This window comes from Candidatus Zixiibacteriota bacterium, assembly GCA_020853795.1.
In the GTDB taxonomy this organism is placed as follows: domain Bacteria; phylum Zixibacteria; class MSB-5A5; order CAIYYT01; family CAIYYT01; genus JADJGC01.
The window spans coordinates 1-57,671 of the sequence record JADYYF010000044.1 but is presented as its reverse complement, the minus strand read 5'-3'; the positions used below and the strand labels follow the sequence as shown (position 1 = coordinate 57,671).

General features: G+C 58.3%; 44 protein-coding genes and 1 tRNA gene (1 of these 45 running past the window's edge). 32 read left to right on the top strand and 13 right to left on the bottom strand.

Translation table 11 applies throughout. The annotated features are described in order from the left end of the window. Positions 1-66: the final stretch of a glycosyltransferase family 2 protein gene (locus IT585_03070; GenBank protein MCC6962209.1), read on the top strand. Its footprint begins 954 nt before the window's first position; only the last 66 of its 1,020 coding nucleotides appear in the window; its start codon lies beyond the left edge, outside the window; the stop codon is at positions 64-66. Positions 67-144: 78 nt separating this feature from the next. Next, positions 145-1,530, top strand: a complete 1,386-nt coding sequence (locus tag IT585_03065; GenBank protein ID MCC6962208.1) for a translocase — start codon at positions 145-147, stop codon at positions 1,528-1,530. Here IT585_03065 and IT585_03060 read toward each other — a convergent pair. Further along, complete coding sequence (locus IT585_03060) at positions 1,514-2,905, bottom strand: acetyl-CoA hydrolase/transferase family protein (protein ID MCC6962207.1); 1,392 nt, start codon at positions 2,903-2,905, stop codon at positions 1,514-1,516. The two genes, IT585_03065 and IT585_03060, sit on opposite strands and share 17 nt — an antisense overlap. Positions 2,906-3,110: 205 nt before the next feature. On the opposite strand from IT585_03060, the gene IT585_03055 reads away from it, so the two are divergent. Beyond that, positions 3,111-7,733: a tandem-95 repeat protein gene (locus IT585_03055; protein MCC6962206.1), complete on the top strand. Its 4,623-nt coding sequence runs from the start codon at positions 3,111-3,113 to the stop codon at positions 7,731-7,733. Positions 7,734-7,778: 45 nt separating this feature from the next. On the opposite strand, the gene IT585_03050 is transcribed toward IT585_03055, so the two are convergent. The 5 genes from IT585_03050 to IT585_03030 all read right to left on the bottom strand — a co-directional run bounded on the left by IT585_03050 (position 7,779) and on the right by IT585_03030 (position 14,126). Beyond that, on the bottom strand, positions 7,779-8,756 hold the full coding sequence (locus tag IT585_03050) for a cysteine synthase family protein (GenBank protein MCC6962205.1): 978 nt from the start codon (positions 8,754-8,756) through the stop codon (positions 7,779-7,781). Between the two features lie 169 nt (positions 8,757-8,925). After that, positions 8,926-10,686, bottom strand: coding sequence for an ABC transporter ATP-binding protein (locus tag IT585_03045; GenBank protein MCC6962204.1), 1,761 nt, complete (start codon positions 10,684-10,686; stop codon positions 8,926-8,928). 44 nt (positions 10,687-10,730) lie between these two features. After that, positions 10,731-11,843 carry a radical SAM protein gene (locus IT585_03040; protein ID MCC6962203.1) on the bottom strand — a complete coding sequence of 371 codons (1,113 nt, stop codon included), beginning with the start codon at positions 11,841-11,843 and terminating at the stop codon, positions 10,731-10,733. Then, the gene (locus IT585_03035; protein MCC6962202.1) at positions 11,840-13,189 is read right to left on the bottom strand and encodes an SPASM domain-containing protein; all 1,350 of its coding nucleotides are present in this window, start codon (positions 13,187-13,189) and stop codon (positions 11,840-11,842) included. Before IT585_03035 ends, IT585_03040 begins: the two co-directional genes overlap by 4 nt. Positions 13,190-14,052: 863 nt before the next feature. Then, positions 14,053-14,126, bottom strand: a tRNA-Met gene (locus IT585_03030). Positions 14,127-14,338: 212 nt separating this feature from the next. On the opposite strand from IT585_03030, the gene amrB reads away from it, so the two are divergent. Next, a complete protein-coding gene (gene amrB / locus IT585_03025; GenBank protein ID MCC6962201.1) occupies positions 14,339-15,175 on the top strand; it encodes an AmmeMemoRadiSam system protein B in 837 nt (278 codons plus the stop codon). 4 nt (positions 15,176-15,179) lie between these two features. On the opposite strand, the gene IT585_03020 is transcribed toward amrB, so the two are convergent. Further along, a complete protein-coding gene (locus tag IT585_03020) occupies positions 15,180-16,169 on the bottom strand; it encodes an adenosine kinase (protein ID MCC6962200.1) in 990 nt (329 codons plus the stop codon). A 117-nt stretch (positions 16,170-16,286) separates the two neighbouring features. Here IT585_03020 and IT585_03015 point away from each other — a divergent pair, with 117 nt between their 5' ends. The 12 genes from IT585_03015 (at position 16,287) to IT585_02960 (ending at position 29,752) form a co-directional block, all read left to right on the top strand. Continuing rightward, on the top strand, positions 16,287-17,171 hold the full coding sequence (locus tag IT585_03015) for a DNA-protecting protein DprA (GenBank protein ID MCC6962199.1): 885 nt from the start codon (positions 16,287-16,289) through the stop codon (positions 17,169-17,171). A gap of 25 nt (positions 17,172-17,196) precedes the next feature. Continuing rightward, positions 17,197-17,826: a YigZ family protein gene (locus IT585_03010; protein ID MCC6962198.1), complete on the top strand. Its 630-nt coding sequence runs from the start codon at positions 17,197-17,199 to the stop codon at positions 17,824-17,826. Continuing rightward, positions 17,826-18,389 carry a phosphatase PAP2 family protein gene (locus IT585_03005; protein ID MCC6962197.1) on the top strand — a complete coding sequence of 188 codons (564 nt, stop codon included), beginning with the start codon at positions 17,826-17,828 and terminating at the stop codon, positions 18,387-18,389. The genes IT585_03010 and IT585_03005 overlap by 1 nt, the downstream gene beginning before the upstream one ends. Before the next feature lie 173 nt (positions 18,390-18,562). Beyond that, positions 18,563-19,633: a hypothetical protein gene (locus IT585_03000; GenBank protein MCC6962196.1), complete on the top strand. Its 1,071-nt coding sequence runs from the start codon at positions 18,563-18,565 to the stop codon at positions 19,631-19,633. Continuing rightward, positions 19,621-20,370 (top strand): NTP transferase domain-containing protein, encoded by a 750-nt coding sequence (locus tag IT585_02995; GenBank protein ID MCC6962195.1) that lies wholly within the window; start codon positions 19,621-19,623, stop codon positions 20,368-20,370. Before IT585_03000 ends, IT585_02995 begins: the two co-directional genes overlap by 13 nt. Before the next feature lie 23 nt (positions 20,371-20,393). Then, positions 20,394-22,412 (top strand): alginate lyase family protein, encoded by a 2,019-nt coding sequence (locus IT585_02990; GenBank protein ID MCC6962194.1) that lies wholly within the window; start codon positions 20,394-20,396, stop codon positions 22,410-22,412. Then, a complete protein-coding gene (locus IT585_02985; GenBank protein ID MCC6962193.1) occupies positions 22,406-23,920 on the top strand; it encodes an O-antigen ligase family protein in 1,515 nt (504 codons plus the stop codon). The genes IT585_02990 and IT585_02985 overlap by 7 nt, the downstream gene beginning before the upstream one ends. A 154-nt stretch (positions 23,921-24,074) precedes the next feature. Next, positions 24,075-24,728 (top strand): protein-L-isoaspartate(D-aspartate) O-methyltransferase, encoded by a 654-nt coding sequence (locus IT585_02980; GenBank protein MCC6962192.1) that lies wholly within the window; start codon positions 24,075-24,077, stop codon positions 24,726-24,728. Between the two features lie 73 nt (positions 24,729-24,801). Continuing rightward, positions 24,802-25,371, top strand: a complete 570-nt coding sequence (locus IT585_02975) for an NfeD family protein (protein MCC6962191.1) — start codon at positions 24,802-24,804, stop codon at positions 25,369-25,371. A 20-nt stretch (positions 25,372-25,391) separates the two neighbouring features. Beyond that, a complete protein-coding gene (locus IT585_02970; GenBank protein ID MCC6962190.1) occupies positions 25,392-26,876 on the top strand; it encodes a flotillin family protein in 1,485 nt (494 codons plus the stop codon). An 87-nt stretch (positions 26,877-26,963) separates the two neighbouring features. Next, on the top strand, positions 26,964-28,172 hold the full coding sequence (locus tag IT585_02965; protein ID MCC6962189.1) for a cation:proton antiporter: 1,209 nt from the start codon (positions 26,964-26,966) through the stop codon (positions 28,170-28,172). Between the two features lie 95 nt (positions 28,173-28,267). Then, positions 28,268-29,752: a M48 family metalloprotease gene (locus IT585_02960; protein ID MCC6962188.1), complete on the top strand. Its 1,485-nt coding sequence runs from the start codon at positions 28,268-28,270 to the stop codon at positions 29,750-29,752. A gap of 8 nt (positions 29,753-29,760) precedes the next feature. Here the strand turns inward: IT585_02960 and glgP are convergent, their stop codons facing one another. Continuing rightward, positions 29,761-32,331: an alpha-glucan family phosphorylase gene (gene glgP / locus IT585_02955; protein ID MCC6962187.1), complete on the bottom strand. Its 2,571-nt coding sequence runs from the start codon at positions 32,329-32,331 to the stop codon at positions 29,761-29,763. A 245-nt stretch (positions 32,332-32,576) separates the two neighbouring features. Between glgP and IT585_02950 the strand changes: the two genes are divergently transcribed. Then, positions 32,577-34,037, top strand: a complete 1,461-nt coding sequence (locus IT585_02950) for a magnesium chelatase (GenBank protein MCC6962186.1) — start codon at positions 32,577-32,579, stop codon at positions 34,035-34,037. A gap of 2 nt (positions 34,038-34,039) precedes the next feature. After that, positions 34,040-35,131 (top strand): hypothetical protein, encoded by a 1,092-nt coding sequence (locus IT585_02945; protein ID MCC6962185.1) that lies wholly within the window; start codon positions 34,040-34,042, stop codon positions 35,129-35,131. Between the two features lie 6 nt (positions 35,132-35,137). Here IT585_02945 and selD read toward each other — a convergent pair whose 3' ends face one another. From selD to IT585_02930, 3 genes are all read right to left on the bottom strand, one after another. Beyond that, positions 35,138-37,348, bottom strand: coding sequence for a selenide, water dikinase SelD (selD, locus tag IT585_02940; GenBank protein MCC6962184.1), 2,211 nt, complete (start codon positions 37,346-37,348; stop codon positions 35,138-35,140). Between the two features lie 103 nt (positions 37,349-37,451). Next, positions 37,452-38,852: a phenylacetate--CoA ligase family protein gene (locus IT585_02935; protein ID MCC6962183.1), complete on the bottom strand. Its 1,401-nt coding sequence runs from the start codon at positions 38,850-38,852 to the stop codon at positions 37,452-37,454. Then, positions 38,843-40,459: a DUF362 domain-containing protein gene (locus tag IT585_02930; GenBank protein MCC6962182.1), complete on the bottom strand. Its 1,617-nt coding sequence runs from the start codon at positions 40,457-40,459 to the stop codon at positions 38,843-38,845. The genes IT585_02935 and IT585_02930 overlap by 10 nt, the downstream gene beginning before the upstream one ends. A 30-nt stretch (positions 40,460-40,489) precedes the next feature. Between IT585_02930 and IT585_02925 the strand changes: the two genes are divergently transcribed. The 7 genes from IT585_02925 (at position 40,490) to IT585_02895 (ending at position 47,048) form a co-directional block, all read left to right on the top strand. Further along, positions 40,490-41,143, top strand: coding sequence for a hypothetical protein (locus IT585_02925; protein MCC6962181.1), 654 nt, complete (start codon positions 40,490-40,492; stop codon positions 41,141-41,143). A 3-nt stretch (positions 41,144-41,146) separates the two neighbouring features. Beyond that, positions 41,147-42,931: a HAMP domain-containing protein gene (locus IT585_02920; GenBank protein MCC6962180.1), complete on the top strand. Its 1,785-nt coding sequence runs from the start codon at positions 41,147-41,149 to the stop codon at positions 42,929-42,931. Continuing rightward, complete coding sequence (locus IT585_02915; protein ID MCC6962179.1) at positions 42,928-44,088, top strand: hypothetical protein; 1,161 nt, start codon at positions 42,928-42,930, stop codon at positions 44,086-44,088. Before IT585_02920 ends, IT585_02915 begins: the two co-directional genes overlap by 4 nt. A 127-nt stretch (positions 44,089-44,215) precedes the next feature. Next, complete coding sequence (gene pdxS, locus IT585_02910) at positions 44,216-45,091, top strand: pyridoxal 5'-phosphate synthase lyase subunit PdxS (protein ID MCC6962178.1); 876 nt, start codon at positions 44,216-44,218, stop codon at positions 45,089-45,091. A 5-nt stretch (positions 45,092-45,096) separates the two neighbouring features. Continuing rightward, positions 45,097-45,669: a pyridoxal 5'-phosphate synthase glutaminase subunit PdxT gene (gene pdxT, locus IT585_02905; GenBank protein ID MCC6962177.1), complete on the top strand. Its 573-nt coding sequence runs from the start codon at positions 45,097-45,099 to the stop codon at positions 45,667-45,669. Positions 45,670-45,785: 116 nt separating this feature from the next. Next, positions 45,786-46,157, top strand: coding sequence for a hypothetical protein (locus tag IT585_02900; GenBank protein ID MCC6962176.1), 372 nt, complete (start codon positions 45,786-45,788; stop codon positions 46,155-46,157). Between the two features lie 3 nt (positions 46,158-46,160). Next, the gene (locus IT585_02895; protein MCC6962175.1) at positions 46,161-47,048 is read left to right on the top strand and encodes a hypothetical protein; all 888 of its coding nucleotides are present in this window, start codon (positions 46,161-46,163) and stop codon (positions 47,046-47,048) included. A 9-nt stretch (positions 47,049-47,057) separates the two neighbouring features. On the opposite strand, the gene IT585_02890 is transcribed toward IT585_02895, so the two are convergent. Both IT585_02890 and IT585_02885 read right to left on the bottom strand, forming a co-directional pair. Continuing rightward, on the bottom strand, positions 47,058-48,314 hold the full coding sequence (locus IT585_02890) for a histidine--tRNA ligase (GenBank protein ID MCC6962174.1): 1,257 nt from the start codon (positions 48,312-48,314) through the stop codon (positions 47,058-47,060). A 2-nt stretch (positions 48,315-48,316) separates the two neighbouring features. After that, positions 48,317-48,751, bottom strand: a complete 435-nt coding sequence (locus tag IT585_02885; protein MCC6962173.1) for a VanZ family protein — start codon at positions 48,749-48,751, stop codon at positions 48,317-48,319. Positions 48,752-48,900: 149 nt separating this feature from the next. On the opposite strand from IT585_02885, the gene gmd reads away from it, so the two are divergent. The 7 genes from gmd to IT585_02850 form a co-directional block, all read left to right on the top strand. After that, on the top strand, positions 48,901-49,869 hold the full coding sequence (gene gmd, locus IT585_02880; protein MCC6962172.1) for a GDP-mannose 4,6-dehydratase: 969 nt from the start codon (positions 48,901-48,903) through the stop codon (positions 49,867-49,869). Continuing rightward, complete coding sequence (locus IT585_02875; GenBank protein ID MCC6962171.1) at positions 49,866-50,813, top strand: GDP-mannose 4,6-dehydratase; 948 nt, start codon at positions 49,866-49,868, stop codon at positions 50,811-50,813. The genes gmd and IT585_02875 overlap by 4 nt, the downstream gene beginning before the upstream one ends. Further along, complete coding sequence (locus IT585_02870; protein MCC6962170.1) at positions 50,798-52,126, top strand: nucleotide sugar dehydrogenase; 1,329 nt, start codon at positions 50,798-50,800, stop codon at positions 52,124-52,126. Before IT585_02875 ends, IT585_02870 begins: the two co-directional genes overlap by 16 nt. A 129-nt stretch (positions 52,127-52,255) precedes the next feature. After that, a complete protein-coding gene (locus IT585_02865; protein ID MCC6962169.1) occupies positions 52,256-54,505 on the top strand; it encodes a carbohydrate binding family 9 domain-containing protein in 2,250 nt (749 codons plus the stop codon). A 152-nt stretch (positions 54,506-54,657) separates the two neighbouring features. Further along, positions 54,658-55,734 carry a hypothetical protein gene (locus IT585_02860; protein ID MCC6962168.1) on the top strand — a complete coding sequence of 359 codons (1,077 nt, stop codon included), beginning with the start codon at positions 54,658-54,660 and terminating at the stop codon, positions 55,732-55,734. A gap of 22 nt (positions 55,735-55,756) precedes the next feature. Beyond that, the gene (locus tag IT585_02855; GenBank protein ID MCC6962167.1) at positions 55,757-56,605 is read left to right on the top strand and encodes a hypothetical protein; all 849 of its coding nucleotides are present in this window, start codon (positions 55,757-55,759) and stop codon (positions 56,603-56,605) included. Positions 56,606-56,721: 116 nt separating this feature from the next. Then, a partial coding sequence (locus IT585_02850; GenBank protein ID MCC6962166.1) for a hypothetical protein occupies positions 56,722-57,671 on the top strand: 950 nt, incomplete at its 3' end.

The following is a 57,671-nucleotide window of genomic DNA, read 5'->3' as shown; positions in this document are numbered from 1 at the left end:
CTGCTGCACTGGACGTACGGTCTGTCCTCCTGGCGCGGCCTGCTGTCTCCCCGCGCCGATAAATAAGGCTGACACCGTTGAATTCCATTTCATCGCGAGCGAGAAAGGGTATATTCCCGGTCTCATTGAAGGTGAGGAATATCTTTGAGTGACAAGATGCAGACAGTTGACAAGAATAACCGGAGCGCTCTCGAGAGGTTTCTCAACCTCTTCGCCGAAGTGCGCTCGGGCGAAGCGGGGAATACGCTGCTGCTGACTCTGAGCATTTTCCTGATACTAACATCCTACTATATCGCCAAAGTGGCGCGCGAGCAGTTGATACTTGCCGGCGGCGGCGCGGAATTGAAAGCCTATTTGTCAGCGCTTCAAGCTTTTACTCTGATCTTCTGTATCGGTGCGTATGCGAAGCTCGTGGCTCGATTCAAGCGTCGCCAACTCCTAGACTTCGTGACGCTATTCTTCGTGGTTGGGTTCGCAGTGTTCTATCTGTTGGGAAAGGCCGACATGCCCTATGTCAGAGTTGCTTATTTTGTCTTCATCGGAGTGTTCAATCTGACGATCATTGCGCAGTTTTGGTCCTTCGCCAATGACATCCATACTCCAGAGGAGGGCAAGCGCCTCTTTGCGATAATTGCCTTCGGCGGATCATTAGGAGCCGTTGTTGGTGCCAAAATACCCGACTACCTGGCTGGGATTCTGGGCAAGTACGAGAGTCTGCTTCTAGCCGCAGCTCTGCTGACACTCAGTCTGTTGCTATTGAAGGCAGTCGACTCACGCAGGAGGGCAGTTGTCTCCCGTTCACTTGGACATGAATCTCAGACGACGCGCGAATCGGAAATCGGCCAATCGGGAGCATTTCGCGTTGTCTTCGGCAGCCGTTACCTCTTGATGATTGCTCTGTTGATCCTACTGCTGAACTGGGTCAATAGTTCCGGGGAGTACATCTTGGACAGAATTGTAACAGCCCATGCTCAAGAGGTCGCCGCTGCGACTGGAGGGACGGAACCTGCGATGCTCAAAGTCGAAGAGGTGTTCATTGCCAAATTCAAAGCAAATTTCTTCTTTTGGGTGAACACGATCGCGCTGCTGGTCCAGTTGTTCCTCGTTTCACGTGTGATAAAATGGTTCGGTATTCGCACGGCAATAATGATCTTGCCACTAGTCGCATTGGGCGGCTACCTCTCGGTAGCGATTGTGCCTATCCTAGCCTCGATTCGACTCACTAAGATTGGAGAAAACGCCGGCGACTACTCGATTAACAACACGGCCCGTCAGATGCTGTTTCTTCCGACAACCCGCGAGGAGAAATACAAGGCCAAGGTAGCTATCGACTCATTCTTCGTGCGCATCGGCGATATGCTCTCAGCCGGGGTTGTGTACGCCGGGGGCACCTGGCTTGCCCTTAAAACGCAACAATTCGCCATTGTGAACGTGGTGCTGGTAGTGCTGTGGCTGTTCCTGGCGGTGGCAATCGGGAAAGAGAATCGGCGTCTGATGGCGGCGGCCGATAGCGCTAACGCAAAAGCTTGACGGCGTCTTCGTAGGGCGTAAAGCCGGGCGGACGCCGATCTCCCATCGTATTCGGTTTGTGAAACTCGGGGCTGTCTTTGATGATCTTCAGCAGCTTCTCGCGCTCACTCGGCTTTGCGAGATGGGCAATGCCGACGGCTCGCTCGCCAAGACTCAAAGTACGCGGGTCGAGGGCGCCATATTCGGTCACGATGATGACTTTGTCAACCGGCGTCGCCGTGGTGGTGATCCCTGCCGGGCAGCGGTCGACGATCTTGGAGATGCCGTTGCTGGTTTGCGATTTGAGCGCAATAATCGCCACCCCTCCGTCCGAGTATTGCGCGCCGCGGATAAAGTCGCTCTGTCCACCGACGCCGGAGTAAATTCTACGTGCCTCAAGGGAATCAGCCCAGATATTTCCGTGCAGGTCAACACCGATGGCGGAATTGATCGAAACCATATTTGGCTGTTCGGCAATCTTGAAAACAGAGTTGGTGTAGTTGGAGGGACGGCTCTGCACAGCGCTGTTGTAGCTGAGCCAATCGTAGCCGGCCTGCGTCTCGGACAGGAAGATCGCCGCGACCGAGAAATTCAGGTGCTTTTTCCAGCGATTCGTAACGACGCCCTTTTTGATCAGCTTGGCCATCGCATCGGCGAACAATTCGGTATGGATTGATAGATCCTTGACGCCCTTTTTGAGGATCGCCTCGGTGACCGCTTCCGGAACTTCGCCGATGCCGTATTGCAGGGTTGATCCGGGCCCATCGCTGCTGCCGTCAATGATATACAGCCCGGCGATGATTTCGCCGATGCGCGTTGCAACGGCATCCGGCTCCGGGATCGGGGATGACGGCAGCGGGTACTCGACATCGAGCAAGTAGTCGATTGACGATTCCGGGATTGTCGTGCCCAGCACGAACGGCATATGCTCATTGCGTTCGGCGATGACGATGCCACCATTGTGGTTGCAGAAATTGACGGCCTCCAGGACTCCCTCCACAGTCGTGCCGAGACTGTAGTTCCCGCCGCGATCGGGACCAGAGACGCTGATGAAAGCGACACTGGGATGAATGGCGCTCTTGATGTAGCGCGGAATCTCGGACAGGTGGAGCGGGTGATAGAACGCCCAGCCGCGATTCACGGCCTCGCGGGTGATGTAGCTGTTGAAGATGATGCGATACGTAATCCGACCGCAGGCTTCCTCCGTAAACGCCGAGCGAATGCGATCGCCCAAGAGCAGGACGGCATAAAGATCGACATCTTTGATCCCGGTTTCGATACCCAAGTGCTCGATCAGCGACTGAGGGGTAGCAGCGTTTCCAGAGGCGTAGATGACGCTTCCGGGCTGAATGAGCAAGGGGTTGACGACGTCGGCGGCACAGGAAACCTTAATCATGCCAACAAGATATCAGAAAACCTTCCCTAATTCAATCGTTTATTGGTTTATCGACATTAGATGGCCGAACATGAAGGCTCCAACAAACGTTTGGGCGCGACATTAATCTCGCTTGCTATTTTATGGCAATGATTTACCTTAAAATGGATCAGGTCATCCACGGACACGACATCTCTCCACAACAACTATTCTCTTGAGGTTTTTGATGAGTTCGCTTGTCCCTTATTCCGTCCGGGCAGCTCTCCTCGGCCTGATGAGTCTTCTGCTATCTTCGCTCGCTCAGGGTTCGACACCATCTTCATTGGCTGGACGACCGACTGAAACGGAGCCAGAAGGACCAGTATTCGCACGGGAGCAACTGCTTGAGCCACAAGGGTACGATACCCTTGCCTACAACTTCACCAGCAGTCTCGACGGCTGGACTTTTTTCCACACCGCCGATACCGTGCAGGAGTACTACCCCGATGTTCGCTGCGTCGAGCGCACGCGAATGAAAGCAGTCGGATCGCCATTCGCCTTGGCTTGGAGCAGCTTTGGCGGAACCGGATCGGCGCAAATGACCTGTGCCTTTGACGGTTACTATACGGACAGCTGCCACTATAGCTGGCAGATCAAGTCGATCCAGTCCCCGGTCCCAGCCACCTGGGATGGCGCCAGTCGAATTGAAGCGCGCATCTACAAGTCCTTTTCCGCAACGGCATACGCGATGATCGGCTACATGAAGCCGGGCGATACCGTGTTCAGTTATGTCGGCTGGACGAGTGCGTTGCCCACCAACGCCTGGACGACGATTTCGCTTCAGGAACCGACAGCGGGCGCGTTTTCGGATCTTGCCGCCGTCTCCGTACTGATCGGCTCCTACAGCGGCAAGGGCGCGATATACGTCGACTTGGTGCGCCGCATCAAATTCACGGTGGTAACGCCGACGCTGATTTCGCCGGCCAATCTGGCCACGATTGAGAACAACTTACCCACCTTCACCTGGTCGGACGACGGCGCCAACTACACGCTCCAAGTGGACACGAGTGCGAGCTTTCCCACACCCCGTACCTATACCGGAATCACAGAGGGTTCCTACACGCTCACCACGCCGTTGCCAAATTCCGGCGGCTACCTCAATACGCATTATTACTGGCGGGTGCAGGCGAACTACACGGGGATCGGTTCTGCGTTCTCTGCGGCAAACCGCTTCGACATCACCGGGACTCACGATGTGCCCTCGGAGTTTGCGACGATCAGTGCCGCGTATACCGCGTTCGGTTTGCGCTCGCCGGGAACCGTGCGCGTGGCGCCCGGGACCTATACCGGTGCCTCCAACTGCAACATCGGCAGCTTCGGTGAACGCCCGGTGAGTATTGTCTCATCGGCGGGTCCGGCAACAACGATCATCGATTGTCAGGGGCTTTATCCCGGCTTCAATTATGATTACTACGCCCCTGGCGGAGTCGTGCTGCAGGGATTCACGATCCGCAACGCCAGCGGCGGCAATGGTGCCGCTGTCTTCTGCTGGACGGCTTCGCCAACGATCCGCAATTGCATAATCGAGGGCAGCACCGGCCGGGGGATCTATTGCCGCAGCGGCTCGCAGGCCCGGATCGAGAACTGTGTCATTCAGAACAACGACAGTGCCGGCGTGCAGCTGGAGACGAGCGCGAATATCACCATCACCGGCGGCCGCATCACTGGCAATTCCGGGTACGGACTCCGCATGTGGAGCGGCACTACCGCAACAATCAGCGGCTGCCAGTTCGGGTCGTCAGTAACCAATGCTCTCGGAGAAAGCGGTGCCATTCGCGCGCTGCAGTCAGTCTTGACGGTTACCGGCTGTGCCATCAGCAACGGCACCGGGAACGGGATCGAGAGTTATGGCAACAATCTGACCGTGACCAAATGCGATCTCGTCGGTAACCGCGCGCAGACGAACGGCGGGGCGATCGCGATCTATTGGTCGGAGGAGAACACCGTCAGCATCGATTCGTGCTTCTTCTCCGGCAACACGGCATCGACCGGCGGCGGGCTCTATCTGGCGCAGGTCGGAACATTGAGCATCAATCACTCGACATTTGTGAACAACAAGACCGGCATTGACCCGAACGTTGAGGGGAACTATGTCGGTCCGATCATGATGGCGAACTGCATCATCGCCAATTCCACGACCGGCCCGGGCATCGATGATGCCGACGGCATCATCGGCATGACGATCACGTGCACCGACATATACGGCAATGCCGGCGGCAACTGGGTGGGGGTCTTGTCGCGACAACTCGGTTTGCGTGGGAACATTGCCGCCGATCCACTCTTCTGCAATGCTGCCGGCAGTAACTTCACGATTGCGGCGACTTCGCCGTGTGCGGCGGCACATACGACCTGTGGCGGGATGGGTGTCTATCCAGTCGGTTGCACGCTCAACCGGCCGCCGGTGTTCGTCGAGCGGGCAGATACGACGATCCTGGAGAGTCAAACGCTGATTCTCGCGGTGGCGGCTGACGATCCGGATGAGGATATCCCCGATCTGAGTACCGGAGCGCTGCCGGTGAACGGGACATTCGCTGATCACGGCGACGGCAGCGGCAGTCTGACCTTCACCCCCTCTTACGAACAGGCAGGCACCTACACCGTGACCTTCTTTGCCAACGATGGTGAACTTGCCGATACGATGTCGGTGCAGATAACAGTGACCAACGTCAACCGTCCACCGGTCTTTGCGACGATTGCGGATGATACGGTTGCCGAGGGTGAGACGCTCGTGCTGGAGATCAGCGCCAGCGATCCGGACGGCACAGCGCCGAGGCTCACCGCTGTGAACCTGATGCAGAACGCCACGTTTACTGATCTTGGTGGAGGACGAGGTCGCTTTACCTTTGCGCCAGATTTTGGCCAGGCGGGACAATACGCGGTGCGGTTCTTGGCCAGCGACGGCACATTGAGCGACACCGCCGACGTTGCGATTGTTGTGACCGGCACGAATCGTCCGCCGGTGATTGCGCCGATCGCAGACCGCGAAATTGCCGAGCAGCAGCCGATCGAGATTGAAGTCACGGCAACCGACCCGGACGGCACGATTCCAACGTTAAGCGCCTCGGGGCTGCCGCCAGGCGCTACGTTCAGCGACCACGGCGACGGCAGCGGGCAGTTCAATTGGACGCCGTCATATGCGCAAAGCGGTGTGCATGTGGTCACGTTTGCGGCAACCGACGGCGTATTCTCTGTCAGTGCCGGCGTGACAATTACGGTGACCAATGTCAATCGCCGGCCGGCATGGGTCACGGTTCGGGATACGGTGATGCACGTCGGTCAGACACTGATTCACGCGGTGGAGGCGAGTGATCCCGACTCCGACCCCCTGACCCTGAGCGCGCTGGGAGTCCCGCCGCACGCAACCTTTACAGACCGCGGCAGCGGAAGCGGCGAGATTGCCTTCACGCCGGAACTTGACCAAGTCGGCACCTATGCCGTCAGCCTGATTGCCAGTGACGGATTTCTGGCGGATACAAACTCACTCTCGATCGGGGTCCGGCCCGGAGCGATTATCGCCGTCCAGCCCGATACCGTCCGGTTCGTGATCGACGCTGTTGCAGCGGAGCTGTCTATCGAGAATCACGGCGAAGCGCAACTCGAATGGTCCGGAAGCGCCGATGTTCCGTGGCTCGCACTCAGCCCCGGAAATGGGACCATCGCGGTCGGCGGGAGCATCAAGGTTGCAGTTGCGGTCGATAGTTCACAGTTGGCCTCGGGATACCATTGGGCCCACATTGACTTGCTCTCAAATGGCGGCAATGCGCGTGTGACCCTAGTGGCGGGCAAGTCGCTGGCATTGACAGTACCGCCGATCCTGGGGAGCGTTCAGATCAATGAAGTGATCAGCCTGCCATTTAACGGCCTGATCAGCACCGCGACCCTACTTGAGGCGGTTGTGGTCGAGAGTCGCAAAGGCGCCGGCTGTACCACAGACGTCGTGACGGCGAATGATCGAGTTACGCTGATCGTCGCCCCGGCTGCGGGAGACGAATTTCTCGAACTTGACTCGGTGATCATCCACATCAGTCCGGGCCTGACGACTTCCGACGGCATCCCATTGCGCAGTCGCGACTCGGTGCGAACGTTTGTCACTGGAGCGGCAGTTTGGCCGGGTGATACTGACCATAATGGCATCGTTGATGAACGCGATGTCTTGCCGATTGGACGGTACTTCGACATCCAGGGTCCGCCACGAGGCGACGGTGATTGGCTTTGGTCGCGCCACCTGGCGCGCGTTGTGCTGGGCGAAAATGCTTGGTCGCCCTACGCCGCGATCTACGCCGACGCCGACGGTAACGGCGCCGTGGAAGCCGAAGACATCTGCGGAGTCGCAGACAACTGGCTGAAGACGATTGCCGGCATGGGGCGCGCCGGTGAGGACGGCGACGACGGCGCTCTTGCCGGGCACGCGGGTGAATTCGATTGGAGCAAGATCCGCCGGGCGCTGATTGATTGCCCGGAAAGCCGCGGGCGCACTGAACTGATCGGAATTCTCGATGCGATGGCGGGCGCGCCAGCTGCGGTTCTTCCTGATGCAGTCGAACTGTCCCAAAATCGTCCCAACCCATTCAATCCGACCACGGTTATCGAATTCAACTTGCCAAAAGCGGACTGGATTTCGTTGACGGTGTACAATATCCGCGGTCAGCAAGTCCGGCTGTTATCGGAGGGGACGCGTCCGGCAGGTCAGACTCAACTGACGTGGAACGGTCGTGACGATCGGCAGCTGCCGGTAGCATCAGGTGTCTACTACTACGTCTTAAGGACTTCATCGACGCGGGTCGGACGGACGATGGTGCTGCTGCGTTAGCACTTGTGCGGGCGAGCGGGAATATCGACAAAAAACGGAGGACGCCTACATCATCCCCTTGGCTCGCAGCCAGTCGTCATTGTAGATCGTACTCAGATATCGGGAAGCGCCGTCCGGAAAGATAGTCACCATCCGGGCCGATGCGGCGAGCGCTCCGGCAATCTTCAGCACGGCCCAGATCGCGGCACCGCTGGATCCGCCGGCCAGAATGCCCTCCTGTCGGGCCAGTCGACGCGCGGTATGAAACGCGTCAGCATCAGCGACCTGCACCATGTCGTCGATAACCGTGAAATCGGCGCAACCCACGATGAACTCATCGCCGAGTCCTTCCATCAGATAAGGTGACGGCTTGATCAGCTTCCTGGTGCGAAAGTACTCGGTGTAGATTGAGCCAACCACATCGACCGCGACAATCTGAATCTTCGGGTCTTTCTCCTTCAGATAGCGCCCGACGCCGCCGATCGTGCCGCCGGTCCCCATCCCGGCCACCAGATAGTCAATCCGGCCTTCCATCTGTTCCCAAATCTCCGGACCGGTTGTGAGGTAATGTGCCTCATTGTTTTCGCGATTGTTGTGCTGGTCGGGGAAATAGCCGTTGGTGAGCTGGCGCGCGAGTCGCGGCGTGATATTGTTGTAGGAATCGGGCGACTCCGGCGGTAACGAGGTGTCGGCCTTAATCACATCAACACCAAGCGCCAGCAATTGACTGAGTTTCTCCGGGCTGATCGTATCGCGCACCACGACTTTCAGTTTGTAACCGCGCTGGATGGCGATCAAGGCGAGACTCATGGCCATGTTGCCGGAAGAATTTTCGATGATCGTGTCACCGGGCTTAATGCGGCCGTCCCGTTCGGCCTTGAGAATCATGTGCCGGGCGACGCGGTCTTTGATACTGCCGGACGGGTTTAGAAACTCCAACTTGGCATAGACCGCGCACTGCAGGTCTGCCGTGATGCGGGTTAGCTTGACCAGCGGCGTGTTGCCGATTGCATGCAACGTGCTGTCAAAGCGCCTGACGTCCAATGGTTCTCCTTGCTAAAAGACTAAATCACTCAAAACTGCGACGTGCAATTCGCGATCGTTGTCGACACAATTGCGGAATAGAAAATAAGTGGATTCAGCGGGTAATGCGCGATTGAATTTGTTGAAATACGAAGTCAATTCTGCGGGAATCGTGCGGAACTGCGAAGGACTACGCCCGCAATTGCTTGTGCGACAACTCCTGATAGAGTGCCGACGAGCCCAGGAGCTCGGAGTGCGTTCCTTGGGCGACGATGCGGCCGCCGTCGAGGGCGATGATCCAGTCGGCACGCTGCACAGTCGCCAGGCGGTGCGCAATGATGATGGCAGTCTTCCCCACCAGCACCTTGTCGAGCGCATCCTGAATCAGTTGCTCCGAGATTGAATCCAGGGCGCTGGTCGCCTCGTCGAGGATCAGGATCGGCGGATCCTTCAACAAGGCGCGCGCCAGACAAATCCGCTGTTTCTCGCCGCCGGACAAGGTTACCCCGCGCTCGCCGACCATGCTGTCGTAACCGTGCGGCAGACCGGAGATGAAATCGTGAATGTTGGCGATCCGCGCCGCCCGTTGGATTTGCTCGCTGGTCGCGGCAGGATCGGAATAGGCGATATTCTCCCCGATCGTCAGGTTAAACAGGAGCGGATCCTGATCCACGAGCGCAATATTGTCGCGCAGAGTCTGTAGGGAGAGCCGGCGCAGGTCCACGCCATCGACGGCAATGATGCCGGAATCAGGGTCGTAGAAACGCATGATCAAGTTGATAATTGTCGTCTTGCCGGAGCCGGACGGTCCCACCAACGCCAGGGTTTCGCCGGCGGGGATGTGGAGATTCAGGTTGTCGATGCGAAAATTGGAGTCGCCGTAGGAGAAATTCACTTCGGTGAACTTGATATCGCCGCGGATCTTGCCAATCCGGACCGGCGCGGGATCCTCCTCGACTGCGGGGGGCAGGTCGAGATACTCAAAGATGCGCTCGACGGAGGCCATGGCGGCGGCGACCTCGATGCGCGAACCGGCCAGACTCTGGACCGGGCTATACAGCAGCGACAGATACATGTAGAAGGCGAAGAGCTGTCCGAGCTGCATCGTGCCGACGGCGACCAGGTAGGCACCGGCGCAGAGAACGATGATCGGACCGAGCGCATTGACAAACTGAATGCCGTTGCCGGCGACCGAGCGGAGCACGCTGAACTTGACGTAGAATCCGGTCAGGCCGGACATGATCCCATCGACTTTCTTGTTCTCGGCATCCTCCCGGCCAAAGGCTTTGACGATCTTGAGTCCGACCAGGAGTTCCTGGATGGCGGCCGACAGCGTCGCTACAGTCGCCTGAAGTCCGCGCGCCGTCGAGTGAATGTGTTTGCTCAGGACGCCGGTCACGAGAATCGTCACCGGCACGGGAATGATTGCAATCAGAGTCAGTTGCCAGTTGTCATAGAGCAGATAGGCGAGCACGCCGAACAAGAGCAGGAAGTTGTTCAGAATCACAAGCAGCGTGGACGAGAGGAGATCCTGAATGCGCGAGACATCGGCGAGGAATCGCGACATCACCTCACCGACCTTGTGTGTCTGGAAGAATCTCAGTGACAGCCGTTCGAGATGCGCAAACAGGTGGGAGCGCATGTCGGCAATGATGCGGGCCCCGATGAAACCAACGAAGTAGTCGCGCACCCCGGTCAGGACAACCTGAAACAGGTAGATGGCGACCAAGGCGAGTCCGAACCAGACGACCGGCGAGAGGTCGATAGCGCCGGCGGCACCGGATCGAATCAATTCGGGTATGAGGACGTCGACGAGATACCGCACCGTCAACGGCACGGCGAGGATCAGCGCCGTAATCGCCAGCATGACGATCAGGGTGACCAGTTCGTGGCGCCAATACGGCTTGAGAAACGGCCACAGCCGTCGTGCCTTGGTGGTGCTGAATGACATGAGCGATCGCCGGCGCCGGGGGCTCAAGTTCCGGCGCCTCGAAACTACCGGCTTTCCTTCGCCACCGGCGGGAATTTGGCCAGCAATGCGGCCACATACTCGCTGTCCGGCGGCGTTGCGAATCCTTGCTGCTGCTCCATTCGGTAAATGCAGTAGGGATTGTCGGCGCGGCAGCCGGTGGCCGAGACCGAGGTTGTCGCACAACCGCCGCGGCACAGCGGCAGGTACCGGCAGTCATGGCACTCGCCGCTCGCCGTGTCGCGCGTAAACTGGCGGTTGTAAGCAAAGCCGTCCGGGTTATTCCAGATTTCGGCCAGCGACTTCTCGCGGAGGTTGCCCTCGACAAATTCCTCCGGCATCGACAGACATCCCTTGATGGCGCCGTTGGATTCGATACCGAGAATCCGGGTGCCCGCATAGCAGCCCCAGTACGGGTTGCCCTGGCGCAGTTGATTGCCGGCCTGACCGTAGTAGCCAATGTTCTCACCGACATCAATGACGATTTCGTCATCATGTTCCTGCAGTTTAATCAGCTTGTCAATCAGGCGCGGATAATTGTCGAGCGAGAGGATCAAGTCACGGTTGTCCCGCATGCGGCCGGTCGAGGTGCAGAGCTGGACTCGCCATTGAGGACAGCCGACATCGATCAGGATGCGGCGGATGGCATCCATCTCGTCAATATTGATATTCGAGATCTGGCTCACGGCGCAGAACTGGCGGAAACCGTGCTTACGCATCAGGCGCATGGCGTTCAACGCGCCGCTGAAACTGTCGTCGCGCTGGCGGATGTAGTTGTGCGTCGTCTCGGTACCGTCAAAGCTCACTCCGACCTTGTTCAACGGCACACTCATGATATCCTGCACCACCTGATCGGAGAAGGCCAGGCCGTTCGATATCATCAGGGCTTTCATGCCGCGCTCGCGGATTCGCTTGGCCAGGATCAGCCAGTCATCCCGAAGGAGCGGTTCGCCGCCGGAGAGCGTGATGTCTTCGGCTCCCAGCGCTGCCAGCTCGTCGATCATGTTCAGGGCTTCGGCGGTGGTCAGTTCGTCGGGCCGTTTCTTGCCGGCAGCGGTGCCGCAGTGCAGACACCGCATGTTGCAGGCAAAAGTAGTCTCCCAGACTACGGAACGTGGATAGAACTTGAAGTCGGTCATGATTGCTCCTTGGGTGTAGATGCCGCCCGCTGGCTTCGCGAGCGCGCAATAATTTCCAGCATCGGAGAAAGATTGTGTTTCCAGCTCTGGCAGGCCTGCTCGCCGGTCAGGCCGCGGTCGGCGCGATTGGATGGGCAGCCCCCCAGGCAAACCGGCAGAATGTCGCAGTCACGACAGAGCGGATCAACAAACGGATCAATAGCGAAGAGCTTGACGAAATTCGCATTCTGATAGTCAATCTTGTCGCGGATATGCCCCATGGTCTTCGCCGGATCGCCGACGTAGTTCCAGCAGCGATAGAGATTCCCGTCCGGATCGACCAAAAAGGCGTTGACCAATTGCGCCATGCAGAAGACCGCACAGGGGCTGGGCAGCTTCTCAACGCCATAGCCGTTGTCGAGCAATTGCCGATAAAATCCGATTTCCACCTGCGAGAAATCGGCAATTTCATAGCAGGCTTCGGCGACGGCGGCGCAAGTGGCGGACGACGGCTCAACCATTCCGAAGTTGACCGATACGCGCTGCTGCAGGCCTGCGGCCTTTAGTTCCGTCAGCAACTCGGCAACGTCGGCGGAACTGAAGCTCTTGTCGATGTTCACTCGCACGGAGACGACCAACCTGCCGGCAGCGTACTTGAGATTGTCAACGATCGTCTGGAAGCTGTCTCTTCCGTTCTTGAGCGGGCGCCGAATATTGTGCAACCGCGCGGGGCCGTCCAGCGTCACCTGGCACACGCCGACTTTCAGGTCGACCAACGTGTCGACGCTGTCGCGATCCAGGAGATAGCCATTGGTGATGATCGAGGCTCGATAAGTGAAGGACTCATCATTTGCCATTCCGATAAGGCGGCGCGACAGGATTTCGATGACATCGAGGGCCAGCAGCGGTTCGCCGCCGTACCAGGTGAGATCAAGCTGAGTCAGGGTCTTGGCTTGGCGGCTGACGAATCCGACGATCTGATCGGCGATCTCCGGCGTCATCTTGCCGCGCTTGTTGTTCTCGAAGCAGTAGGGACAGGCCATGTTGCAGGCTAAAGTGGGAGCAACGATCAAGGCCAGTGCGGTGCGATCAAAGCGGGCGCTGCCGTGGGTGAACTTGAGTGCTTGCAACTCGTCACAGTCGTCAGGATGAACGAAGCGGCCATGCTCGAGTTGTTGAAGCAGCTCCCGTTCCGCATCGGTCAGGATTGGCGCAGAATTACCGTTGGAGAGCTTGGCCGCCAGTTTCTGATATGTTTGAAAGTTGTCCTCGGTCATCAGGGCGAGGGCACCGGTGAAGGCATTGAAGGCGATCCGATAACCGCCTTGCCATTGTTGAAAATGATTGTAGCGTGATACTCTGCTCATCGTGTCATGCTCGCTACCAGCAAACGCACCTAACGCACTATCGAATCTTGCTTATTCCCGACTGTCTCCACCGCCTCAAAGCTTCGCACGGATCCGGCAAGATCAAAGTCAGGAGAACTCGGGTCGTCTGTGTCCATTTCAACTTGGTGGCACCACCTCGCTCGCAAGAAATGCGTCAGTGAAATTGTGCTGTTCCTGGGAGGAGGAATCTGCCGGAACTCAACCAAAGGCAGAGAGGGGCGATGCCCCTCTCTGCGGATCCGTCACCTCAAATCTCGACGGGATCGATTCCGTAGCACGGAACGACCCTATCCTTCGGACAGAGGAACTTGAAGATGCAGACTTCGATGCCTGGATTCTGCGGATCGATCAAATAGATCATTGCAAATCCTCCTGTAGTGGGTTAGTAGTGACCTATGGGACCAGGCCCATCGTATCATAATGCATGATACGCCAACGTCAGTTATGGACACCTCCCGCTCCACTAGTAGATTATTGACTGCAGGTCGGAGTTCGAGGACGTCCCTGTGATCCAGAGAAACAGATTCACTCAGAAGCCGTTGTCAACCGGCTCCAAATCTGGACTTTTCGATACATTAGTCTACATAACACGCTCTTTTGAGTCAAGTATTTTCTGAAGTCGAACTCAAAGAATTATTGTCATAGTTTGCTAATTCTGAGTTGACACTGACTCACCTCAGAAGCGCGGCTCAGGTCTGGCGCTGTCGTTCGCGAAGGCGAGTCGGGAGATGCCCGATTACTTAGGCGGCGGGAGTTCGAGTCCTCAGGCTCAAGTGAAGAGCCAAGGAAACCGTCTAAGCTGAACTTGGATGGGATACCCAGGGGAGACGAGTTTGATAAAATAGCGGGGGGTGGATTTGAACCACCGACCTTTGGGTTATGAGCCCAACGAGCTACCGGACTGCTCCACCCCGCGATCGGTTCCTCTATACCACACGCCGGCACGCTTGTCAAGGAAATTCACCGAACGACAACAAGATGGTGCGGCGCTGACATTGCAGTCCGGCTCAGAAGATAGCTTTTGTCTGGTACAAGCTGAATCCGGGGAGTCTTGAGCAGTCGCTTCGGTGCAGCAGCGGCAACTCTCAACTTGCTTCGTCGCGCCCGGATGAGTATTCTGGGGCACCCATGGAAGTCCACGAGCAGAAACCGAATGAAGTCCGGCGGATGGCCTATGCCGGCAAGCTTTATCCCGCCGACCCGCTGGAGTTGAGTGAATTAGTGGAGCAACGGATTGCGGCCTCCGGGCGACCGCAGTCGGCGAAGGGCGAGGTGCGGGCGATTGTGACGCCATTTGCGCCGGCTCGGCTGGTCGCGGGACCGGGGATCGGCGCCCTGCGTGCACTCAATCGCCATCGCTATCCGACGGTCGTGATCGTCGCCAGTGCGCAGGAGGTCATGTTTGACCATGCGTCGATTTTTCATGGCAGCGCTTACGAGACGCCGCTGGGTCGAGTGTTCCTGGACTTGGAGTTGGCCAAGTCCCTTTCCGAATTGCATCCTCGCGTCGTTATGTCGGCGCGCGGGCACACGGGCGGCCGGCAAGCGGAATTTGTCATCGAATCGATGTTGCCGTGGCTGCAGAAACTGATCGGCGATTTTCGGTTGATTCCGATTGTAGCCGGGATCGATGATGCCGAGCTCGCCACGGGCATCGGCGAGGTGTTGGCCCACCCGTCATTGGGAAACGGCCTGATTGTATCGTGCACGCAGATTGATATCGACCTGGCCGACGGCGAACAGCAAGCGCGATGGCAGAGGGTCGAGGCAGCCTTTGCCGGTCTTGATTTTGCCGTACTGCGAGACCGGCTCGCGCACTTCGCCTTCCCCGGCTCCGCCGCCTGGCTGGCGCTAACCTACGCCGGCCGTCGTCGCGGCTGGAAGCGCATCGTGCCAATGTCGCTGCAAGGGGAAGAGGAAGTACCGACTGGAGCGTGTTTGTCCTACGTTGTAATGGGAAATTGAAGGACTAACCGCGAAGATCGTCCCGATCGAGACGCGCCCCGACTTTGGCCACAATCGCGGCCGCCGCCCGTGCGCCAATCATTGATGAGGTGACTAAATCAAACCCCGAAGTCAATCCTCGCAGTACTCCTGCCGCATAGAGATCACCGGCGCCAGTCGTGTCGACGACTTTGGTCACCGGCAGGGCCGGCGTCATTCGCAGATGGCCGTCGGCAACCGTAATCGCGCCGGAAGCGCCGCAGGTCAGGCAAATCGAGGGTACGCGCGAGGCGATCTGCCGTGCCGCCATCTGCGGATCCTGAAATCCGGTGATCTCCTCCGATTCACGCGCGTTCAGAAACAGCACGTCGACGTATTCTCCAATCAAGCGTACGAAATCGTCGCGAAAGCGCCCCACCAGCCAGGCATCTGAGAAGGAGAAGGCGATCTGGACATCGGAACGTTTGGCCGCGTCCAACGCCCGGACCGCCGCACTACGCGCTTTGGGCGAATCCCAGAGATAGCCCTCGAGGTAGAGGAATTGCGACTGCGCAAGCGCCTCCAGGTGAATGTCCGCATCAGTGAGATAAGTCGATGCGCCGAGGAAGGTCAGCATCGAGCGCTCGGCGTCCGGAGTCACGAAGCTGACGCACGACCCGGTCGGCAGCGTGTCGGGCTCGACGTAAAAGTCAATACCGGCCTGAGTCAGGTCCTCGCGATAGAATCGGCCGAGTTCGTCATTTCCGACTTTGCCGGAATAGCAACCCCGACCGCCCAAGGCGGCCAGACCAGTAATCGTATTGGCCGCCGAACCGCCGCTGCAGCGCTTGACTTCGTGGGCGCGCAGACCTTCCAGCGTTTCATGCGCCGACTTGCCGACCAAGGTCATGATGCCCTTGCCAATGCTCTTGTCAATCAGGAACTGGTCGTCGACAAAGGAGATGTAGTCCACCAACGCATTGCCGATGCCGTAGACGTCGTACCGCTTCCCGGCCCTGTTGTTTCCGGCTATCATGAGTCGATAAATAACGTCCACGTTTAGATCGGGCAAGCCCTTTTCACCGCGAGGGGTTTGCGATGAATGCTTGACGCGGCACGAAACCACGGCTACCTTGCGTCCGAGGTAGAGTCGATGAGGCCGATGGAATACAGCGACACTGACATTGCGATCGTCGCATTGCGCGAGTATGCGAACGTAGGTCCGCGCACGCTGCAGCAGTTGATTACGCGCTTCGATACGGTTGAGAACATCTTTGCGAGCGCGCCGGGCGAGATCGCCGACTTGCCGCGGATGACGCCGGAAAAGGAGGACTTGATCCGGCTGTCGATCGACAATTCCGACTTGATCCGGCACCGGCTCGCCGACTACGCCGACAACGAAATCTACCTGACGACAGTTGTCGGCAGCACGTATCCGCCGGCGCTGCTGGAGATCAACGATCCGCCGCCGTTGCTCTATTTTCGCGGCAGCCTGGAAGTCTGCCGTGACAATTGCGTGGCCATCGTCGGCAGCCACGAGGCTTCGGCAGAGGCGATTGCCGAAGGCGTCCGGCTCGGCTCGCTCATCGCCGAGACCGGCACGGTCGTCGTGTCGGGTTTGGCGCGCGGCATCGATGCGGCAGCGCATCTGGGGGCGCTCAAGTCCGAAGGCAAGACCATTGCCGTCCTGGGATGCGGGATTGAAGACATTTATCCGCCGGAGCATCAGAGTCTGGCCGACAACATTGTCACTAACGGCTTGATTTGTTCGGAGTATCCGCCGGAGAGTGCAGTTGATGTCGGCCGGTTGCTGTCGCGCAATCGCATCATCGTCGGCCTGGCCCGTTCGGTGATAGTCGTCGAGATCACTTCCGGAACCGGCGGCACGGCCAGCGCGATCAGGGAGACGTTGAAGCAGGGCAAGTCGCTATTCACCTGCTTCAACCCCAATCTGGACGGGGCGGCAACAAACGAACTGGGGGCGGTACACCTGAAAGATCCTGACGACTGGAAGATGGTGATTCGCTACATGGTGTAGCGGAATCTCCAACCCGGCGGAATCTGTGCAAGACACTTATCGCACGATCAAGGAGCAGGCGCAAGCGGAGTTCAAGATTGAGCGCTCGCGATTCATTGGTACAGCGGTCCCGATCGCGACACGGAACGCCGCCGAGGCGGCGTATGATACGATCCGCCGCCGGTATCACGATGCCACACACAACTGCTTCGCCTACCGCGTCGGCATCGACGACGAGAAGGCTGAGACGCGCTCTTCCGATGACGGCGAGCCAAGCGGTACGGCCGGACGGCCGATTTTAGATGCCCTTAACTCAGGGAATGTCACTAATACTCTGGTTGTAGTGACGCGCTACTTCGGCGGCGTCAAGCTCGGTACCGGCGGGCTGGCGCGGGCTTACCGGCAGGCTGCTGATCAAGTCTTGGCGACGGCTGTGATCGTCGAGCGCCTGATCGAGCAACGATTCTGTCTCCGCTTTGGCCACGACGAGACATCGGTCGTTATGCACGCCCTCGCTGAACTTCGAATCAAGCCGGCACGCACCGACTACACCGACGATGTGGTCGTTTATGCGCGCATTCGCCGATCGCAATTCAAACAGCTGCGAACGGCTCTGATCGAGCGATCGAGCGGTCGCGTGGTCGTCGAGGCGATCGAAGACGAGGAGCTCGACTGATGCTGGAGCAACTTCAGCAAATCGACACCGAGTTGTTCCTCATGATCAACCGGAATCTTGCCAATCCCGTCTGCGATCTCTTGATGCCGGCGGCAACCAATGAGTGGATCTTGCGAGGGATACTGCTGGCGATTGTATCAGCGTTGGTCATTTTCGGCAAGACGCGCGGTCGCCTGGCCGCCGTGGGATGCATCATTGCCGTCGCGATCTCGGATCAGGTTTCGGCGCAGCTGATTAAACCGCTGGTCGAGCGTGCACGACCCTGTCACGTGGTCGCGGGTGTTCATCTCCTCGTGAATTGCTCGCAGGGATTATCGTTCCCTTCATCCCACGCCGCCAATACTTTCGGGCAGGCGATGTTTCTTGGCGCGCTGTATCCGCGGGCACGGTGGTACCTGTTCGGATTCGCCGCGATTGTCAGCTACTCGCGCATCGCGGTCGGGGTGCACTACCCGTTCGACGTTGTTGTTGGCGCGTCGGTGGGTGTCCTCTGCGGCTCGTTTGTCTATTGGCTGTGGCGGCAAGCGGCACGGCGCTACCCGGCGATGAGAGCCCACACTTAATTCCTTGAGCAGGATAGTGTTGTCCGGCTGAGCGGAAATAAATTCCGTCAAACGTCATCTTCAAAGATCGAACCGAATTCCGAGCCCATCTAACCTGTTGTCTGTCAATCGACTAACTCGGGACTGCTTTCCGGCATCAGGCTTGCTATTTGCATGACGGAGCATGGAGGCTCATGGATCGACTCTTGACGAAAGAGACAACACGCCGACCGGAGATCACCGGTGTCCTTCGGCTGCTGAGTAAGCACAGCAAGTTCATTTTGACCTTCACGACGGTGATGACGCTGGCAACGTTGAGCGTCAATCTGTTGTTACCGAATTATTACAGGTCCACCGGCACCTTGCTGCCCACCGGATCCACCAATCCAGCGCAAGCACTGGGCAATCTCGCCAGTGCGATTCCGGGTCTGGAAATGATGAATAATGACCCCGATCCGACGGCTTCGTCGAAGCTTTTCCCGGAGATGCTGCGATCCGACGTCGTTCGCAAGCGCGTGCTTCACGCCCAGTTGCCGGATGCGCTCGCGGCCAAGATGGAAGCGACGACAATCGGAGGCGTGTTTTCTGACGATCCCGTCGAAGCTCTCAAGAAGTTGACTGAGACAACGTCAGTCGGCAAGGACAAACAGTCGGGAATGATCTCGTTGACTTTTGAGTGGACCGATCCGGAATTTGCTCAATTCACCGCGGCCGAGTACATCCGGCAGTTGGATGCATTCTGCTCCAGTGAACGCTTCGCGCGCCTGGATGAGAGCCGCGCCTTCGTTGAGTCGCGGTTGCGTGACGCCGAGCGGCGCCTGCAGGCGGCTGAAGATTCGTTGCTGGCGTTCCGCGAGCAAAATCGCAATTACTACATTGCCTCCGCTCCGGACCTGCAACTTGAGCACGAACGGCTGACCAGAAAAGTCACGGAAATCGGCCAAGTGTATGCCCTGCTCAGCCAGCAACTCGAGATGGCCACGATCGAAGCGAAGCGTAAGAAACCGGTTGTGGCCACCCTCGACTTTCCGTCGGTACCAGAGGTCAAGTCTGGTCCGCAGAGACTGGTCAATACTTTGCAGGCCGCCATCGCTGCGCTGCTCTTGAGCTGCGGTTTCATCCTCGGCCGCGATTATATGCATCGAGTGATGACACCGGAAGAGGCCAATGACTTGCGGCAATTGCGGAATGATTGGCGCCGTCAGATCAGCGGAGTCAGCCAGCGTCTGCGCCTGCGCCGAAAGGCGGAATCATGCGAGCCGTGATCTTGGCGGGCGGTACCGGTACTCGCTTGCGGCCATATACGACGATCCTGCCCAAGCCGTTGATGCCGGTCGGCAATTACCCGATTGCGGAAACGATTGTCCGGCAATTGCGGTATTACGGCTTCACCGAAGTCACCTTTGCCGTCGGCTACCTCCATCAACTTATCGAGGCCTACTTCGGCGACGGTGCGACCTGGGATGTCCGCATCGATTACCTGCGTGAGGATCGGCCGCTCGGTACGGCCGGGCCGCTGGCAAACCTGACCGATTTTGACCGTCCGCTCCTGGTGATGAACGGCGATATCCTGACTGATCTCGACTATCGTCGGTTCTATCAATCACATCTTGACAGCCGCGCGGAGCTTTCGATCGCCGTTTTCGAGAAGCAGATCAATATCGATCTGGGCGTTCTCGAGACTGACGCGCAAGCATCGGTCACCCACTATCTGGAGAAACCAAGCTACTCGCACAAGGTGAGCATGGGCGTTTACGCCTTCTCACCGTCGGTACTGGAATTGATTCCGGCCGGTGTGCGCTGTGACTTCCCCGACTTGGTTCAGTCGCTGCTGACACTGGAGCGTCGCGTCAAGGCCTACTCGCATCGCGGCCTCTGGCTCGATATCGGGCGTACCGAAGACTACCTTTCCGCTGCCGACGTCATGGATACTCATGCCGACCGGCTGTTACCGACGCAACCTTTGGTCGCATCAACTTCAACCGGAATTGCCTCGCCATAATCGGAGTCGCAAGAGCACGCCCTATGGAAACTGCGGTCATCAAGCGCATCGGATACAAGGTCAGACGCAAGCTCAAGATTGTGCAGGCCATGATCCCGACACCCAAGCCGACCGACGAGCAGTTTCTGGCTGAGCTCGGTTCAACCGCCGCAGGCTCGCTTGAACGATTTCCCCCGATATTCCCCGGGCTGATCGACTCATCGATGGCCAAGAACTTGTCGCGCACGATGCCGGAGGATTTCGCCCGTGCCGAGTTAGTAGCACGCCAGGCGTTGCAGCATCGCTTTAATCTGCTGGGCTCGGGCTGGGTGGATGCCGGTCGGCCGATCGACTGGTCGCGCGATTTCAAGAGCGGCAAGCGTTGGGCAACCCGCGACTACCGGCTCCAGCGAATAGTCGATCTCAACGACGATTCGGATGTCAAGGTCCCCTGGGAACTATCGCGTTGCCAGCACTTCTTGCCGATGGCAATCCTCTATCTGGCCGAAGGCGATCCGGCATTTGCTGCCGCTTTTGAGACTCAGGTCAACTCGTGGATCGAGGCCAACGAGTACGGACAGACGGTCAATTGGTCTTGTCCGATGGATATTGCGTTACGCTGCCTAAACTGGCTGGCCGCGTATCAGTCGTTTGCTGCAAGGAATGATTTTGGCGAGCGCTTTCGGCAGCGACTGACGCTCGAACTTTACAAAGGCGGTCGCGCAATTCGTGAAAATTTGGAGAAGATCGGATCGGGGTTCAACACGAATCACTACCTTGCCGACCTGGTCGGGCTGCTCTATCTCGGGTGGATGTTCCGGGATGTCCCGGCGGCGCACGACTGGTTCGATCTGGCACATCGCGAACTCGAGCAAGAACTGCAGTCGCAGGTTACGACTGACGGGATCGATTATGAGTCCTCCCTGCCTTATCACGGTCTTGTTACCGAGATGTTCTTCTATGCACTGATCTTGAGCGAAAGATGCGGTCGACCGTTCTCAACTGGCTATGCTGAACGTCTGCGCCAGATGATCGCGAATCTGGCACGCTTTACGCGGGCAGACGGCACGGTTGAGCCGTTTGGCGACAATGACGATGGTCGCGTATTTCGACTTCTGTGGCGCGGCTCGCGCGATTATCGCGACTTGCTGAGTCTGGCTTGCGGTCACGATCCCGAATTGCAGTTGCCCGGGTTCACTCCGACACCAGAAGAAGCGTTCATACGCTCCAGTTCCACCAGTCGCCGCCATGCGGCTGCTGTCGCATCGACCTGGAGTTCGGTCGGCTTCGTGAAAGCCGGGATGTGTCAGATGAGGGCACCAGGAGTGGTTCTCAACTTCTTCAACAACGAAGTCGGCACGGCCGGCCTGGGCAATCACAAGCACAACGATCTGTTGAGTTTCAGTCTGGAGTATGACGGGTTTCCAGTGTTTGTTGACCCTGGCAGCTTCGTCTATACGGCCGATGCCGAGGCCCGGAATCAGTTTCGTTCAACGCGGGCGCATAACACGGTCATGATTGACGACCAGGAACAGAATCGCATGGTGCCGGGGCTGCTTTTTCATCTTCGTCCCGATGGCCGCCCGCAGATTACCCACTGGCAATCCACCGACAAATTCGATTTGGCGGTGGCGGAGCACAATTGCTATGAGCGACTCGACCAGCCGGTCAGGCACCGACGCGCTGTGTTGCTGCTTAAGCACCCGGTGGTAATCCTGATCCGTGACGAACTCCTGGGTCGGGGCGAGCATAAGGCGGAGTTCAATTTTCATTTGGATCGAATGGCCGTGGAGACTTTGGCTCAGAATCGCGTGTTGTTGCGACCGTCGCCTCAGTTCACTCCGTTATTGTTCGCTGAACTCCTGCATGAGAGCGGGTTCAATTTACTCACGGACTGGATTTCGCCCGCTTACGGGGTTAGATACCCGGCGATGCGCTTGACACAATGGCAGCGGGCCGAGCTGCCCTGCACGAGGCTGTATGCGATCATCCCATTGACCTCCAGCGAACTCTCTTCAGTTGACACGATTGTCCAGCAGGCACGGGATTTCGTGGGATGGTAGACCATCTTCGAACTGCCCTGACGGCGTCAACCGCGAAGTTCCTCACGCTTGCCGGTCTCGCCACAGTTCTGATTACCTGGCTGTTGCCCCAGTCAAACCTGCTCCTGATCGCGTGCCTACTCACTGCGACGATCCTTGCCGCAATCGCTGTTACGCGGCGGCCTCAGGCGGTGTACTGGGTGATGCTCGTTGCCCTGCCGCTGGAGGCGACCTTCGTTCTGGAGGCTGGATTCTCGATCCTGCCATGCTATCTGCTGTTGGGTTTGCAATTGCTGCTCCTGCTCGTGATGCGACAACCACTGCGCTTCGACACGGCCCCCGTAAGAATCTACCTGGTCTACCTCCTGATAGCGACGCTCTCGTTGTTATTTGCATTCTTCGTGGCGCCGCCTCAGGTGGACACGTCGGCAGCGATGGCACTGCGCGCTTCGGGACTGCGCCCATTCGTTCAAGTTGTCCTCCTGGCACTCAACGTGTGCTTCTTCGCCTTGGTGCTCCAGTACAATCCCGATGAGCACACCGCTTTGAAGTCGCTGCAGGTGTATTTGGCGGTCGCTGCCGCCCTGGCGCTGCTCGGCTGTTGGCAGTCACTGGCAGTGCCGCTTGACCTTCCCGGCAAGGACTTCACCCAGGCGTTCGGCGCGGCCGCGGATCAGGCATACCTCTACGGCGAGACACGTTACTATTCCGCGCTGGTCACGGATTTTGCTCCGCGCGCGACATTTCGCGAGTCGCTGCATTTTTCGCACTTTCTGGTTTCGATCTTACCACTGGCGCTGACACTATTCATCTATCGGCGTAAACTGCCGGAGCGCTGGCGCCTGCCGGGTGTGTCGCTGCTGGCGGCATTTGGATCGGCGACGTTGTTTCTCACGATGTCCCGATCCGGCTGGATCGCCATGCTGGCGGCGATGTTGTTCGTCGCCGTCTTCTCGCCCAAACGACGAATAGTGAAGTACGCCGCCCTGGCCGGGTTGGCTCTGGTCGTCGTGGGCTCGGCAATGACTGTCGTGGGGTTCTTCCGATTTGACCTGAACGTCTGGGAGTTGATTTCGATTCGCCTCGACGCCGCGCGTCTGGAATCGGACCCGCGGGTCACCTATTTGTCCGCGCTCTGGTCTACCTTCAAAGAATATCCGCTGCTCGGAGTCGGTATCGGCAACTATGGAGCGTTTGGTGCGGCGGCGGTCGGAATCCCAACGCTGCTGTCCGCGCACTCGATCTTTCTCAATGCGCTGGTTGAGACCGGCGTGCTCGGGTTTCTCGCCTTCTCCGCACTGATCGTGCACTTCTTTGTGAAGTTGCTGCAAGGAATCGCAAGCGCTCGCGGGCAGGCGATCTACCCCTATCTTGTCGGTATCGGTGGCGGCGTCCTCGGTATGACGCTGCAATACTTCAGCTTCGGTGATCGGCCATCGTTTTACTATCTTTTCATGCTGGCCATCGGTTATGCCTTGCTGCGGGCGGCCGCCAAGAAACGTGTTGCCTCGACAACCTTCGCGCCGTAAGTTTCCATTATCAAGCTGATTGTCGAAGGAAACAGGAGTGCAGAGCTGGACTCCGGACAATTCCTGGGTGGCGGCGTCTTGCCAGCGCTTCAGGCGCAACGCGTTGCTGGTGATTTTGCTGATTTGTTTATCTCAACCGGGATGCCAATCGAAGATGGATGAGCAGAAATCCGATTCATTCTATCATCAGCGCCAGGTCATGGTCGAAAAGCAACTGGCCAGTCGCGACATCGTCAGTTCAGCGGTTTTGAACGCCATGCGGCGTGTTCCTCGCCATGAATTTGTGCCTCCGGATCAGCGTGCCGACGCCTATATTGACGGCCCGCTGCCAATTGGCTTCGGCCAGACGATCTCGCAACCATACATTGTGGCCATTATGACGCAGTTGGCACGCGTCGATTCCGCTGCGAAAGTGTTGGAAATCGGCACTGGTTCCGGGTATCAGGCGGCCATATTGGCAGAGATAGCGGATTCTGTTTTCAGCATTGAAATCGTTGAGCCGCTATGTCACCGGGCCGACAGCACGCTGAAGCTACTGGGCTACCGCAAGATCGCGGTGAGGTGCGGCGACGGCTATCGCGGCTGGCCAGAGCATGCGCCGTTTGACGCAATCGTAGTGACCGCCGCGCCCGACCATATTCCGCAGCCGTTGGTCGACCAGCTCAAGGTCGGCGGCCGGCTGATTATCCCGGTCGGCGATCGCAATCAGGAGTTGATGCAGATCACGAAATCCGAGCAGGGAACGATCAATCAGGCCATAATCCCGGTGCGGTTTGTGCCGATGACCGGCGAGGCCCGCGGCGATTAGCCTTTTTGCTTGCTTCTTTCCGGCCCTTCCGCCAATTTAACCCCAAGCATCTATCGGGAGGGGTTCCCATTCCATGAGTTTTACCTTAAGCAGTTTCTTTTTCCTCTGCATGTTGGCCGGGCTCATTTACGCCCTGCTATCGGCGATTTTCTCCGGCATCTTCTCCGGCCACGGCGATGGCGCTTCGGTTGGCGACCATGTTGACGTGACGGGCGAGCACTCGCCGGTTGGCGGCGAGCTGCACTTCTCGCCGCTGTCACCGGCAGTGATGGCCGTTTTCGTCACCGTCTTCGGCGCAGTTGGACTGGTCTGCGTGCGGGCCGCGCAACTGACGGCTTTGCCGGCCGTATCGATTGCTACGCTGGCGGCGTTTGCATCAGCGATCGGGACCTACTACATCTTCCGCACGCTCTATCGCCACACCCAGGGTTCGTCGGAGGCGACGATGGCCGAGTTGATCGGCCTGACGGCGGAAGTTTTGACGCCGCTCGAGGGGACGCACACCGGTGAAATCGCCTATGTTCAGAAAGGCACGCGCTACACCTCGATGGCGCGTTCGCACGACGGCCGCCGGATTGAAAGTCACATGCCGGTCAAGATCATCAAGGTCGTCGGAAATCTTTGCATCGTTGAGCCCGACTAAAGGAGAGAAGGGATCGATATATGGAAACGGGTTTTGATGTTAGTGCCAGTTGGGTATTTGCCGTCTTTGCCGGCGTCTTTGTCCTCATTCTCTTTTTCGTCATCATCGCGCGGCGCTATACCAAGGTCGGCCCCAATGAGGTGCTGATCGTTTCGGGTATTCGCCACAAGGTGCAGGACGCCGCCGGTGTCAAAGCGACGATCGGTTTTCGCATCGTCAAGGGTGGCGGTACGTTCGTGCTGCCGGTCTTTGAGCGCGTCGACCGACTATCGTTGGAATTGTTTACGCTCGATGTCAATACGCCGGAGGTCTACACGATGCACGGCGTGCCGGTGATTGTGGACGGCGTGGCGCAGGTCAAGGTGCGCGGCGACGATGTCAGCATTCGTACCGCTGCCGAGCAGTTCCTTTCCAAGGGCAAACAAGAAATCATGAACATCGCGCTGCAAACGATGGAAGGCCACCTGCGCGCGATCCTGGGTACGCTGACCGTTGAAGAGATTTACTCCAATCGCGACGCGTTTGCCCAAAAGGTACAGGAAGTCGCCGCCGCCGACATGGCGAACATGGGTCTGGTCGTAGTTTCGTTCACGATCCGCGATATCCGCGACAAACAAGGTTATCTCGAGGCCCTGGGCAAGCCGCAGATCGCGCGGGTCAAGAAAGACGCAATCGTCGGCGAGGCGGAAGCCAATCGTGACGCCACGATCAAGTCGGCCGACGCCTTCCGCGAAGGACAGATCGCCAAGCTGCTGGCGGATACCAAGGTTGCCGAAGCTGATCGCGATTACAAGATGAAGGTCGCCGAATACGAGGCGTCGGTGAATCTGAAGAAGGCTGATGCCGATCTGGCCTACGAGCTGCAGAAGAACAAGACCAGCCAGAACGTCAAGCGCGAAGAGATGGAAATCGTGTTGGTCGAGAAAACCAAGCAGATTGAGATCCAGAACAAGGAGATTGAGCGCAAACAGAACGAACTGGAAGCGCTGGTCAAGCGGCCGGCGGAAGCGGATCGCTTCAAAGTCGAACAGGGAGCGGCGGCCGAGAAATTCCGGCTTCAGGAGACGGCGGAAGGTCAGGCGGAAGCTACGCGCGCGATCGGTCTGGCAGAAGCCGAAGCCAACAAGGCGCGCGGCGTGGCTGAAGCGGATGTCATCAAGGCGCAGGGACTTTCGACGGCGGAGGCCATGTCAGCCAAGGCGGATGCGTGGAGGCACTACAACGAGGCCGCCATTGTGCAGATGCTGATAGACAAGTTGCCGGATATTGCACGCGCGATTTCCGAGCCGCTGGCGCGAACGGAGAAGATCGTCATCATCAACTCGGGCGGAGACGGCGGCGGTGCGTCCAAGATAACCGGCGATATCACCAAGATTATCGCGCAGTTGCCGCCCGTCGTTGAGTCGCTCACGGGGCTGAAGCTCGAAGAGATTCTGCGTAAGATTCCGGGCATGACGGAACGCGGGACGGCGGAAGTAAAGATCGAGCCGTCGGAGCGCCCATAAGTCGATTTCAGGCGATTGCCGGGAGGCCTGGGAGGCACGTTTTCCCAGGCCTTCTTCACGATAGGCTGAACCGGAGAGGACCGCAGCATGAAAGAACTGATACAGAAACCGGAACTGCTCTATATTGCGGCGTTATTTGCACTCTTTGTCGTGCCCAAGATTTTGCAGCGTTTTCGGCTGCCGTCGGCGATCACCTGTGTCATGCTGGGTGCCGGCGCCGGAATGGGGCTTTCGCTCTTCCATAACGACCCCACGATCGGGCTGCTGTCAACGTTCGGCATTGTCGCTCTATTCTTGTTTGCCGGATTGGAGATCGACTTTGCCGAACTCAAAAGCCGCTTGCCAACCGTGGCGGCCTACATCGGCGCCAATCTTGCCGGGTTGGCGCTGGCGGGTTGGGTTGCGATGCTGGCATTTGATCTACCTTTGCGTCCGGCGCTGTTGGTGGCGCTGGCGGTGCTGACGCCGTCGGCCGGGTTCATTCTCAATTCGCTCTCTTCGTTCGGCATGACCCCGAACGAGGGACGGTGGGCACGCACGATGGTGGTGGCCAACGAAATCGTGGCGTTGGCGGTGCTCTTCGGCATTTTGCAATCGGCATCGTTGCCACGGTTCTCGATCTCGCTGGGAGTTCTCGTGCTGATGATCGCCCTCTTGCCGCTGCTCTTCAAAGCGTTTGCGCGCCTTGTGCTTCCCTACGCACCCAATTCGGAATTCGCCTTCCTGGTCATGACCGCCGTGCTGTGCGCGTTCGTCACTCGCGAACTGGGCGTGTATTACCTGGTCGGCGCCTTCGTGGCGGGAATCGCGGCCCAGCGATTTCGCACCGAGTTGGCGTCAATAGCCTCGGAGCAGATGCTGCACGCGGTCGAAGTGTTCGCGTCGTTCTTCGTACCGTTCTACTTCTTCCATGCCGGTCTGCACCTCGAACGGAGTGACTTCCTGCCGGCGTCGTTTGCCGTAGGATTGACCATCTTCGCTATCATGGCGCCGTTGCGCGTACTCTGGGTCGCCGGACTAATGCGGATCGTCGTTGCCGAGCCGCTGAAGGGCGGCCTGCGCGTCGGCGCCGCCCTGCTGCCGACGCTGGTCTTCACGCTGGTCATCGCGGGTATCCTGCGCGACGTGTACGAGGTTCCCGGTTATGTCTTTGGCGGGCTGATTGTCTACACACTCGTCAACACGCTGCTGCCGGGTTTCATTCTGCATGCCCCGCGCGGCGCCTATGGTTTGCCGTTGGAAGTGGAGTTAGCCGAATCGGAGGCAGCTACAACTTCCAAAAGCGATTTGACTTGAAGCCCGACCGCGGCTACCATTGTACCAGTTGAGGTCATGGGTCAAGTCGACCCCCGATCCCGATCCTGCAGACTTTGTCAGTGGAGGATTAAGTCATGGAGCATCCACGATTTCGCACAGACCGTGTCGGGCGCCTGTGGTTCCTTGGGGCAGCGATTCTTGCGGCCTTCATCGGTTGCTTGTTGCTTAACGGCTGCGCCACCAATCTGGCGACCGGCAAGCGTCAATTCAACCTCATCAGTGAGGCGCGCGAGGTGGCAATCGGGCAGCAAGCCGATGCGGAGATTTCCGCGCAGATGGGACTTTATCCGGACTCGGCCCTGCAGACATACGTCAGCAATCTCGGTCTGCAGATGGCCGCGCAATCCGAGCGCCCCAATCTGCCCTGGAGTTTCAAGGTCGTGGACGACCCGATGGTGAATGCCTTCGCACTTCCGGGCGGATTCATCTACGTTACGCGCGGCATCCTGGCACACCTTAACAGCGAAGCCGAGCTGACGGGCGTCATCGGCCACGAAATCGGTCATGTCACCGGCAAACACTCCGTTGAGCAGATGAGCAAACAGCAGGTTGCCTCAATCGGACTGGGCGTCGGGACAATTCTGGAACCGCGGCTGGAGAAATTCGCCGGACTTGCGAGCCAAGGGCTGGGATTGCTTTTTCTCAAGTACGGTCGCGACGACGAGACGGAGGCCGATTATCTGGGGCTGCGCTATATGCAGCGAACGCAGCACGACCCGCGCCAATTGGTTGGTGTCATGGAGATGCTGGATGGTGTGACCCAGGCATCCGGCGGCAGCGGCATTCCGGAGTGGCTCTCGACCCACCCGAATCCGGGGAATCGCGCCACCGTGATCCGCTCGCACGTCGACACGATCTCCACCGATCTGTCCAAGAGTGTTGTCGGCCGCGATGCCTTGCTGGCCAGGATCGACGGCATCGTTTTCGGCGATAATCCGCGCCACGGCTACTTCCGAGAGAATGTCTTCCTGCATCCCGACTTCAAATTCCGGTTCGAGTTTCCGACCGGTTGGACAACCGCCAATCAGGTGCAGGGCGTCATCGGCATCAACGCCGAGAAGGATGCAATGATCCAAATCACGCTTTCCAACGCGACTTCGCAGACAGCCGCCGCCAATCAATTCTTCGCCCAAGAGGGACTAGCGGTCAGCGGTACCCAAACCGGCAACCTCAACGGCATTCCCGCCGCCTGGGGGCAGTTTTCTGCGCAGACAGCGGACGGCGCGCTGCGCGGCGTGGCATATTTCTACTCGTACGAAGGTAATGTCTTCCAAGTTCTCGGTTACGGCGTGGCGGAAAACTGGCAGAAAAATGATCAGACGGTGACCGCGTCGGTGCGGAGCTTCGCCAAGCTGACCGATGCCAAGGTCCTGGCCGTTCAGCCGTGGCGGATCAAAATTGTCACGCTGACGGAGCCGATGACCATCGTGGATTTCAATAAGAAATTCCCGTCGCCCGTGCCATTGGCCACGCTGATGTTGATCAACCGTTGCGACGAAAACACACGTTTCGTCAAAGGCAACAAGATCAAGAATGTGGTGGGAGAGATCCTGCCGTAGCGGCCGGCTTACACGTCACCGTTGGCCCAGGTGATGAGGCCGAATTCATGGCGATGAACGGCGCTCCGATGTCCCGGCAAGACCCGCACGGAATAACCGAAGCGACCGCTCGTTGTGAGCGGGGTGTGGCAGCGGTAGGTGTAGACACCCGCCTGGGCGCTGCCGTCCGGGTCCATTTCAAAGGTCAGGGCATCAGCGATTTCGCCGCGCTGTGACAACCGGCCAATGTAGAGTTCGACCTTGAGGTCGTCGGGCTTGAACTCGCCGATGAAAATTCGGGCCGTAATCGAGACCGGGGTCGCGACACTAACCTTTGAGGGCGTTTCGGAACTGAGTTCCAGGATGCGGATGTCCGCCCAGCGGTCTTTGAGGTGCTTGTACCACGATGCCAGCGAGCGCAGCTCGGCGTAATTGTCATTCTCGAGGATGCGGAACTGGCGAAATGCACTCATATAGAATTTGTCGGCGTACTCCTGCACCATGCGGTTGGAATTGAACATCGGGTTCAAGAGCTTGATCGACCGCTTCATCTTGGCCACCCACTCGCGCGGAATGCCATCGCGGCCGCGATCGTAGAACGTCGGCGCGACTTCCTTCTCGAGAATATCGTACAGCGCGTTGGCCTCGATCTCATCCTGATAGTCGTGGTTTTCGTACTCCTCGCCGGAGCCAATGGCCCAACCGACGTCGGCGCGATAACCTTCGACCCACCAACCGTCCAACACGCTGACGTTGAGGCCGCCGTTAAAGACCACCTTCATGCCGCTGGTGCCGGAGGCTTCCATCGGCCGTCGCGGTGTATTGAGCCAGACGTCGACGCCCTGAACCAGATAGCGCGCCATCGCCAGGTCGTAATTCTCAAGGAAGACCACCCGGTCGCGCAGTTGCGGATCGCGAATTGTGTGGACGATGGTCTTGATCAGTTCCTTGCCGATATTGTCGCGCGGATGGGCTTTACCGGCGAAGACGAATTGCACCGGGTGCTTGGTATCGTTGACGATTCGTTTCAGTCGGTCCATGTCGCGGAACAAGAGTGCCCCGCGCTTGTAGGAGGCGAATCGGCGGGCAAATCCGACCGTGAGCAGCTCGGAGTTGAGCACCTCACTGACAACTTTCAGTTCGCGCGGCGAGGCCCCCCGGCGTTGATACTGCTCTTTGAGCCGCTGCCGAATCAAGGAAATCATCTTCTCGCGTCGGAGTTCGTGGGTCCGCCACAGCTCGCTGTCGAGGATATCGTCGACATTGCTCCAGCAGGAGTGATCCGCCGGTTTGTCCATCCAGTCGAGACCCAGGTAGCGGCCGTACAAGTCGGCAATTTCTTGCGAGATCCAGGAGCGGGTATGAATGCCGTTGGTGATTGAATCGATCGGTACCTCATTCAGCGGCACGCCCGGCCAGGAGTTTTGCCACATCTTGCGCGACACTTCCGCATGGAGCTTGCTCACGCCGTTGATGTGCGAGGATGAATTCATCGCCAGATGCGCCATATTGAATTCGTTGCTGGCGTAGCCGCCGACGGGACTGCCGAACGCAAAAAACTCGTTCGGACTCAACCCGAGTTCGGAGTAATACGGCCGCAAGTAGCGATCAATCAGATCGCGCGGGAACCGGTCGATGCCGGCCGGTACCGGCGTGTGCGTCGTGAAGATCGTCGACTGCTTGACCAACATCGCAGCTTCATTGAAACTCAAGTGATCCAGTTGCATGCGACGGCGGATGCGGTCGATCGCCAAGAACGCGCTGTGGCCTTCATTCATGTGGTAGACCGAAGGCGACAAGCCGGCACTTTCGAGAGCACGCACGCCGCCGATGCCGAGTACCATCTCCTGCTTGATTCGCATTTCGGTGTCGCCACCGTACAGCTCGCTGGTGATGTCGCGGTCTTCGATGGCATTCTGCGCCAGGTTGGTGTCGAGCAGCAGCAGCGGTACGCGGCCGACCTGGATGCGCCACACCTTGATCGAGACCTTGCGGCCAACGATGTCGAGTGTAACAAACAGCGGATCGCCGTTCTTGTCGGTGACCTCGGTCAGCGGCAGCATCGAGAAATCGAGTTCCGGATAGTATTCGCCCTGCCAGCCGTCGGCATTGAGGTACTGCTGGAAATAGCCGCGCTGATACAATAAGCCGACGCCGACCAAGGGCAGGCCCAGATCGCTGGCCGACTTGAGATGATCGCCGGCCAGCACACCGAGACCGCCGGAGTAAATCGGCAGCGACTCGGTCAGCCCGTATTCGGCCGAAAAATAGGCGATCTCCGGTTTGTCGGCACGGAAATGCTGTTCGCCAAACCAGGTGTCGCCATTCATGTAAACGCTGAACTCGCGTGCCACACTTTCCAGGTGTGCCCGGAAGGCGGCATCGCGCTCCAGCTTCTCCAGCTTTGGCTGCGGGATCATCGACAGCAGGCGAACCGGGTTATGCCCCGACTCTTCCCAAAGCTTATAGTCGATGCGACGCAGGAGCTGAATCGCCTCATGGTTCCAGCACCAGTATAGATTGTAAGCGATGTCGCGAAGGGGCTTTAATCCCTCAGGCAGGACTGGTTCAACCTGGATGTATCTTAGCGCCTTAACCATTTGACTTCCTTGTCATTATCGACCGGACCGTCGGATTCTGCACTCCCATGACCGAATCGGGCCGGGTCAATTGCAACCTAATCATTGGCCGGGAGATTTTCAAGGGTTGATCCATTCAATATCGGTGTTCCAAGACCAAAACAATCTACTTATGCGTGACAAAATCGCCAAATCGACTCTATGCTAACCATGATTGATTGACCATCTGCGTATAATCCTTGATAGGAGTCAATGAGAAAGGCGATATGAAATTACCACAAACTCTGGGCGCGCTGCAGGCGAGCAAATACGTTGCGCGCAGTACCAAGGACGAGATGCGGGCAAACCTGCTGGAGCAGATTCGCGCCGGACGTCGGCGCTGGCCCGGCATCATCGGCTACGATCGCTCGGTCATTCCGCAACTGGAGAATGCGATCTTGTCGCGTCACGACGTTTTGCTTCTGGGCCTGCGCGGTCAGGCCAAGACGCGCATTCTGCGACAATTGACCAACTTCCTTGATGAACGGGTTCCGGTGATCAAAGGGAGTCCGCTCAACGAGGATCCCTACAATCCCATCACCGCCGCCTCCAAGCGTCTGGTCGCTGAAGCCGGCAACGATCTGGAAATCGGCTGGCTCACGCGGGAGGAACGCTACCACGAGAAACTGGCGACACCCGACGTTTCGGTCGCCGACCTGATCGGCGATCTTGACCCGATCAAGGCGGTCAAAGAGCGGCTCGATCTGTCTGACGAGAACGTTATTCACTGGGGTATTATTCCCCGCACCAATCGCGGTATTTTTGCCATCAATGAGCTTCCCGACCTGCAGCCACGAATTCAGGTAGCGCTGCTGAATATCCTGGAAGAAAACGATTTTCAGATTCGCGGCTTCCCGATCCGCCTGCCGCTCGACATGATGCTGGCGTTCACCGCAAATCCGGAAGACTATACCAATCGCGGCAATATCATCACTCCGCTCAAGGACCGGATCGCGTCCCAGATCAACACGCACTATCCGCAGGACATGGCTGCCGCGAAGGCGATCACGCTGCAGGAAGCCTGGCACAAACGCGATCACCAGGTCGAAGTGCCTGATCTGATTCATGACATCATCGAAGAGATCGCTTTCGAGGCACGCAAGAGCGAGCACGTGGATCAGACCTCGGGAGTCTCGGCGCGCCTGACGATCTCGGCCTATGAGAATCTGATCTCAAACGTTGAACGCCGCGCGGCAATCAACCAGGACGACGATTTCTTCCCGCGTATCTGCGACCTGTATGCCGCGGTCGCGTCGATCGTCGGCAAGGTGGAGCTGGTGTACGAGGGTGAACTCGAGGGCCCGAACATGGTGGCGATGAGCCTGATCGGCGAAGCGACTAAGAATGTCTTCCGTCAGCGGTTTCCGGAACCACGGCCGGCCAAGCCGAACGTCGACAGCCGCCCGCAGGAGAATGTGTACGAGGCCGTGACCGATTTCTTTTCCGCCGGCAAGCGTCTGGAGATCTCCGACGAACAGACCTACAAAACTTACCGCGAGGCCCTGATGCAGATCGTCGGCCTCAAGGAGATCGCCAAACGTTACTACAAGACCAACGATGAACGCGGCGTCCTGCTGGCGATGGAGTTCATCCTGGAAGGGCTGCACCGCCACAACTTGATCGCGAAGGAGTCCCCCGATAATCGCTTCGTTTACGTCGATATGCTCGAAAACATGCTGAGGGACTAACCGTGCGCTTCTTCTATTCGCGCTGGGACGACGCGCTGCTGCAGCAGCTGCGGCAAATGCGCGACCTGATGTCGATCTTCAACCACATCCTGCTGCAGGTCAACGGCAACGTCAAGATGGCAATGCAGATCATGGAGCAGTTGAAGCGTATGGGTTACCTGCCGGAAGGCGCGAATCTGGACGAGTTTCGCCAACAGCTTGAGGACCAGAACATCATCTCGGTCGATCCGGCCGGCATGAAACTCACCCGTAAAGGCGAGCGTTCGCTGCGCCAGGATGCGTTCCAGCGGATTTTTGAGCACCTGAAGTCCTCGCGCGGCGGCAATCATCTTTTCGCCAAGGAGGGCGGTAACACCGAAGAGGTCCTGCCCGAGCGCCGCCGATTCAACTTCGGCGACAACCTGCGCAATATCGACTTCCAGAATTCCCTGCTGAACAGCATCACTCGCACAGCGTCACTAAACTTCAATATGGAGGAAGATGATCTGGAGGTGTTCGAGACCGAGCAGGCGACCAACTGCTCGACGGTGCTGTTGATCGACATTTCGCACTCGATGATTCTCTACGGCGAGGATCGGATCACACCGGCCAAGCAGGTGGCAATGGCCTTTACCGAAATGATCCTGACGCGCTTCCCGAAGGACACGCTGGATATCGTGCTCTTTGGCGATTTCGCCCAGCGCGTCCAGATCAAAGACCTGCCCTATATTGGCGTCGGCCCCTATCACACGAACACCAAGGCCGGGCTCTTGATGGCGCGGCAGATTCTCCTGCGCCGCAAGAGCGCCAATAAGCAAATCTTCATGATTACCGACGGCAAGCCTTCGATGATCACGCGGACCGACGGTTCAATCTACAAGAACCCGTTCGGGCTTGATCCGGTAGTCGTGAATCGCACGCTCGATGAAGCGATTGTCTGCCGTAAGAAAGGCATCGCAATCACCACGTTTATGATCACCGATGACCCCTACCTGCAGCAGTTCGTCCGCAAGCTGACGGAGCTGAATCGCGGCCGCGCCTACTTCGCCTCCGCCGATAATCTCGGCGATTACATCTTTTGGGATTTTCTCAAACACCGCCGCCGGTCGGCATAACGCGATCTAAGGAGTCACGAAGATTTTGCCGGCACCCGGCTCGACGATCGTACCGATGACGGCGGCAGCGTCGACGCCGGCGGCCTGCAGTTCATTGACCAACCGGCCAGCCTGCGTTGGCTCCACCGCGATCAATAGGCCACCCGAGGTCTGAGCGTCAGCGAGCACGATCCTGGTGATGTTCGCGATGCCCGCCCCCCAGTCCACATAAGGTTGGACATAATCGAGATTGTTCTCGGTTCCGCCCGGAATTGTCCCGGCCACCGCGTACTCGACGGCCTCCTTGAGAATCGGCACCGCGGACGCCACAAGTCTCGCATTGACCTTGCTCCCCACCGTCATTTCTTTCAGATGCCCCAGAAGACCGAATCCGGTGACGTCGGTAACCGCGGAGACATTGAATGCAACAAGCACTTTCGCCGCGGCTCGATTGAGCGTACTCATCAGGTCGATAACGCGCCGGGTGATATCGGCTCCAGCCAACTGCCGTTTGATGGCCGTCGCGATGATGCCCGTTCCAATCGGTTTCGTCAGGATCAGCTTGTCACCGACGCGCGCGCGATTATTCGTCAGAATCCGCTCCGGGTGAACGACGCCGGTGACGGCCAATCCGTACTTGGGCTCGGTATCGTCAACGGTATGGCCGCCAATGATGCTGATGCCGGCCTCAGCCGCCTTGTCGGCAGCGCCACGCAGGATTTGCTGCAGCACCGACATCGGCAAACGATTTGAGGGAAATCCAACCACGCTGAGCGCAAACAGCGGCTCGCCGCCCATCGCGTAGATATCGGAAAGGGAGTTCGCCGCGGCGATGGCGCCGAAGTGATAGGGGTCATCGACGATCGGGGTGAAGAAATCAACGGTCTGCACGACCGCCAGGTCATCGCGCAACTGAAAGACCGCCGCATCATCGGACGACTCGGCGCCAACCAGCACGCGCGCATCGTGCGGGCGCGGCAGATCGGCGAGAATCCGCTCCAACGCCTGCGGCCGCAGTTTGCAGGCGCAGCCGAGACCATGCGTGAATTTCGTGAGCCGGATATCGCTGTCAACGCCGGACGTCACAATAGCTGCTGCCGGGCTTTGCGGCTGCAACCGGTCGATGGTAGCTACAATCGATTCGACCGCTTCGACGACTTCCGCCTCGCTGGTCATGTAGCCCACTGAGAAACGAATCGTCCCCATCGCATACTCCACCGGCACCTGCATCGCTTCCAGCACGTGCGACATCATCACCTTGTCGGAATGACATGCCGCACCCGGAGAGCAGGCGACCGTCTCCAATTCCGCAATGATTGTGTTGGCCTCGATGCCGGGGAACGAAACGGACAGCGTGTTCGGCAGTCGCCGTTCGCCATGCCCATTGACGCGAGCCTGGGGAATGCGCGCCAGCAGCGATTCCTGCAACAGATCGCGCAACCGCCGCATTTCCGGCGCGCGGTTGTCCATCTCGCGCGCCACCAGCGCGCAGGCGGCGCCCAAGCCGACGATTTCCAGCACGTTTTCGGTGCCGGCGCGCCGCCCCTGCTCATGACCGGCGCCGACAATCAGTTGTTGCAGATCAAGACCGCGGCGCACATAGAGCGCGCCAATGCCCTTGGGCGCATACAGCTTGTGCCCGGCGATGGTGATCATGTCAACACTCAAGTCGGGCACGGTCACCGGGATCTTTCCCACGGCCTGCGCCGCGTCGGTGTGCACGACGATCCCGCTATCGTGCGCCAGCGCCGCGATTTCGCGCAAGGGCTGAATCGTGCCCACTTCGTTGTTGGCCTGCATGATCGAGATCAGAATCGTCGTCGGCCGCAGATTGCGCCGCACATCCTCGACAGCCACCAGACCAGCAGCATCGACCGGCAGATACGTCACATCAAAACCCTGCGACTCCAGGTGACGGCACACCTCAAGCACGGCCGGATGTTCGATTTGCGAGGTGATGATGTGATTACCGCGTCCGCGATTCTTGAGGGCGTAACCGGCGATGGCATAGTTGTCCGACTCGCTACCGCCGGAGGTAAAGATGATTTCGTCCGGCTGGCAACGCAGCAGTGCTGCCACTTGCGCGCGAGCGGCTTCAACGGCCTTCCGCGTCTGGACACCGAACCAGTGCGCACTGGAGGGATTGCCGTAGTGATCGCGCAGGAACGGCTGCATGGCATCGGCCACCGCCGGATGGATCGGCGTGGTTGCGTTATAGTCGAGGTAAATGTGTCTCATAACCTCTGCAACAATGAATTCCTCTCCCGAGTTTCCTCGGCTTCTTGAACGGACCTTCGGCGTGAAGGCTAATTGATGCGCGCGGTTTTTTCAAGTCCGGAGATCAGGATTCTAAGCCGGCCGTCCGGCCGACAGGGAGCAATTGCCGCAAGTAAACACCTTTACCCATCTGTGTCTGATCGATAGTCTCCACGACGCGGGCTTCGAACGCAACGTCGCCGCCGGTCTTGTTTGCCAGTCGCTGCGCAATCACCGCTAGCCGCGCCGGATCGAAGTCGCTGCCAATGCGCAGGAGCACCTCTGCCCTGCCGACCTCACGCTGGACAAACTGAAACTGCCGAACGCCTTGGAATGTGGCGTCGTGCAGATTCAACGCCGTCATCGAGATTAAGGCGCCGGAGCGTCCGATCAATCCATCCTGCACTCGATGGCCCTGCACAGAACTGAGAAGCAGATGTCTGCGCCCGCAGGCCGGGCAGTGGTCTCCCGTGATCGACGCGTAATCGTCCAGGCGATAGCGGATGAAGGGCATCACTCGATTCAGGAATCCGGTTCCGACGATTTCGCCGGAGGTTCCAATCTGTGCAAACAACTCGCCGCGGCTGTCAAGGATTTCGGTGATCCCATACTCCGGCATGACATGATAGACACTCGAGTTTTCGCATTCGCCGGCCAGGACGACCTTCTCGGTCATGCCATACCAAGAGTAAACACGCGCCTTGAATGCTGCTTCAATCAACTCGCGCTGCCCGGGCAACAAGCCTTCCGATCCGCAGAGCACGGCCTTCAGCGGCGGCAGATCGTTGCCGGCGCGGCTCTGCAGGAATCGCGCGTAGACCGCCAACGCCGAGGGATAACCACGCAGGAATTGCGGCCGAAATTTGGCCAACGCCTGCGTGTAGGTAGCCAAATGCTCGTCCGACAAGTGATATGGCGAGAGGAGCAATTCGTTATACACCGGGTTCTCACGAACAGTCTCTCGGCTGCCGGATTGGAATTCAACACCGCGAAAGGTCGCGCGGCGATCCCCGGGTCGGTAGCCGGCACGCCGCCACAAGGCCATGATGAACGCCCATTCGCGTTCGACGGCGTCATGATTCTGATGAATTGTCAGCGGTCGGCCGGTGCTGCCGCCGGTATAGGTCACATGTGCCCGGGCACGAAGCGATTCTGGCAGGATGAAGTCGTCGAGTGCCGATTGCATCTGCTGCTTTGAGACCGGCTCGATTTCGCGCAAGGCGTCGAAGGGGTCGCGCCCCAACAATCGCTGATAACGCCGATAGTACGGCACGCGGCGGATCGCTAGCTCCAGGAGCTGATTGAGTTGCTCGCGCTGATACGCGCGAATCTGTCGATCATCCCAGCGATCGGCTGCGCTCAGAAGGCGCGCCGTTTCCCGATAGGCACGGCCCAAGCGATAGGCGAACGGAATGATTTTGACCGTCCGCTGCAATGGCAGAGCCAGGCGCTCATACAACTTCCGTCCACGCGCGATCATCGCCACTGACCCAATTCGGACGGCTCGATCACGCGCGGTGGCTGCCATTCGACATGACCGCGCCAGCCGAAGTGCGGACGGAAGTGCAGGGTTTCGGCAGCGTCGATCTCCGCCAGCCGCCGCGACCATGCCGCAACATTGCTCTGCAGGTTCACATCCTCCCAGTTACCTTCCGCAAGCGCGAATCGATCCAGCGTGAAAGCCTCTCTGATCATCGGCAGCCGGCCGGGATCAAGTCCCATCAGTCGCGCTGCGGCAGCGTCTGTTTCTGCCGGATTCGTCCCCATCACCAGAAGGCCGGCGGCGACCGCATCGACATCCACCGGGCCGTCCCCGTCGCCGGCAATCAGGCCGTCAATAATCGTCAGATAGCGCCGGCATCCATTCAGCGACGGCTCGCTCAGCCGACCGGCCTTATCCGTGTGTAGTAGGACCCGGTTAAGATCAAGGCACATCCGCCAGCAGGTATCGTTGCCGTGCCAGTTTCCCGAGCGGATCACCGCTTCACTACTCCCGAGGACGCCCGTGCCAACCCGTTTGAGATGGCGGTACAGCCGAGGACCCACGCCGGGAAACCTGAGGGCTAAACTGCGGATTCGACGCAGGCCGCGGCGTTCCAGTTCACTGCGCGCTGACAACCGCGGAAACTGGTCACCGCCTGTTTCCGGAGTACCCTCGGTGTAGTGCGGCAAGTAGTTCTTGTCGCCGTTGATTCCGACCAGGTTCTTCAGACTGAGCGTCACCCCGGTCTTCTTGTGCGTCTTCATTTTCGGCAGGTTGATGAACACATCGCAGGTGATCGCCGAACCGGCGATGACGTATTCATGCCGTCGGCCGCTGTGGTGCGCATTGATTACGGCCGTGTCATAGTCGGCACCATAGTACTTCCCCTCGCCGCGGTGGCCGCAAAACAGGCTGGCGGCGCCAAGGTCGACCGTGAAGTAGCCGAACGGGTCGCCCGCGAGGTTCCGCCGCGCCACGATCACGTCGTCGACGGCATCCCATTCAAATTTGCGCAGGTCGATCAGCCGGAAGGTCACGCCCTTACTCCGGTAGAATGCCGCCAGCTGATCCAGTTGAAGGACACGCACCACCGCCGCAAAGGACGAGTCGGTCTGCGGGGCGTCGGCGACAATGATCTCGCCCCGTCCATCCAGTGCCTTGACGACATAGTCAGCGACCGCGCGAATGATCGCGCCATGCGTCAGCATCCACTTCCAGCCGTCCGGCTGACGCGGGTGCGTTTCCTTGATCAGATTCGGTTTCAGCAAGACCCGGTCGCCCGGCCGCACCAGTTGGCGCAACGGATTCCAGTCCACACTCCCAAAATTGGACCGGTCCCAGCCACTCAGCGCCAGCAACGATCGGACTGCCGCGTAGGCACCGTTGGGAGCCGCTGCCAATTCGGCGAACGGCGCTTCCGGGTATAGCTCCTGCGGGTGAAACGGCGCCGCTTCCGGGTAAGTCGCGCCCCGATCGTGATAGGCAAAGACTTCCATTGCCGGGAAAGTACCCAGTTGAACGGATATTACAAGTCCCGCGATGAAACAGCCGGCGCCGGATGAGCCGTGTGCGCGAAAGTCGTCATGGTATTCGTCGACCCACAATATCAATAAATTATGACGTCGTCCGAAAATAGGGATATGGTCACCCGTTTGCCTGCATGTTTCCTGGCGTGCCTGTTCGCCGGCGCGCTGGGCGGCGCCGCGGTCGCCACGACGGTGACCGGCACGCTCCTACGCCGCGCGCCGGAAAAGGCGGCTTCCGCCATCGACCGCTACCCAAGTCGCGGCGGCTCCGCCAGATCGGGCGCAGTTGCGCCGGAGGCGCCCGCCGTCGTCTATCTCGTCGGCCAAGCGGCCGGACCGTTTACGCCGCCAAGCGAACGGCCGCAGATGCTGCAACGCGACCAGACGTTCCAACCGCCGGTGCTGCCGATCCTGGTCGGGACAACGGTCGACTTCCCGAATCTCGATCCCGTCTATCACAACGTTTTCTCCTACTCCAAAGCCAGGAAGTTCGACCTCGGTCGCTATCCCAAGGGCAAGTCCAAGTCGGTGACCTTTGACACGCCGGGTCTGATCAAGGTCTTCTGCGAAATCCACCCGAGCATGCGGGCCCATATCCTCGTGTTGGAACAACCGTATTTTGCCGTCACCGGACCCGACGGGCATTATCGCATTCCGAATGTGCCCCCCGGCGAATATGTGCTGAAGGTTTGGCAGGAGCAGCTCCCCGATATTGAAATGAAAGTCACGGTGCCGGCGCAAGAGTCGGTCGTAGTCGACGTGAGGTAAGCGATGCGCCTGTCGATTGGACGCAGATTCCAGTTGTTCGTCACCGGCACGATCGTCATCGGGGCCATCGTGGTGTTCTTCGTCGTCCGCGGCGTCATTAAGAGAGAGTATACGCACCATTTCTCGCAGGAAATCGAGACTGCCGACCTGGTCCTCGACAATTATTTCGAGACTCGTTTCGCCCTGCTGAAGACCGGCATCGACATTCTGCTGTCGGACCCGCGATTCCTGGCGGCTGTGGCCGAGGGAGATCCCACCACCGCCCAATACGAGGTAGCCGACTTTCGCCAGGTTGTTCAGGCTGACCTCTTCGTGATTGCCGACGAGACCGGCCGCGTCTTCGCGCGGGATCATGCACCGGGGCGGATTACGATTGACTCACTGCCGTTGATCGGCAGCCGTTATGAGCACGAGCAGAAGCGGATGTTCAGTTATCTCGACGGTTGCGTCTATCAAATTCTTACGGCCCCGGTGTTGCTGGGGGCGAGTCAACAAGCGGGCCGGCTACTGGTTGGTTATCGTATTGATGATGACCTGCTGCACCGCCTGAAGCAATTGACCGGCAGCGAGATTCTCGTGGTTTCGCAAAGTCGCATTGTCGCTTCAACCAACGTCGACGTCAGCAGCAGCGAACAGGTGGTCCGGTTGGCTGCCCAGTTGGATCAGGCGAAACCGCGGGCGGTCCATACGCGGGCGCTGGGGAGCGAAGACTATCTGCTGCTCGAACATCGTCTCGGTGCCGGCACTGACTTATCGGTGCTTCTGGTACGCTCGCTCGATGCTCAACTTCAACCGGCCATCGCCAATATCTCGCTCTATCTGATCGTGCTGACTCTGGCTGCTTCGGTTCTGGCCATCCTCATGATCTATCGTTATACCGCTGCCAAGCTGACGGCCGCGGTTGATCGTCTGGTCGATGCCGCCGGCAAGATTTCCGCCGGCCATCTCGAACATCCGATTACTCCCTTGAGCGACGACGAACTCGGCTACCTTGCGACCTGCTTTGACAACATGCGCCGGACGCTGCTCACCAACCGTGAGACGATTGCCCGTGTGCAGGAGGAACGGATTCAGGCCGAACGGTTGGCCACCATCGGCCAGCTCGCGGCCGGAATCATCCATGACTTCAAGAGTCCGATGACGGCGATTTCGCTGTCCGTCGAGGCGCTGACGCACGGCCTGGGCGGTGAAGCCAAGCGCGCCGACTACTGCCGCAACATCAAGAACCAGGTGCAGCGCATGGTTAACATGACTCAGGACTTGCTTGACTACGCGCACGGTAACAAGTCGCTGCAGTTGGAGGACGTGCCATTGGTTGAGACCCTGCGGCGACAAGTCGACCATCATCGTGAACGATACGATCGCCAGCGGATCGGCCTGCATTATGAAGCTCCCGCCGAATTCATCGCTGCCATCGATCAGCATAAGATTCGTCGTGTGGTCGACAATTTGCTGAACAACGCCTTTGAGGCGCTCTCTCCCGGCCATGCCGTGCTCGTTCGGATTCTCTGCAACCCTGAGCACGTCGAAATCCATGTTACGGATGACGGACCGGGCATTCCGCCACAAATCCTGGCGGATGTCTTCAAACCCTTCGTCACGCACGGCAAATCGACCGGCACCGGCCTGGGACTGGCCATCAGCCACAAGATCGTCGCCGATCACGGCGGCGAGTTAAGCGTCTCCTCAGCAGAGAGCCGCGGCGCTCACTTCATCATGCGCCTGCCCGCCAGTCTCATCCGTCATGGCAGCCCCGCGTCGAATCTCAACAGCGGCGTCACAGCATGATCGTCGGCATCAGAATCTTGCTGCTTGCCGCGATGGTAGTGGTCCCTTCCCTCGCGAGCGCGCAATTCGAAGTCAGCGGTCTGCTTGACATCGTCGCGCGCAATCGATCTGCGACCGATGTTTCGAACTTGACATTCAAGAAATTCTCCAACTATGACTTCATCCGCGCGCGCATCTTCTTCGATGCCGCCGCCTCCGAGAATGCCAGCGTCTTCACGCAGATTCTAATCGACAATGATCGCTTTCATTTGTATGGCGCGTACGTGCGCCTGAGTCGAATCGGCGGCAAGAGTCTCAACCTGCACGCCGGGCTGATTCCGAATACCGTCGGCTACTGGGGACCTCGGACGTATTCGGACAAGAATCCGCTGATCAGTGTGCCGTTGATGTACAATTACCACACCGCGCTTAACCCGGGTGCCGATCAGGTCAGTACCGCGCAACTGTTTTGGCAGCGTGGCCGCGGGTATGCTCGCTATGGCTGGCCTATTCTCTATGACGCCTGTTGGAATACCGGTGTGGAGCTCTATGGCGCGATCGGAAGCTTCGATTGGTCGGTCGCGGCGATCAGCGGAACGCTCTCGAGTCCGGCCATCCAGCCAGAGAAGGACATGCCGCAATTCACGGCGAAACTAACCTGCTACGCATCGTCGGCTCTCTCCATCATGCTCAACGGCTTCGCCGGCCCGTATTTGTCGTCGCTGGAGAGTCTTGAAGCGAATGGGGCTGAATACGAGGACGGGTATCACAGTGGCAAGAGTGCCGAGGACTACCTCAACTACGGCGGTGGCATCGGAACACTGTTCGACTACGGTTATCTCGAGGCGCTGGCCGAAGGGTTCTGGACGCGCTGGGAGCACCCCATTTTTGGCAATCTCGACGCGTACAGCGCCTATCTCAATCTGCGCTACAAATTCGCCCCGCAGTGGTATCTGGCCGGCCGCATTGAGACAATTCGCTTCTCCCAGCTCGACTTTGGAACCGGTCTGGGCGAACAAGACTGGGATTACCCATTGAATCGCATGGAGTTAGGAGTTGGCTATCGATTGGACCCGTCGGTTACACTCAAGGCTGTGACTCAGATCGTGCGCTGTCCCGACTTTGACACTTTGGATGATGAGACTGGCGCGATCCAGATGTCCGTCGCCATCCGCTGACCCATCCGCAACTTGCCTTTTGGGCGAATCTCCATTATATAGACTGTCTTAGTTCGGTGCGAAACGGCACAGCAACAGCGTGCAGCCGTTTCGTATCATAGAGGATTAGCGAGATGAGGTGTTTGCTATGAACGATAAAGATTGGACGCTCAAAGTCGGCCTGGCGGAGATGCTCAAGGGCGGCGTGATCATGGACGTTACCAACGCCGAACAGGCAAAGATCGCCGAAGATGCCGGTGCAGTGGCGGTCATGGCGCTTGAGCGCGTACCGGCGGATATTCGCAAAGCCGGTGGTGTGGCGCGGATGTCGCCGGTAGAGAAAATCGAAGAGATCAAGGCCATGGTTCAGATCCCGGTAATGGCCAAGTGCCGGATCGGTCACTTCGCGGAAGCCGAACTACTGCAGGAGCTCAAAGTCGACTACATCGATGAGTCGGAGGTCCTAACCCCGGCCGATGAAGAGAATCATATTGAGAAGCACCAGTTCAAGATTCCGTTCGTTTGCGGCTGCCGCAATCTGGGCGAAGCTTTGCGTCGCATCAACGAAGGCGCGGCGATGATCCGCACCAAGGGTGAGGCCGGGTCCGGGAACATCGTTGAGGCCGTTCGACATTTGCGGCAAATCTACGGTGAAATCCACGCCTTGAAAAAGCTCGACAAAGAGCGTCTCAAGAAGACTGCTAAAGAATACCGCGTACCCGTGGATCTCGTTAAGAAGACTGCCGACCGCCAGGACCTGATCGTCCCGAATTTCGCCGCCGGTGGCATTGCGACACCCGCCGACGCCGTCCTTTGCATGAAACTTGGCGCCCAGGCAGTGTTCGTCGGCTCCGGTATCTTCAAGTCATCCAATCCGGCGCGCCTGGCCAAGGCCATCGTAACTGCGACAACGCACTACGACGACCCGGCCATTGTGCTCGAAGCGTCACGGATGCTTGGTGATCCCATGGTGGGCTTGGAGATCAGCAAGCTTCCGAAGGAAGAGCTGCTGCAGTACCGTTAGTAACTATGCCTGCGGTTGGAATTCTCGCCTTCCAGGGGGACTTCGCGAAGCACCGCGAAGCCTTCGAGAAGCTGAAATGTGGGGTGCGGCTGGTGAAATCCGCCACCCAGTTGTCCATGTGCGACTACCTCGTGATTCCCGGTGGCGAGTCATCAGTTATCGACCGCTTCATAAAATCCACTGGGTTAGACAAACCGATCTGCGAATTTGCCGAACGAAAACCGGTCTGGGGCACTTGTGCCGGCATGATCTTGCTGGCCGGTACGGTCACCAACGACCCGACGATTTCGCCGCTGGGTCTACTTGATATCGCGGTCGAACGCAATGGCTACGGCCGCCAGTTTGAGTCGTTCATCGAAATCGGAGAACTGAGCGTCAACGGCACACCCGAGCCACTGGAGATGGTGTTCATTCGGGCGCCCAAGATCTCGGCAATTGGAACCGGGGTTGACGTGCTCGGAAAGTGCCGCGGCGAGAGCGTAATAGTCCGGCGCCAGAATGTGATAGCAACGGCATTCCACCCCGAATTGACCAACACGCTCCGCTTTCAAGAGTACTTCCTCTCAATGAGTTCGTAGCTCAGCACCGCAGCAGCGACAATGCGGGCGGGTTCCGGCGGCAATTCTCAAATATTTGTTGGATACGACCGGGTGGAACTGTTGTTTAACTGTGGAAACCATCTGAGGAGGAGACAATGCATCGCGTAGTAGGAATTATCATTTTGGCACTGCTGCCGCTGACACAGTTGTTCGCCGGCAAGATTTTCGGCGACATCAAGATGGGGGACAAGCCGATCGCTGAGGGCAGCAAGCTGACGATTACTGCGCCGATCAAGCCGGCGGAAGCCGGCAAAGCTGCGGTCACGCCGGCGGTCGTGGATTCAGGGGTTACCGACAAATTCGGTGCGTATCGCCTGAACGTCAAGGAAGAGGGCAAGTGCATTCTGACTGTGCACATTGAGAAGCAGACGGCAACTCTGGAGGTCTTCTCCTACGCTAACGCCACGAGATATGATCTGGTGCTTGAGAAAGACAAAGACGGCAAGTACCTCCTCAAACGGAAGTAGACGATGGAGCATCAACGCGACTTCTGGGACAAATTGGCGGTCATACTCCAGCCGTTAGGCGGACTCCTGACGGCTGTGGCGATCGCCATGCTGGGTTTCTTCACCTCCCAATACCTGGAACGCCAGCAGTCGATTGATGCCAACACCCGGCTTTATTCAGAGCTGATGAGCAATCGCGAGCAGTCTGAGAGCGCGCTGCGCAAGGACATGTTCGTTTCGATCATCGGCACGTTTCTGCGGCCGCAGGAATCAACCGTCGGTGCAGCGGTACTAAACCTTGAATTGCTTGCCTACAACTTCCATGAGTCGCTGAATCTTAAACCGCTCTTTACGGACTTGCGCCAGAGCTTGAGCGAGCGACTCAAGCACGAGAATCGTCCCGATACGATCGCGCGTTATCAGGCCTACCAGCAGCGGCTGGAGCGCGTGGCCCGCGAGATCACCAAGAAGCAAATGATCGTGCTTGAAGGCGTCGGCGTGAAAAAAGACTGGGGTTTTGAGCTGGGGCCGGACTTCGAGGACGCGACACTGGAAACGGCGGAGCTGTCGCTCGACAGCGCCACGACGGCCCTGACGGTCGACGTCGTTGGAGTGGATTTTGAGGCCAAAGAACTGCGCCTCGACGTCACCGTGCGCAGCTATAACGGGTCCGGCGATCCGATTTCCAAGAACGTCGCCTTTAGCGTCGGCTTCTATGATTTTCCGATGATCGACAATACCCGCCTGCCGAACGGCCAGCGCTTCGCCGTCATCATGAACAATTTCTCGGAGATGTCAGCGGAGATTACCGTGGTGCTCTTCCCCGGCGCCTATGCCAGTCTCAAGGAGAAGCCGTACTACGATGAAGTGATCGACAACATCCGCAAGACTTCGCAGGAATTCACCAACTGACAGCGCACCTCACACCGATACAATGACCCGCATCAGTCCGGCGTACGGCAGCCTTTCCTGTTCACCGGAAGCCAAGTTCTTGATCGTATATTGCTGTGTCGCCAGGTCATCCGAAAAGACCAGAATCGCGAATCGCGCCCGCTGGCGCGCGGCTTCCTTCATCTGCGCTTTCTGCGAGCGGCCCAAAAAATCGAGGTCAACAGAAATCCCGGCCTCGCGCAGCCTGCCGGCCAAAGTCAGCGCTTCGCGCCGTTCGTCCTCGTTGACAGCCACGATGAACAAGTCCAGCAGACTGGCCTCCAGTCCCTTGAATCCGGTGGCTTCCATCGCCAGCAGCGTCCTTTCCATACCGGCCGCGAACCCCACAGCCGGTGTCGGATCGCCGCCCAATTCGGCAACCAGCAGATCGTAGCGACCGCCGCCGGAGAGCGCGTCCTGTGCACCCAGCAGCGATGAGCGCACTTCAAAAGCGGTGCGCGTGTAGTAGTCGAGACCGCGCACCAGGCGGGGGTCGACGACAAACGGCACGCCCAGCTTCTCCAGCGCTGCCATGACGATCTCGAAGTCGCGGTTGACGGCATCGTCGTAGAATTTCGACAGCAGCGGGGCATCCAGCATGATTTCGCGCGTCGACTTTTCTTTGCTATCGAACAAGCGCAACGGATTGCGGGTGATCTTCTCGCGATCGACGGCAGATAAATCGGCAGCACGCGGCTCGATGTATTTGAGCAACTCCACCCGATGCCGAGCCCGAATTTCCGGCGTCGCCACAGAATTGATTGCCACTTCATACTTCTCGATGCCGCACTCCTGCAGGATCTGCACGCTGATAGCGATGATCTCCGCATCGATACGCGGATCGGCCGCGCCAATCGCCTCGGCGCCAAACTGATGAAACTGCCGTTGGCGACCCTTCTGCGGTTTCTCCTGCCGAAACATCGGCCCGATGTAGAAGACTTTGGTCAGCGGCGCCTGTTTGCCCAGGGATTCCTCGATGTAGGCGCGCACGACCGAAGCGGTCGCTTCCGGCCGCAGCGTCAGGCTGCGCCCACCCATGTCCGTGAATGTGAACATCTCTTTCGAGACGAGATCCGTGCCTTCGCCAATTCCGCGGGCAAACAACTCGGTCATTTCAAACAGCGGGGGGCGGACTTCGGAGTAGTTGAATCGCCGCATCACTTCGCGGACGACCTTTTCAAGGTGAATCCATTTGGGGGACTCATCAGGGAGGATATCGAAAGTGCCCTTGATTCGTTGATACTTCATACTCATCTCCACTCTTCTTCCGGCGCAGCCGGTTGTGCCCGGTGCTCCGCGTCAACATCATTATGGCGACGGCGGGCGCGGAAAGCAACAACGCAAATACCGGCCAAACAATAGCCGGTGGCATCGGCCAGCCAATCGCCAAGGGAGGAATCGCGATTCGGCACAAACGACTGCACAGTTTCGTCCAAACCGGCGTAAGCCAGTCCGAACGCGAACAACAGAAGGTAGAGCCAAATCCGCTTCCGGGAGGCCTCAATGCCGGGAAATGCCCGAAACACCAGACAACCGAAGATGAAGTATTCCAGACAGTGATAAAACTTGTCGATATTGGGAATCTCAAACGACGGCGGCTGGGCATTGGGCATTGAAGACAGCGTGATGATCGCGAGAGCATAGAGGATGGGTAAAATCCGGCGTAGGAGCAGTTGTCTGGTCATCGCGCTATATATAGTTTGCGTGAGGCATTTCGGCAAACGGAACAGCCGCCAAAGTGTATATTGAGGGATCGATCGCCACAAGCTCTCCCAGCTTGACTTTAATGCGGGTGGCCATCATATTCCCCGCAACCCGAAGACGGGAGTAGGAAATGCGTGCATTAATTACCGGAGTGACCGGCCAAGACGGCTCGTACCTCGCCGAGTTGCTGCTCGAAAAGGGCTACGATGTTTTCGGCATGGTGCGCCGATCCTCCACCGAGAATTTCGAGCGGATCAATCACATCAAGGGTCGCATTCATCTGGTGCAGGCCGACCTGTTCGACCAGATGTCAATGCTAGGACTGATCGAAGAGCTGCGCCCGGCCGAGGTCTACAATCTGGCCGCGCAATCGTTCGTGCCGACATCATGGTCGCAGCCGGTCCTCACCGGCGAGTTTGACGCGCTCGGCGTGACCAAACTGCTGGAAGCGATCCGCAAGGTTGACCGCAAAATCAAATTCTATCAGGCGTCGTCATCGGAGATGTTCGGCAAGGTGCAGGAGGTTCCCCAGACTGAAAAGACGCCGTTCTACCCGCGTTCGCCGTATGGTGTCGCCAAGGTGTATGGTCATTTCATCACGGTCAACTACCGGGAATCGTATGGCATACATGCCTCGTCCGGCATCCTCTTTAACCACGAATCACCGCGGCGCGGACTGGAATTTGTGACCCGCAAAATCTCTTACGGCGCAGCCGCAATCAAGCTGGGGTTGACCGACGTGCTATACCTGGGCAACCTTGACGCCAAGCGCGACTGGGGATATGCCGGCGACTACGTTGACGCCATGTGGCGGATGTTGCAGTTGCCGGAACCGGACAATTTCGTCATCTCCTCCAATGAGAATCATTCGGTGCGCGAGTTCTGCGAGATCGCGTTCGGCCATGTCGATCTGGATTATAAGCAGTATGTCAAGGTTGACCAGCGCTTCGTCCGGCCGGCAGAGGTCGATATTCTGCTGGGTGACTCGACCCACGCCCGTACGAAACTTGGATGGCAACCCAAGGTTTCTTTCCGCCAACTTGTGGAGATGATGGTCGATGCCGATCTGGCACTGTTGAACAAAAGACAGAGGGTATGAGGGCATTCATTACCGGAGTGACCGGGTTTGCCGGTTCCCACCTCGCCGAGAATCTGCTCGCCCACGGCATCGAGGTTGCCGGAACAACCTTGCGCGGGGAGTCCCGCCACAACATCCGTGCCGTTGCCGACCAAGTCAAAATTGTACAGGCCAGTCTTGAGGACACGGCCATTCTTAAGAAATTCCTCGCCGATTATCGCCCCGATTGGGTGTTCCACCTCGCGGCCCTGGCGGCCGTGGGCCCATCATTCTCGCGCCCAATAGAAACTCTTGAAGTCAACCTGATGGGTACAGCACGCCTCTATGAGACTCTTCGGGGATGTAAGTCGACAAAAAAAATCGTGTTTGTGTCTTCGGCTGATATTTATGGTCCCGTGCCGCCGGAGAAGATGCCGATTAAGCCCGACTATCCGTTGCGGCCGGTGTCGCCGTATGGCGCTTCCAAGGCGGCCGCCGACATCTTATCGTATCAGTACTATCGCGCCTATGGTCTGCCGGTCGTGAGGGTTCGTGCTTTCAACCATACCGGCCCGCGGCAGGCGACCGGGTACGTGATCCCTGATTTTTGCTCGCAGATTGCCAAGATTGAGCGCGGACGGAAGCGGGGCGTGATCAAGGTAGGCGACCTATCGGCCAAACGCGATCTGGCGGACGTTCGCGACATTGTCGAGGGCTACCGCCTGGCGGCCAAACGCGGCGTGGTCGGCGAGGCGTATATTCTCGCCAGCGGCAAAGCCGACCGGATCCGCAACTATCTGGAGCTATTGACGAAGATGGCAAATGCCGAAATAACAGTCAGGGTCGACCAGGCATTAATCCGGCCGGTCGAAGTGCCGCTGTTGGTCGGCAACATTACCAAAGCAAGGAAGGAACTTGGCTTTCGGCCGAGATATCGGATCGAGCAGACGCTGCTCGATACTCTGGAATACTGGAGGATGAATTGAAAAATCAATTGGCGCAGAAACTGAAAGACAGATCGGCCGTCGTCGGCGTGATTGGCCTGGGTTATGTCGGCCTGCCGCTCGCGATCGAGTACATTCATGCCGGCTATCGCGTGGTCGGCTTTGAAATCTCGCAAGCCAAGATCAAGCTGATCAACGCCGGAGGTTCGGATATCGGTGACGTGCCGGCGCGCGAAGTGAAGAAAGCCGTCAATGCCAAGAAACTGCGGGCCACCGGCGACTTCTCGCAGATGCGCTATTGTGATGTCTGCACGATCTGCGTGCCGACGCCGCTGTCGAAAACCAAGGATCCGGATGTCTCCTACATCCTCACTGCGGTTGCCCAGGTAAAGAAGTTCCTCCATCCCGGAATGTTGGTGGTGCTGGAATCAACTACCTACCCGGGCACGACGGAAGAACTGATTCTGCCCCAACTGGAAGAAACCGGCCTGAAAGTCGGCAAGGATTTCTATCTCGCTTTCAGCCCGGAACGGGTTGACCCCGGCAACGCCATTTATCAGACCAAGAACACGCCGCGGGTGGTAGGCGGGCACACACCGAAGTGCCAGCAGATGGCAAAGATCTTTTACGAAGCGGCGATCAACCGCGTTCATATCGTCAGCTCGACGCAAGCGGCGGAGATGGTGAAACTGCTGGAAAACACCTTCCGATCGGTGAATATCGGACTGGTGAACGAGGTGGCGCTGATGTGCGATCGCCTGAAACTGAACGTCTGGGAGATTATTGAAGCGGCCACGACCAAACCGTTTGGGTTCATGCCCTTCTACCCGGGGCCGGGATTGGGCGGCCACTGCATCCCGATCGACCCGCATTACCTGTCGTGGAAACTGAAGAGTCTGAATTACTATTCTCGCTTCATCGAGCTGGCGGGCGACGTCAATTCGCACATGCCGGAGTACGTGCTGGAACGAGTTACTCGCAATCTCAACCGCCGGAAGCGTTCGCTCAACGGATCGCGAGTGGTCGTGCTGGGCGTGGCGTACAAGCGTGACATTGCGGATGTTCGCGAATCACCGGCATTGGACTGCCTGAACCTGTTACAGAAGGCCGGCGCCAAGGTCTTCTACAACGACCCGTACGTCCCGCGGATCCGCTTTGACGAACACCACCGACTTGATTTGAAATCCACCAAACTGACGGCGGCGCTGCTCAAGAGCGCTGATCTGACGATTATCATCACCGACCATTCGGATTACGACTACCAGTGGATCGTCGATAACTCGCAGGCAGTGTTCGATACGCGTAATGCCACCAAGAAGGTCCGGCGCAATCGCCGCAAAATCGAGCGGTTGTAGCGCAGACTCGCAAGTCCGATCGCATTGAATGAGGCCGGAGTCGATCGACTCCGGCCTCTTTGTCTCTGCGTCTACGGTGACAACAAAGGCGCAACTTGAAGGCGCTAGCTTCGTAAATAGCGACATACCATGAACTACTCGCAATTGACGATTGCACTTCTGCTCCTGCTCTGCAGTACCGCCGCATCTTTCGCACAGACGCCATTTGTGCCTAATGAGAAACCACGATTGGCGGTCGGACGTGCCGCCGGCGCGATCACAATCGACGGGGAGATCGACGACGCCGGCTGGATCGGCGCTGCCAAGGCCGAGAACTTCGCTGAGCACACGCCGGGTGACAAGGTGAAACCGCCGGTTGCGACCGAGGTATTGGTAACCTACGACGCCGAGAATTTCTATCTCGCCTTCATCTGCTACGACGACCCGACAACGGTGCGCGTGACGATGCGCGATCGCGACGAAATCTTCTCCGACGATTACATTGGTATCATCCTCGACACCTATGGCGATGCGGCCTGGGCGTACGAGATTTTCGTCAACCCCTACGGACTGCAAGGCGACCTTAAAATGCTGAGTGACGGCGAGGAGGAGATGACCTTCGACATCGTCTTTGAGTCACGGGGGAAGTTGACGACGCAGGGTTGGCAGGCGGAAGTCGCCATCCCGTTCAGCAGTCTCCGTTTTCCGCATCGGCCGGTGCAGGAGTGGCGGGCAACGTTCTGGCGCAATCGGTCGCGCTCCAGCCGCGAGCGCTCGACCTGGGCCGCGATTGACCGCGACGAGCCGTGCTTCCCGTGTCAGTTTGGCTACCTGACCGGCATCGAAGGTGCGGCGCCGGGGAGCCGTCTCGAGGCATTACCGTCACTGGTCGGCTACCAGTACTCCGTACCTGAAAACCTGGAGGATTTGCGTGCCGGACTTAAGCATGAGAATCCCGATGGAGAGGCCTCGCTGAATCTGCGCTATCTGTTGAGTTCCGATCTGACGGCCGACATCGCCATCAATCCCGACTTCAGCCAGGTCGAATCAGATGCCGCACAGATCGACGTAAACAACAACTTTGCGCTATTCTATCCCGAGAAACGACCGTTCTTTCAGGAAGGCTCGGATGTCTTCCGCACGTTCACGGACGTGGTCTATACCCGCTCGCTGAATGATCCTCTGATCGCCGCGAAGTTGACCGGTCGGGCGACGCCAAAGACGACAGTCGGCTACGTCGGCGCACGGGACGAAATCTCCCCGATCATCCTGCCCTTCGACGAACATACCGATATCGTTACGGCCGGCAAGAGCGTGTCGAACATTGGCCGCGTGCGCCAATCGATTGGCGAGGATTCCTATGTCGGCGCCATTATCACTGATCGCCGCCTCGATAACGGCGGATCAGGCTCGGTCGCCGGCGCGGATGTCAGTTTACGATTTCTCAAAAACTATCGGCTGGTCGGCCAACTGCTGGCGAGCCGTACGGTAGAGCCGGCTGATTCTGACTTGTACGGAGCCGGCGATAATGCGACTTTCAATCGCGGCCGCCACACGGCCGCGTTCGACGGCGAGAAATACTGGGGCAGCCTGATTTATGCCGGTCTGGAACGCGAGGCCCGCGTCTGGAACCTGGAATTGAGCTACCGTGGTGCCAGTTCGACTTTTCGCGCCGACAATGGTTTCGTTTTCCGGAACAACCAGCGCGAAGGCGACGTCTGGACCGGGCTGTTCTTCCGACCCAATCGCAAGGTTGTGAAGGAAGTCTCAACTTCGATCGCACTGGGGCGAATCTGGAATTACGCGGGCAAGCGCAAGGACGAGTGGGTATCGCCGGAGATGGTGCTGCTTTTCCCGGCTCAAACGACGCTCGAACTGGGATATCTCTTCAGTCGCGAGACCTATCAGGGTATCTTCTTCCCCGGCATTCGCGACTATCGCGTCGGCGTCAGCAGCCGGTTCATCGACGCGGTTACAGTCGAACTACAGGCGAAAAAAATCCGCTACATTGCCCGCCGCGTGGAGCCCCCGGTGCTCGGACGCGGCTGGGAGTATGAGGCAGTGGCATCCATCAAGTCATTCGAGCGCTTGGTTGTGCAGCCGGAGTACGGGTATTCAGAGCTAAGCTTCGCCGACGGTCGCAAGATTTACGCTGGTTATGTATTGCGAACCAAGCTGAACTACCAGTTTACTCGCGAGTGGTTTCTTCGCCTGATCGTCCAGTATGATAATTTTGACCGCGTCCTCAACATCGAACCTCTGATCAGCTATAAATTTAACCCCTTTACCATCTTCTATGCCGGCTCGGCCCACAACTATCAGAATTTGCCGAACTCTGAGGACTTGGCACTCTCAGGCCGGCAGTTCTTCTTCAAGTTTCAGTACCTGTTGCGCTTATAGCGTCCAGACTCACCCCACCCGTCGCTCGTGATGATTTGTCCAAGTACTTGACCAAATCATACCCAGCGGTTATATTGAGAAAGTCCTAACATATCGGGTGTCGGCCGTAAGGGCGGCATGAGCGGAAAAACGGCAGAGCAGTGTAGAACGTTGTGATTTCAGGTCTCCCGACAATTCTTGTCTCGTTTCTCCACGATCCTTTTGATCGACGCGCTTTCCATCTGGTGTTCCAGATCACCCATCGGGAGCTGATTTCGTATTTGCGCCAGCTTTCGCAGCGCGGTTATCGGTTGCCGATCGACTGTACCGACACGAAAAACGCGCTCGGGAATCTGGCGTATGATATTCTCGGAACGTTCTTCGCTTCGGAAGCTGATCGGCCGTTCCCGGTCATCTTCGGCTTCTTCGTCCGGCACGGAATCACCGATTTCCAGAATATCGCTCCGGTGCGCCTTGCCGAACTCTACATGTGGTTGCTGCGCGGTTACACGTTGAAGGAGATCGGCTATATCGCCGCTGATGGTGATCCGCAATTGGCGCGGCTTAAACGTCGATTCTATGAAGCGCTCGAGAACCAGTCGATGGCGCTTCTGCGCGAGGTCGAGCGGGAACGATACTGGTGCCTGCCTCCGGCAGCCCCGGCCAATCTGGCGCCGCTCACGGCGATGCCCTCCACGCAGTTGGCGCAGATCGTCGAGCTGGCATTTCTCAATTCGAACACCGTCGAATCCTGGAATCGCAATGTCCTGCAATTGGTTTCGGAGCAATCGAACTATCCGAGCGTCATTCGGGAAGTTGACTTGATCGCAGCGGTGACGGCGGTTCATGTGCGTTACATGGTTGAAGAAGCGCCGATGCCGTCGCCGGAAATGAGTCAGATGCAGTTTGTGGCCCGCGAGCAATTCGAGATAGAGTTGAAGGCGACGCTGCAATGGTTCCGTGACGATCTGCTCGCCGAGTGGGTGGATAAGCGGAAACTGACCGAACTCGAGGCAACCCGCTACGCGGAAGCCGCGGAATTGTACTTGCGCGATTCCACCAACGGTGGAATCATGCACCCGGCTTCCTATGGCAGCTATTTTCGGCAGGTCCATCCGGCCGAAATTGGCGCTTTGTACGTTGAAAAGTACAAGACGCTGTTCGAGAGCCTGATCAAGAAGGCAGAAGACCACTTTGCCGAACGAATTCGAAATAATTCCACAATTCGCAAGATTTGGAGCTATTGGTAATCTGAGGGATCCTGATTAGGTCATGCTTCATCCCACGCGGAATCAACTTGAGAAGTTCGCCAATGGCGCATCGCCGGACACTGCAATCGCCCGCCACGTAGAGGAATGCGAGTTTTGCCGCGAATTGGTCGAGCGCCTGCGAACGCGCACGTCGTCCAACAGTGACTTGGAGTCAACATCGGCGCTTCCGGCGCTGCACGGACAAGCCGAAGCCTGCTTCAGTGCGGCTCTTCGCGGCTGGCGGATCGCGCTCCAACTTCTGGCCCGCGAAGCCCGCCAGACTCCGGGGCTGCTGGCGGCCGATCCCCCGCCGGCGACCCAGTCGGAAACCGCCGCCGTCGCGACATTTTTCTCCGAGCGCCCGGAGGTCGTGCTGCGCCTGGTCCACGACGGTCGTGCCGGCACCGACCACCTGCAGGTGATTGCCGATGACGCCGCTATGTTCGATCATGTCCTCGTCTGCAATCCACCCCAACATCGGGAGTTCTTGACTGACGCCGTCGGCAGAGCCCAGGTCGATGGTCCGCCGCTGGTGAACCCGAGGGCCAGTGACTGGGAGCTTCGGTTACCTGAGGCCGTTCTCGAATTGTCTGAACTCGTCGCCGAGCTGCCGGCATCCGGAGGCTCAGGCGAGACTATCCTCAAGACTGAGCGCGGCGACGGCATCAAGGTGAAGATCGAAGAGCAGTCCGGCGCATGGGTATTGAGCGCCGAGTTGTTGACGCTGGACGGCAGCCGTCAGTTTGCGCCGGCGCGATTCTATCTGACGACCGGCAGCATGGTTCAAACTGAAGCCGCCGTCACCGGCCAGCCAGCCCGCTTTGCCCTTCCCTCATCCAAGGCCCCGACAACGCTGCGACTATTCCGCTGATTATGCCAATCTCGCCACTCGACTTTGCTCGAAGCTGGGAACAAACATGTAGCGCAGTTCAAGAATGTCCGGCTGCTGATCTGCGCCTGCTGACGTTGGCGCAGTTTTGGCCGCTCTTGCGCCAACGCGTATCCGATCCGGCTTATGCCAGCTACTTCGATGAATACGTCGAACTCTACCTCCGTGCCTATGCCGCGCTGCGAACGGCGGATTTCATTCCGGACGAACTGGAGTCCCTCACAGGAGTGGCCGACGAATGCACTCTCGTGCGTGGAGATGCGCGGCTTGTCGAACTGCGCCGGGCACTCCGTCATCGGCGCGCCACCTTGTTGTTCCAGCTTGGCGACCTTGAGACGGCGCTGAATCTCAGCCGAGAGTTGAGCGGATCGAAGTCCGGCTTTGTGCCCGATCCGGAAACCCTGAGCGGGCTTTACGCTCAGGATTCGCTGGCCGAATTGACCCGACAGGCTGAGGAGCACGACCCGGCACTGCACGCGTTGCTCAAGGAAATTCTCGACGAATGGCTGCTCGAACACGAGGCTGGTGCTGACAACGCCGTCAATTGCCTTTTCGTCGAGCGGACGACATCGCCAGCCACGCTTCGCGGCCGGATGCGAACCTTGCAATGCGAGATCGAGCTGGGCCGCGATCGCCGTAAAGCCGATGAGGTGACGTTCCAGATGCAGGTCATTGCCGTCGACGACTCCTTTGTCGGTGCTTTGCATCAATCGCTGACAGCCGTGCGCACCGCCCTGTTGCGACAAGGGGTTAGGATTGCGGATGGACGGCGGATCCGGGCGCATTATCGCGTCACCGACGCCGCCGAGAAATTCACCGGCGATTCGATCGGGCTAGGCGCGGCGCTGATTGCCTACACCCAGATCCTGAAGGCAGCGGCGTTGCGCCACGATCGGACGATTGCGTGTGATGCGGCCGTAACCGGTGTGATCGATGCCGCCGGGAATCTGGAACCGGCCAATCCGGCAACAATCGGCGTCAAGATCGAGCGTGCATTCTATTCGCGCGTCCGATACGTCATCGTGCCGGAGGCGAATCTCGCGGCGGC

Excerpts from the sequence above, each read along its gene's own strand:
- IT585_03060 (MCC6962207.1), bottom strand. The coding sequence starts at position 2,905 with ATGATTAAGGTTTCCTGTGCCGCCGACGTCGTCAACCCCTTGCTCATT.
- IT585_03055 (MCC6962206.1), top strand. The coding sequence starts at position 3,111 with ATGAGTTCGCTTGTCCCTTATTCCGTCCGGGCAGCTCTCCTCGGCCTG.
- IT585_03045 (MCC6962204.1), bottom strand. The coding sequence starts at position 10,686 with ATGTCATTCAGCACCACCAAGGCACGACGGCTGTGGCCGTTTCTCAAG.
- IT585_03040 (MCC6962203.1), bottom strand. The coding sequence starts at position 11,843 with ATGACCGACTTCAAGTTCTATCCACGTTCCGTAGTCTGGGAGACTACT.
- IT585_03035 (MCC6962202.1), bottom strand. The coding sequence starts at position 13,189 with ATGAGCAGAGTATCACGCTACAATCATTTTCAACAATGGCAAGGCGGT.
- amrB (MCC6962201.1), top strand. The coding sequence starts at position 14,339 with ATGGAAGTCCACGAGCAGAAACCGAATGAAGTCCGGCGGATGGCCTAT.
- IT585_03020 (MCC6962200.1), bottom strand. The coding sequence starts at position 16,169 with ATGATAGCCGGAAACAACAGGGCCGGGAAGCGGTACGACGTCTACGGC.
- IT585_03015 (MCC6962199.1), top strand. The coding sequence starts at position 16,287 with ATGAGGCCGATGGAATACAGCGACACTGACATTGCGATCGTCGCATTG.
- IT585_03005 (MCC6962197.1), top strand. The coding sequence starts at position 17,826 with ATGCTGGAGCAACTTCAGCAAATCGACACCGAGTTGTTCCTCATGATC.
- IT585_03000 (MCC6962196.1), top strand. The coding sequence starts at position 18,563 with ATGGATCGACTCTTGACGAAAGAGACAACACGCCGACCGGAGATCACC.
- IT585_02995 (MCC6962195.1), top strand. The coding sequence starts at position 19,621 with ATGCGAGCCGTGATCTTGGCGGGCGGTACCGGTACTCGCTTGCGGCCA.
- IT585_02990 (MCC6962194.1), top strand. The coding sequence starts at position 20,394 with ATGGAAACTGCGGTCATCAAGCGCATCGGATACAAGGTCAGACGCAAG.
- IT585_02985 (MCC6962193.1), top strand. The coding sequence starts at position 22,406 with ATGGTAGACCATCTTCGAACTGCCCTGACGGCGTCAACCGCGAAGTTC.
- IT585_02980 (MCC6962192.1), top strand. The coding sequence starts at position 24,075 with ATGGATGAGCAGAAATCCGATTCATTCTATCATCAGCGCCAGGTCATG.
- IT585_02975 (MCC6962191.1), top strand. The coding sequence starts at position 24,802 with ATGAGTTTTACCTTAAGCAGTTTCTTTTTCCTCTGCATGTTGGCCGGG.
- IT585_02970 (MCC6962190.1), top strand. The coding sequence starts at position 25,392 with ATGGAAACGGGTTTTGATGTTAGTGCCAGTTGGGTATTTGCCGTCTTT.
- IT585_02965 (MCC6962189.1), top strand. The coding sequence starts at position 26,964 with ATGAAAGAACTGATACAGAAACCGGAACTGCTCTATATTGCGGCGTTA.
- IT585_02960 (MCC6962188.1), top strand. The coding sequence starts at position 28,268 with ATGGAGCATCCACGATTTCGCACAGACCGTGTCGGGCGCCTGTGGTTC.
- glgP (MCC6962187.1), bottom strand. The coding sequence starts at position 32,331 with ATGGTTAAGGCGCTAAGATACATCCAGGTTGAACCAGTCCTGCCTGAG.
- IT585_02950 (MCC6962186.1), top strand. The coding sequence starts at position 32,577 with ATGAAATTACCACAAACTCTGGGCGCGCTGCAGGCGAGCAAATACGTT.
- selD (MCC6962184.1), bottom strand. The coding sequence starts at position 37,348 with ATGAGACACATTTACCTCGACTATAACGCAACCACGCCGATCCATCCG.
- IT585_02925 (MCC6962181.1), top strand. The coding sequence starts at position 40,490 with ATGGTCACCCGTTTGCCTGCATGTTTCCTGGCGTGCCTGTTCGCCGGC.
- IT585_02920 (MCC6962180.1), top strand. The coding sequence starts at position 41,147 with ATGCGCCTGTCGATTGGACGCAGATTCCAGTTGTTCGTCACCGGCACG.
- IT585_02915 (MCC6962179.1), top strand. The coding sequence starts at position 42,928 with ATGATCGTCGGCATCAGAATCTTGCTGCTTGCCGCGATGGTAGTGGTC.
- pdxS (MCC6962178.1), top strand. The coding sequence starts at position 44,216 with ATGAACGATAAAGATTGGACGCTCAAAGTCGGCCTGGCGGAGATGCTC.
- pdxT (MCC6962177.1), top strand. The coding sequence starts at position 45,097 with ATGCCTGCGGTTGGAATTCTCGCCTTCCAGGGGGACTTCGCGAAGCAC.
- IT585_02900 (MCC6962176.1), top strand. The coding sequence starts at position 45,786 with ATGCATCGCGTAGTAGGAATTATCATTTTGGCACTGCTGCCGCTGACA.
- IT585_02895 (MCC6962175.1), top strand. The coding sequence starts at position 46,161 with ATGGAGCATCAACGCGACTTCTGGGACAAATTGGCGGTCATACTCCAG.
- IT585_02890 (MCC6962174.1), bottom strand. The coding sequence starts at position 48,314 with ATGAAGTATCAACGAATCAAGGGCACTTTCGATATCCTCCCTGATGAG.
- IT585_02885 (MCC6962173.1), bottom strand. The coding sequence starts at position 48,751 with ATGACCAGACAACTGCTCCTACGCCGGATTTTACCCATCCTCTATGCT.
- gmd (MCC6962172.1), top strand. The coding sequence starts at position 48,901 with ATGCGTGCATTAATTACCGGAGTGACCGGCCAAGACGGCTCGTACCTC.
- IT585_02875 (MCC6962171.1), top strand. The coding sequence starts at position 49,866 with ATGAGGGCATTCATTACCGGAGTGACCGGGTTTGCCGGTTCCCACCTC.
- IT585_02865 (MCC6962169.1), top strand. The coding sequence starts at position 52,256 with ATGAACTACTCGCAATTGACGATTGCACTTCTGCTCCTGCTCTGCAGT.
- IT585_02855 (MCC6962167.1), top strand. The coding sequence starts at position 55,757 with ATGCTTCATCCCACGCGGAATCAACTTGAGAAGTTCGCCAATGGCGCA.